The organism is Vibrio sp. V09_P4A23P171 (assembly GCF_963875615.1).
Classification (GTDB): Bacteria; Pseudomonadota; Gammaproteobacteria; order Enterobacterales; family Vibrionaceae; genus Vibrio; species Vibrio anguillarum.
The window spans coordinates 57,672-110,012 of the sequence record NZ_CAWNMR010000004.1 but is presented as its reverse complement, the minus strand read 5'-3'; the positions used below and the strand labels follow the sequence as shown (position 1 = coordinate 110,012).

At 43.1% G+C, this 52,341-nt stretch carries 37 protein-coding genes (1 of these 37 cut by a window edge); 21 read left to right on the top strand and 16 right to left on the bottom strand.

Going from position 1 to position 52,341, the window contains the following annotated elements:
- A partial coding sequence (locus AACT23_RS02170) for a VCBS domain-containing protein (RefSeq protein ID WP_094127664.1) occupies positions 1-5,429 on the top strand: 5,429 nt, incomplete at its 5' end.
- Positions 5,430-5,490: 61 nt separating this feature from the next.
- Here the strand turns inward: AACT23_RS02170 and AACT23_RS02165 are convergent.
- Entirely contained in the window at positions 5,491-6,684 is a 1,194-nt protein-coding gene (locus AACT23_RS02165; protein ID WP_047689509.1) for a class I SAM-dependent methyltransferase, read from the bottom strand.
- A gap of 219 nt (positions 6,685-6,903) precedes the next feature.
- Between AACT23_RS02165 and yccX the strand changes: the two genes are divergently transcribed.
- Complete coding sequence (gene yccX, locus AACT23_RS02160; protein WP_029388310.1) at positions 6,904-7,182, top strand: acylphosphatase; 279 nt, start codon at positions 6,904-6,906, stop codon at positions 7,180-7,182.
- Positions 7,183-7,237: 55 nt separating this feature from the next.
- Here yccX and AACT23_RS02155 read toward each other — a convergent pair whose 3' ends face one another.
- From AACT23_RS02155 to AACT23_RS02130, 6 genes are all read right to left on the bottom strand, one after another.
- On the bottom strand, positions 7,238-7,567 hold the full coding sequence (locus tag AACT23_RS02155) for a TusE/DsrC/DsvC family sulfur relay protein (protein ID WP_047689503.1): 330 nt from the start codon (positions 7,565-7,567) through the stop codon (positions 7,238-7,240).
- Positions 7,568-7,693: 126 nt separating this feature from the next.
- A complete protein-coding gene (locus AACT23_RS02150; RefSeq protein WP_094127661.1) occupies positions 7,694-8,362 on the bottom strand; it encodes a Bax inhibitor-1 family protein in 669 nt (222 codons plus the stop codon).
- Positions 8,363-8,566: 204 nt separating this feature from the next.
- Positions 8,567-9,334 (bottom strand): amino acid ABC transporter ATP-binding protein, encoded by a 768-nt coding sequence (locus tag AACT23_RS02145; protein ID WP_013856933.1) that lies wholly within the window; start codon positions 9,332-9,334, stop codon positions 8,567-8,569.
- Between the two features lie 20 nt (positions 9,335-9,354).
- Positions 9,355-10,452 (bottom strand): amino acid ABC transporter permease, encoded by a 1,098-nt coding sequence (locus AACT23_RS02140; RefSeq protein ID WP_026028006.1) that lies wholly within the window; start codon positions 10,450-10,452, stop codon positions 9,355-9,357.
- A 1-nt stretch (position 10,453) separates the two neighbouring features.
- Complete coding sequence (locus AACT23_RS02135) at positions 10,454-11,659, bottom strand: amino acid ABC transporter permease (protein ID WP_017044681.1); 1,206 nt, start codon at positions 11,657-11,659, stop codon at positions 10,454-10,456.
- 69 nt (positions 11,660-11,728) lie between these two features.
- Positions 11,729-12,757 carry an amino acid ABC transporter substrate-binding protein gene (locus AACT23_RS02130; protein ID WP_026027113.1) on the bottom strand — a complete coding sequence of 343 codons (1,029 nt, stop codon included), beginning with the start codon at positions 12,755-12,757 and terminating at the stop codon, positions 11,729-11,731.
- Between the two features lie 457 nt (positions 12,758-13,214).
- Here AACT23_RS02130 and AACT23_RS02125 point away from each other — a divergent pair, with 457 nt between their 5' ends.
- Both AACT23_RS02125 and AACT23_RS02120 read left to right on the top strand, forming a co-directional pair.
- Entirely contained in the window at positions 13,215-14,135 is a 921-nt protein-coding gene (locus AACT23_RS02125) for a precorrin-2 dehydrogenase/sirohydrochlorin ferrochelatase family protein (protein ID WP_094127658.1), read from the top strand.
- A gap of 92 nt (positions 14,136-14,227) precedes the next feature.
- The gene (locus AACT23_RS02120; RefSeq protein ID WP_017044683.1) at positions 14,228-16,183 is read left to right on the top strand and encodes a tetratricopeptide repeat-containing diguanylate cyclase; all 1,956 of its coding nucleotides are present in this window, start codon (positions 14,228-14,230) and stop codon (positions 16,181-16,183) included.
- Between the two features lie 49 nt (positions 16,184-16,232).
- Here AACT23_RS02120 and AACT23_RS02115 read toward each other — a convergent pair whose 3' ends face one another.
- The gene (locus AACT23_RS02115) at positions 16,233-16,715 is read right to left on the bottom strand and encodes a YajQ family cyclic di-GMP-binding protein (RefSeq protein WP_010319065.1); all 483 of its coding nucleotides are present in this window, start codon (positions 16,713-16,715) and stop codon (positions 16,233-16,235) included.
- A gap of 27 nt (positions 16,716-16,742) precedes the next feature.
- On the bottom strand, positions 16,743-17,804 hold the full coding sequence (locus AACT23_RS02110; protein ID WP_026028836.1) for a 3-deoxy-7-phosphoheptulonate synthase: 1,062 nt from the start codon (positions 17,802-17,804) through the stop codon (positions 16,743-16,745).
- A 206-nt stretch (positions 17,805-18,010) separates the two neighbouring features.
- On the opposite strand from AACT23_RS02110, the gene AACT23_RS02105 reads away from it, so the two are divergent.
- Together AACT23_RS02105 and AACT23_RS02100 are read left to right on the top strand one after the other, a co-directional pair.
- Entirely contained in the window at positions 18,011-18,901 is an 891-nt protein-coding gene (locus AACT23_RS02105) for a putative PEP-binding protein (protein ID WP_010319067.1), read from the top strand.
- 119 nt (positions 18,902-19,020) lie between these two features.
- Complete coding sequence (locus AACT23_RS02100) at positions 19,021-19,500, top strand: DUF4442 domain-containing protein (RefSeq protein WP_026028837.1); 480 nt, start codon at positions 19,021-19,023, stop codon at positions 19,498-19,500.
- A 14-nt stretch (positions 19,501-19,514) separates the two neighbouring features.
- Here the strand turns inward: AACT23_RS02100 and AACT23_RS02095 are convergent, their stop codons facing one another.
- The gene (locus AACT23_RS02095) at positions 19,515-20,867 is read right to left on the bottom strand and encodes a hypothetical protein (RefSeq protein WP_017044687.1); all 1,353 of its coding nucleotides are present in this window, start codon (positions 20,865-20,867) and stop codon (positions 19,515-19,517) included.
- A 98-nt stretch (positions 20,868-20,965) separates the two neighbouring features.
- Here AACT23_RS02095 and AACT23_RS02090 point away from each other — a divergent pair, with 98 nt between their 5' ends.
- The gene (locus AACT23_RS02090) at positions 20,966-21,799 is read left to right on the top strand and encodes a CvfB family protein (protein WP_013856923.1); all 834 of its coding nucleotides are present in this window, start codon (positions 20,966-20,968) and stop codon (positions 21,797-21,799) included.
- A gap of 204 nt (positions 21,800-22,003) precedes the next feature.
- On the opposite strand, the gene rsmF is transcribed toward AACT23_RS02090, so the two are convergent.
- The 4 genes from rsmF to AACT23_RS02070 form a co-directional block, all read right to left on the bottom strand.
- Positions 22,004-23,425, bottom strand: coding sequence for a 16S rRNA (cytosine(1407)-C(5))-methyltransferase RsmF (gene rsmF / locus AACT23_RS02085; RefSeq protein WP_217899553.1), 1,422 nt, complete (start codon positions 23,423-23,425; stop codon positions 22,004-22,006).
- Positions 23,426-23,537: 112 nt separating this feature from the next.
- Positions 23,538-26,177 (bottom strand): MlaD family protein, encoded by a 2,640-nt coding sequence (locus AACT23_RS02080; RefSeq protein ID WP_094127652.1) that lies wholly within the window; start codon positions 26,175-26,177, stop codon positions 23,538-23,540.
- Positions 26,170-27,429 carry a paraquat-inducible protein A gene (locus tag AACT23_RS02075; RefSeq protein ID WP_094127649.1) on the bottom strand — a complete coding sequence of 420 codons (1,260 nt, stop codon included), beginning with the start codon at positions 27,427-27,429 and terminating at the stop codon, positions 26,170-26,172. The genes AACT23_RS02080 and AACT23_RS02075 overlap by 8 nt, the downstream gene beginning before the upstream one ends.
- A gap of 31 nt (positions 27,430-27,460) precedes the next feature.
- Positions 27,461-29,296, bottom strand: coding sequence for an ABC transporter ATP-binding protein (locus AACT23_RS02070; RefSeq protein WP_094127646.1), 1,836 nt, complete (start codon positions 29,294-29,296; stop codon positions 27,461-27,463).
- Between the two features lie 91 nt (positions 29,297-29,387).
- Here AACT23_RS02070 and AACT23_RS02065 point away from each other — a divergent pair, with 91 nt between their 5' ends.
- From AACT23_RS02065 to rmf, 14 genes are all read left to right on the top strand, one after another.
- The gene (locus AACT23_RS02065; RefSeq protein WP_013856917.1) at positions 29,388-29,861 is read left to right on the top strand and encodes a GAF domain-containing protein; all 474 of its coding nucleotides are present in this window, start codon (positions 29,388-29,390) and stop codon (positions 29,859-29,861) included.
- Positions 29,862-29,960: 99 nt separating this feature from the next.
- Positions 29,961-30,590, top strand: a complete 630-nt coding sequence (gene proQ / locus AACT23_RS02060) for an RNA chaperone ProQ (RefSeq protein WP_017044692.1) — start codon at positions 29,961-29,963, stop codon at positions 30,588-30,590.
- 17 nt (positions 30,591-30,607) lie between these two features.
- Positions 30,608-32,602 (top strand): carboxy terminal-processing peptidase, encoded by a 1,995-nt coding sequence (gene prc, locus AACT23_RS02055; RefSeq protein ID WP_017041969.1) that lies wholly within the window; start codon positions 30,608-30,610, stop codon positions 32,600-32,602.
- A gap of 141 nt (positions 32,603-32,743) precedes the next feature.
- Positions 32,744-33,427, top strand: coding sequence for a hypothetical protein (locus tag AACT23_RS02050; RefSeq protein WP_017050490.1), 684 nt, complete (start codon positions 32,744-32,746; stop codon positions 33,425-33,427).
- A gap of 209 nt (positions 33,428-33,636) precedes the next feature.
- Positions 33,637-36,243, top strand: a complete 2,607-nt coding sequence (pepN, locus tag AACT23_RS02045; protein WP_094127643.1) for an aminopeptidase N — start codon at positions 33,637-33,639, stop codon at positions 36,241-36,243.
- A 65-nt stretch (positions 36,244-36,308) separates the two neighbouring features.
- Complete coding sequence (locus AACT23_RS02040) at positions 36,309-36,527, top strand: DUF2835 domain-containing protein (RefSeq protein ID WP_013856912.1); 219 nt, start codon at positions 36,309-36,311, stop codon at positions 36,525-36,527.
- Positions 36,528-36,709: 182 nt separating this feature from the next.
- A complete protein-coding gene (locus tag AACT23_RS02035) occupies positions 36,710-41,551 on the top strand; it encodes an NAD-glutamate dehydrogenase (RefSeq protein ID WP_094127640.1) in 4,842 nt (1,613 codons plus the stop codon).
- Between the two features lie 45 nt (positions 41,552-41,596).
- Complete coding sequence (pyrD, locus tag AACT23_RS02030; RefSeq protein WP_094127637.1) at positions 41,597-42,607, top strand: quinone-dependent dihydroorotate dehydrogenase; 1,011 nt, start codon at positions 41,597-41,599, stop codon at positions 42,605-42,607.
- 189 nt (positions 42,608-42,796) lie between these two features.
- Positions 42,797-43,339: a cell division protein ZapC gene (locus tag AACT23_RS02025; protein ID WP_010320557.1), complete on the top strand. Its 543-nt coding sequence runs from the start codon at positions 42,797-42,799 to the stop codon at positions 43,337-43,339.
- A gap of 476 nt (positions 43,340-43,815) precedes the next feature.
- A complete protein-coding gene (gene rlmKL, locus AACT23_RS02020) occupies positions 43,816-45,945 on the top strand; it encodes a bifunctional 23S rRNA (guanine(2069)-N(7))-methyltransferase RlmK/23S rRNA (guanine(2445)-N(2))-methyltransferase RlmL (protein WP_094127634.1) in 2,130 nt (709 codons plus the stop codon).
- Positions 45,946-45,948: 3 nt separating this feature from the next.
- Positions 45,949-46,197, top strand: a complete 249-nt coding sequence (locus AACT23_RS02015) for a glutaredoxin family protein (RefSeq protein WP_013856908.1) — start codon at positions 45,949-45,951, stop codon at positions 46,195-46,197.
- Positions 46,175-48,091, top strand: coding sequence for an ABC transporter ATP-binding protein (locus AACT23_RS02010; protein WP_094127630.1), 1,917 nt, complete (start codon positions 46,175-46,177; stop codon positions 48,089-48,091). Before AACT23_RS02015 ends, AACT23_RS02010 begins: the two co-directional genes overlap by 23 nt.
- A gap of 9 nt (positions 48,092-48,100) precedes the next feature.
- Positions 48,101-49,990: a DUF3466 family protein gene (locus AACT23_RS02005; RefSeq protein ID WP_094127627.1), complete on the top strand. Its 1,890-nt coding sequence runs from the start codon at positions 48,101-48,103 to the stop codon at positions 49,988-49,990.
- A gap of 169 nt (positions 49,991-50,159) precedes the next feature.
- Entirely contained in the window at positions 50,160-50,333 is a 174-nt protein-coding gene (gene rmf, locus AACT23_RS02000) for a ribosome modulation factor (protein WP_010320553.1), read from the top strand.
- 136 nt (positions 50,334-50,469) lie between these two features.
- On the opposite strand, the gene fabA is transcribed toward rmf, so the two are convergent.
- Positions 50,470-50,988 carry a bifunctional 3-hydroxydecanoyl-ACP dehydratase/trans-2-decenoyl-ACP isomerase gene (gene fabA, locus AACT23_RS01995; protein ID WP_013856904.1) on the bottom strand — a complete coding sequence of 173 codons (519 nt, stop codon included), beginning with the start codon at positions 50,986-50,988 and terminating at the stop codon, positions 50,470-50,472.
- A gap of 71 nt (positions 50,989-51,059) precedes the next feature.
- A protein-coding gene (locus AACT23_RS01990; protein ID WP_094127625.1) for a S16 family serine protease crosses the window boundary here: on the bottom strand, positions 51,060-52,341 show its 3' portion. 362 nt of this gene lie beyond the right edge of the window; the window shows 1,282 of its 1,644 coding nt (coding positions 363-1,644); its start codon lies off the right edge, out of view; the stop codon is at positions 51,060-51,062.

The following is a 52,341-nucleotide window of genomic DNA, read 5'->3' as shown; positions in this document are numbered from 1 at the left end:
CCGACAACGAGTTCCAGGCGCAAACCGATGCGCCGGGCCAGTACGGCACGTTCAGTGTGGATGCGAACGGCAAGTGGACCTACGTGCTGGATAACAGCAACGAGAAGGTCGACGCGTTGAACGAGAACCAGACTCTGACTGAAACCTTCACGGTGAAATCGGAAGACGGCACAGAGCAACAAGTGACCATCACCATCAATGGTGCGAACGATAAGGCAGACATCCAAGGCGCGGTGAGCGGCAGCGTGACCGAAGACGCGGCGGATAACACCGCGACGGGCACCTTGACCTCAAAAGACGTGGACAACACCGACAACGAGTTCCAGGCGCAAACCGATGCGCCGGGCCAGTACGGCACGTTCAGTGTGGATGCGAACGGCAAGTGGACCTACGTGCTGGATAACAGCAACGAGAAGGTCGACGCGTTGAACGAGAACCAGACTCTGACTGAAACCTTCACGGTGAAATCGGAAGACGGCACAGAGCAACAAGTGACCATCACCATCAATGGTGCGAACGATAAGGCAGACATCCAAGGCGCGGTGAGCGGCAGCGTGACCGAAGACGCGGCGGATAACACCGCGACGGGCACCTTGACCTCAAAAGACGTGGACAACACCGACAACGAGTTCCAGGCGCAAACCGATGCGCCGGGCCAGTACGGCACGTTCAGTGTGGATGCGAACGGCAAGTGGACCTACGTGCTGGATAACAGCAACGAGAAGGTCGACGCGTTGAACGAGAACCAGACTCTGACTGAAACCTTCACGGTGAAATCGGAAGACGGCACAGAGCAACAAGTGACCATCACCATCAATGGTGCGAACGATAAGGCAGACATCCAAGGCGCGGTGAGCGGCAGCGTGACCGAAGACGCGGCGGATAACACCGCGACGGGCACCTTGACCTCAAAAGACGTGGACAACACCGACAACGAGTTCCAGGCGCAAACCGATGCGCCGGGCCAGTACGGCACGTTCAGTGTGGATGCGAACGGCAAGTGGACCTACGTGCTGGATAACAGCAACGAGAAGGTCGACGCGTTGAACGAGAACCAGACTCTGACTGAAACCTTCACGGTGAAATCGGAAGACGGCACAGAGCAACAAGTGACCATCACCATCAATGGTGCGAACGATAAGGCAGACATCCAAGGCGCGGTGAGCGGCAGCGTGACCGAAGACGCGGCGGATAACACCGCGACGGGCACCTTGACCTCAAAAGACGTGGACAACACCGACAACGAGTTCCAGGCGCAAACCGATGCGCCGGGCCAGTACGGCACGTTCAGTGTGGATGCGAACGGCAAGTGGACCTACGTGCTGGATAACAGCAACGAGAAGGTCGACGCGTTGAACGAGAACCAGACTCTGACTGAAACCTTCACGGTGAAATCGGAAGACGGCACAGAGCAACAAGTGACCATCACCATCAATGGTGCGAACGATAAGGCAGACATCCAAGGCGCGGTGAGCGGCAGCGTGACCGAAGACGCGGCGGATAACACCGCGACGGGCACCTTGACCTCAAAAGACGTGGACAACACCGACAACGAGTTCCAGGCGCAAACCGATGCGCCGGGCCAGTACGGCACGTTCAGTGTGGATGCGAACGGCAAGTGGACCTACGTGCTGGATAACAGCAACGAGAAGGTCGACGCGTTGAACGAGAACCAGACTCTGACTGAAACCTTCACGGTGAAATCGGAAGACGGCACAGAGCACACCGTGACCGTGACCATCACGGGCACCAACGACGCGGCGATCATCGCAATCTCAAGCATTGCTCCTCTCTCCGAGGAAGGCTTATCTGGTGGACTTCAAGATGATATTGGATCCTCAGATGCAAGCGACGCAATTAAGGCATCTGGCACCATCACAATTGATGATGTAGATAGTGACTCCGTAGGGATCACTCTTTCGGGCCCGGAGGGCATCACGTCGGGAGGTATGGAAGTCGTTTGGGAATGGGATGCTCAAAATCACAAGCTGATAGGTTCTACATCTGGGAGTGATTCTAAATCCGTTATTGAAATCGAACTTACTGCTCCTAATGCAAGTGGCAAGGGCGAGTGGAACTATACGGTCACTTTACTCAGCCCTGTCGACCATCCAGATGGCTCCCAAGAAGATACACTGAGTTTAGATCTCGGCGTATTTGTTTCAGATGGGCAAGCCACAACGGAAAGCAAATTATCTATCATCATTGAAGACGATGCACCTAGCGACCATGCGATGGATCCAGTTGCTGCTACAGCAACTGACATCCCTGATGTGTTAACTGGCCAGTTTGATCTAACAAGTTACCGCGGTAATAGGACTACTATTGACGGTGGTCAATTTACTATTACTGCAAAAGGATTCTCTTCAGCTTTATCATCCACGTTAGTTAGTGCAAATATTAATGGTGACAGCGAAGGTATCGGCGTTAGTAGTAAGGATTCTCCGTACCATAACCTTGCTAATGAAGTTGATTTTCGTAAGTTTTCAGATGGCAGTTCTGCATCCGAAGAGTTGGTTATTAAACTCGATCCTAACACGGTAGCTTATGGTGCGAAAATTGAGTTCAGCAAAATGTTTGGCGGTGAAGGCGAAAGCGGGATTGTTGAGTTTTGGCGAGATGGAAAGCTGATTGCAACTCAAAGTTTTACCTCTGATGAAAACCGTGGAGATTACGCTAAAGACTTTTCTGTGCAACAGGGTGGTTTTGATACGATGGTTATCAAAGCTACTGATAATGGTCACTCGTTCAATCATAAAGATAATAGTGACTTTACCGTTAAAAATATCGAGTTTCTTGGTTCGGATGCGCCGCAGCCAATTGCTTATGGTTCTGGTGTCGTTGAACCGCAATGGGGGGCCGATGGTCGAGGGGCACTGCAATTAGTTGGCCTGGATGAATCTGCGACACTCAAAACGGTTACTGGCTCTGACATTACTGTTGGATTAGTAGGAGCAAATACTCTTACTGGTAAAGATGCAGAAGGGCATTTAGTCTTCAAACTCGAGTTTACACCGACAACGGGAAAATGGGAGTTTTACCAGTATCAAAATATACAATCGCCGTCAGGTGATGGAGATATTGATTTCCAAGTGAAAGTTACTGATGCCGATGGTGACAGTGCTGTGCTTGGTTTTGCGGTCAAGCCTGTGTCTCCACCGGTTATTGGTGAATTGACGCTCAATGTTTCTGAAGAAGGATTACAAGGCGGGATTGCGGATGACGCATCTATCACTGGTTCACAAGACACGACTAACCAGACCTCAGTGGAAGGGCAGCTTAATATTGCGAACACCTCTGAGCTTTCTATGGGGATTCCGGTTGGTACTTACACTTCTAATGGTGTAGCTATTACCTGGAACTTATCTTCGGATAAACAGAGACTGATTGGAACGGTTGCTGACAATAAAGTGGTCGAAATTACCGTAGATAACCAAGGCAAGGTGACTAGTCAGTTGCATGCTGTATTCGACCACACGAATAATGGTGGAGAAGATGAACTTGTGATTGATATCCCCATTGAAGCACAAAATTCAAGTGGTATTTCGAACACAAGTACAATCACCATTGTTATTGAGGATGATGCCCCTATCGCTAATATGGATGTTGCTTCAATCAATGTCTTGGCTGATTCATTTAATTTTAACGGTGTTTCTGCTGAGTGGAGCAATATTACAGGTGGTGCAAATATCAATATTTATGACTCGAGCGATGCTGACCCTGATTTAGACCAAGTACGCTGGGGAACGAGTGCAGGGTATGGGCAATCAGGGTATGGTTTTATTGATAACGATAGTGGACTGGCTGGAAACATAGCTCTCAATGAGCTAGTCCAACTAGGAACCTTTACTCACTATAACTACCCTATCTATGATTCGATTACGGGGGCAACACTAGATGTAACGTTTTCAGTAACCGATGCTTATGGTCGAGTAACGCCTGTGACGATTACGGTGAATTTTGCCCATAACGAAACACCAAATAATCAGTCTGATCCAAGGGATATCATTACTATTGAAAGTCAATCTGTGACTTTTGAATTTGAAGGTAAGATGTATACAGTTGAAGTCTTAGGTTTTGTTGATAAAAACGGTAATGTTATCAACTCGATAAAGACAGACGAAAATGCATCCAACCAGTTTGACTTGGTGGCAAAGATTGTTGAAGGAAGTGGTTACCATTTGCCAAGTGCTTTAGGTAATGTAATGCATAACGATTTGCACGGTGCCGATGGGTCATTGACGGTCATAGGGTGTGTGAATGGAGAAACATCAAGCAGTATTAATACCGGTGTTGGCACTAAGGTTATTGGTTTGTATGGCGAGCTGATTCTGATGGCTGATGGTAGCTATACTTATCAAGTGACTGAGGATGCCTCTAAGATCCCCCTCAACGCACAGGAAGTTTTTAGTTATACTGTGAGAGATAATGATGGTGATGCTGCCAATAGTACTTTAACGATTTCGGTCAACGCTGTAGATAAAAATGGTGTACCCGTAGGTTTACCATTGACGGTTGAAGGCAATGATTTAAATGACATGATAGTTATTAGAAATGGTGAAAACTCACAGCACCCAGATAGATTCGATGTTGCTTTTGGGGGTAATTTGTTAGGTACAGTACGTGATGTTCATGGCAATGAAAACCATATTCACGTCGGGCAAGGTTATAATAATGGCTCTCAAAACCAAACTGTTAGTGGTGGATCGGGGAACGATCATATTGAGACGGGCTCTGGAAATGACGTCATTTATGCAGGAATGACGGGATCTCATGGTTACAGTAGTGATGATGATTTGGAACTTTCTGCGTCTGAGATTGCCAATCATCACGTAATGACAGGCAATCTTTCTGGCACTGATTCAATGTTAGATAATGATGGTTTGTTATTATCGAACGATGTATCAAGCCGTAATGCTGACGTCGTTAATGGCGGTAGTGGCAATGATCGAATATTTGGTCAATCTGGCTCTGATATCCTTTTTGGTCATACTGGTGATGATTATATTGATGGTGGTTCTCACAACGATGGTTTGAGAGGTGGTGAAGGTAACGACACCCTTATTGGCGGCCTTGGTAGTGATATCTTAACGGGTGATAGTGGTGCAGACATATTCAAATGGGTTGAGATGGAAACCGCGACTGACCGCGTTACTGACTTCCATCGTTCGGAAGGGGATTCGTTAGATTTTTCCGATTTGTTTGAAGACATGACCAAAGATGAGATCACAGCATTGCTTGATGGACTGGGTGGTGTAGATCATCAAGGTGTTGCGGACGATGTATCTATCCGTGTTACAGGAAATGAACATGAATCGCACCTAACGATTGTCAAGTCGGGTCAAACATTGACCGTGGACTTTGATGGTGCGTCAGCTGCGGATATCACCAGTAGCTTGATGGATAATCTAAACCATTTAAAGGACTAAAATAACGACAACCGGAGCTTTATTAGAGCTCCGGTTTTTCTTGCTGCCTATAAAATACGGCTTACAACACCTTACAGGCGAACCCTTTTAGATAAAACCCTTCAGGGTAGGCTGAATCTGTTAAGTGGTCAGCGGCTTGCTCGAACCTTTCAACAAATTTAACGCTACGACCTGCATCGAGCGCCGCATCTGCAATGATTTTTTGGAAGAGATCGGTGCCCATAAGGCCAGAGCATGAATAGGTGAGTAAAGTGCCACCCGGTTTTAAAATTTGCATTGCCAACATATTGATGTCTTTATAACCGTTTGCACCGGAGATCAGGTTATTTTTACTCGATACGAACTTAGGTGGATCCATAATCACCACATCAAACAGCGTTCCTTGATCACGGTATTCTCGCAATAATTTGAAAACATCGGCATTTAAAAATACAGCGCGTTTTTTGGAGATATCGAATTGATTGATCTCTGCATTGTATTTGGCGGTATCTAATGCAGGTTGTGAGACGTCGGCATTAATTACACGTTTGGCACCGCCTTTAAGAGCATACAAACCGAAGCCTCCGGTATAACAAAAACAGTTAAGGACATCTTTATCCTTCACATATTTTATTGATTTCTGGCGGCTGTCACGTTGGTCTAGGTAAAAGCCTGTTTTGTGTCCACCAACAATATCGACGCTAATTTTTACGCCATTTTCTTCGATAATGACTGATTTTGGCGGCTCATCGCCATGCAGCACGCCCATGCGCTCTTCCAAACCTTCTTTTTTACGAACGGCAACATCTGAACGTTCGTAAACATGGCACTCTGGGAAAACGATTGTCAGCGCTTTAACAATATTTGTTTTATGGTATTCAGCCCCTGCGCTAAGCAGTTGGCATACTAGATAATCTTGATACTTATCGATAGTAATACCGGGCAACCCATCTGATTCTGCTGCAATCAGCCTAAAGCCTGTAAGACCATCTCGTTCAATAATCTCCTGGCGAACTAACAGTGCATCTTCGAGCCGTTTCACAAAAAAATCGACATTGATCTCCTGCTTCTCAAAGCTCCAAACGCGAGCTCGAATTTGAGAAGTAGGGGAATAGGCTGCTTTTGCTAACCACTGATTATCATGAGTATAAACGTCGACGGTCTCTCCAAGGCTAGGCTCACCTTCTACCTTGCTGATCCCTCGGGAAAAGACCCATGGATGTTTACGGCGCAAAGATTTTTCACGGCCTTTGACTAGATAGATTGCAGCTGTCATACATTACTCGATGAATATTCAAAATGGGGGCGTATTTTCATAGAAAAGGTAATGGAAAGCAAACAAAGAGCGAGCGTCATACGTAAATAAAGGAAATTGTTTGGAGAGAGTGTCTATGGGATGTACATCAAATTAACCCATTGTCATTTCTTTCATTATAGTGAACGACGCATTTTAGTAGATAAATGATTGAGTATTTAAACATAGAGAGAGATCCAAATGGCTCAACAGTGCGACAAGTTTATCGTGACAGGCAGGGTCCAAGGGGTTGGTTTTCGTTATCACACCGCTCATCAAGGACTAAAGCTAGGCTTAACAGGCTATGCTAAAAATTTACATAACGGCGAGGTTGAAGTCATCGCCATTGGGAATAGTGAAAATTTGGAGCAGTTTTATCAGTGGCTTCAACAAGGCCCCAAAACGGCGAAAGTAATGTCGGTGTCGCGTGAATCACTTCTTTCTTATACTGAAAAATATAGCGGATTCGAAATACTTTAAAAGTAGCACCGCTTTGTGCTTTGTATGGTTAAGTTGCTTGGAGCTTAGTTTCGCACTACAAGCATTTGGCAGGTTTTGGTAACCCAGCAAGTTTAGTTGCTTGTTTGGCAGGGCCTTTTTTAAAGAGTTTGAACAGATATTTACTATTGCCTTTTTCCGGACCATGCGCTTTTTCCATCGCTTTGACTAACATACGCACTGCGGGTGAAGTATTAAACTCTTCATAAAAGTGGCGCACGAACCAAATGACTTCTAGATGAGCGTCTGTTAACTCGATATCTTCCTGACTGGCCAGTGTCTGGATCATTCCTTCTTCCCATTGGGTATGGTCTAGGAGGTAACCCTGAGCATCAGTTTCGACGGTTTTACCATTGTATTCAAACATCTTTATTACTCGATTAAAAATCCGCGTTTAGGGTAGCGTAGTGAATGTGTGATCTCAACTGTTTAGAAAGCAAAAAGCCCGCAAGCTGTGGCTTGCGGGCTCGTTTGGACAAAATGTCGACGTAAATTAGTCGTCGTTCATAATGCCTAAAATAGCCAATAAGCTTGTGAACAAGTTCAGAATATTTAGATACATTGAGATGGTAGCACTAATGTAGTTTGTCTCTTCACCTCGTACGATACGGCTTGTGTCAAATAGGATAAAACCAGAAAACACGAGCGCCGCGATGCTGCTGATCGCAAGTTGGCCAACGGTAGAGCCAACAAAAATATTAATAATTGCTGCAACGATGACAATAATTAGGCCTGCCATTAAAAAACTTCTTATGAACGAAAAGTCTTTTTTAGTCGTAATGGTATAAGCTGATAAGCCCATAAAAACAAGGCCAGTAAGGCCGAGTGCCTGAGCAATAATGCTAGAGCCATTCGGGATTGCAGCATAGTGATTAAGCATAGGACCCAGAGCACCACCCATTAATGTGGTGAACACAAATGTCCACACTATACCAGAAGAGGAATTAATGGCTTTAGGCATCACGAAGAACAGGATACCAATTGCTCCCAACTGCATAGCGAGTGCCATGAATGGTGAAATTTGCATTGCCATTGTTGCCATCGCAGCAATAGCACTAGTGATAAGAGTCATTGAAAGCAAGAAGTAAGTATTCTTCAACACTTTATTGGTTTGTAGTGTGCTCTCTAAGCTAGCTGAGCGAGTAAACATTGGGCTGTTCATAATCTTCCTCGTAAGGGTTTATGTTTGTATGTACATTTATGGGGCTGAATGAGCTAAAAATCAAGCCCTGTGTCGTATTTGTCTTGTACAAATTTTAATAAAAATAGTCACTTAGATGTTAAAGAATGTGTAACACCATGTGTCTATGCTCATAAACAAAAAGAGAGGTGATGTTCACCTCTCTCTTTGTTGGTCGTTAATCTATTAATGATGGAGAATTTGAGAGAGAAAATTGCGCGTTCTATCGGATTGAGGATTTTCAAAAAATTCAACAGGGTTATTTTCTTCAATGATCTCACCAGCATCCATGAAAATAACGCGATCGGCCACTTCTTTAGCAAAGCCCATCTCATGGGTAACACAAAGCATCGTCATGCCTTCTCCTGCGAGTTCAACCATAACATCTAATACTTCCCGTACCATTTCCGGGTCAAGTGCAGATGTTGGTTCATCAAATAACATAATCTGTGGGTTCATGCACAATGAGCGTGCAATCGCAACTCGTTGCTGCTGACCGCCAGAAAGTTGACCGGGATATTTGTCTGCTTGATCAGGAATCTTTACGCGTTCCAAGTACTTCATCGCAACCGCTTCAGCTTCTCCTTTAGGCATCTTTTTTACCCAAATTGGAGCGAGTGTACAGTTTTCTAACACGGTTAAATGTGGAAAAAGATTGAAATGTTGGAAGCACATACCGACCTCGCGTCGCACGGCTTCGATATTTTTAAGATCTTCCGTCAGTTCGTTTCCCGCGACGACGATTTGTCCTTTTTGGTGCTCTTCCAAGCGGTTAATACAGCGAATCATGGTCGATTTTCCTGAGCCTGAAGGGCCACAAATAACGATCTTTTCGCCTTTTTTAACGGTAAGATTGATATTCTTTAGTACATGAAATTCACCGTACCATTTATTCATATCATTAATCTGAATCATGATTTCTTCAGAAGGTGCGAGGTTGCGTTGCTGCGTCATAATACGTCCTTGATTTGTAGTTATCGTTTGTGACCAGTATGGAGTTTGTTTTCAAGCCATATCGAATATCTAGACATAGAAAAGCAGAACACCCAGAACACTAACGCGACAAATATATAACTTTCAGTAGAAAAGCCTAACCAATCCGGATCGGTATTGGCAGCTTGTCCAATACCGAGCACGTCAAACATCCCGATAATGAGTACTAAGCTGGTATCTTTAAATAGGCCAATGAAGGTATTAACGATAGATGGGATCGTGATCTTCAGTGCTTGCGGCAAAATAATCAAACCGACTTTTTTCCAGTAACTTAAACCTAACGCATCGGCGGCTTCGTATTGACCTTTAGGTATCGCTTGTAAACCACCACGAACCACTTCTGCCATATAAGCCGAACTGAACATGACCACCCCAATCAATGCTCTAACCAATTTATCCGTTTCCGAGCCTTGTGAGAGGAACAGAGGCAGCATAACGGATGCCATAAACAAAACTGTAATCAGTGGCACACCTCTCCAAACCTCGATGTAAACGGTACATAGGCTGCGAATAATGGGCATCTCGGAACGTCGGCCCAACGCCAGTACAACGCCAATCGGTAACGAAACAACAATCCCAACTAAGGCAATAATCAGCGTAACTAATAAGCCTCCCCACTTATGCGTTTCAACCACTTCTAGGCCGAAAAAGCCTCCATAGAGTAACGCCGCGATAAGAAATGGGTAGATGTTGACAAAAAACAACCAAATCCACGTTTTTTTCGGTGTATTTTCATAGGCGAGCAACGCACTAAAAATAGCAAGAGTGAAATAGAAGAGGCGAGGTCGCCATAGCTCAGCTTCTGGATAAAATCCATACATAAACTGATCCCAGCGTACGCTAATAAACACCCAACACGCCCCCTCACGAGTGCAATCACTACGTTGTGTACCTACCCAATCTGCATTAATAATCGCCCAATCGACAGTATGCCAAACAAGCCAGAAGGCGAAATACCCTAAGATCAGTGTAACGATGGAATTGAGTGCGTTATTAAAAAGATTTTTGCGCAGCCACCCAATGAAGCCAACGGTATTGGCTGGCGGTGGCAAGTTAGGTTGAAACTGATGTACTTTCATCTTATCTCTCCACCAAAGCAACTTTACGGTTATAGATATTCATTAATGCCGATGTCGTCAAACTGAGAGTGAGGTAAACACCCATAGTCATCGCAATAATTTCAATCGCTTGACCCGTTTGATTGAGCGTTGTGCCGGCAAAAACAGAAACCAAATCAGGGTAGCCAATCGCCATCGCTAATGATGAGTTTTTGGTTAAGTTCAGATATTGGCTGGTGAGTGGCGGAATGATGATGCGCAGCGCTTGAGGAATGACCACGAGTTTTAATGTTTTTGAACGAGATAATCCTAATGACATTGCTGCTTCGGATTGACCATGGCTCACCGCATTAATGCCAGAACGGACAATTTCGGCAATAAATGCGGCCGTATAAATACTTAGTGCAATCAGCAGTGCGGCTAACTCAGGGATAATACTGATGCCACCTTGGAAGTTGAACCCTTGCAGTTGTGGATACTCTGCTGACACTGGACGGCCCATAGCAAAGTACACAATGACAGGAAGTAGAATGCACAAGATAGCCGCAATTCTACCCATAGGCGTCTGCTGACCTGTTAAACGCTGTTTGTTTCGAGCCCAAATGCCAATAATTAAGGTGGTTAGTAAGCCAGCAAGAAAGGCAATAAAGATAAATGTGCTGCCACTTTCGAAAATGGGAGCGGGGAAGAACAGACCACGTACATTGAGAAAAATAGAATCCCCTAACTGCATGCTTTGCCTAGGCGATGGTAGAGCCTGTAACACGGCAAAATACCAAAAGAAAATTTGCAGTAATAAAGGAATATTACGGAAGATTTCTATATACACAGCAGCAAGTCGACTGACTAACCAGTTGGAAGAGAGACGAGCAATACCGATAAAGAAACCTAAAAGGGTGGCAAATACAACGCCTAAAAAAGAAACTAGCGCGGTATTGAGTAAACCTATGATAAAAGTTCGCCCATAACTAAAGGTTTCATTGTATTCGATCAAAGTAAGGCCAATCCCAAAGCCAGCTTCTTGATCTAGGAAGTCAAACCCCGTGGCAATGCCTCGAGAACTTAAGTTAGAAAGTGCATTGGTCACAATGGTGTAAAAGAAAAAAACCAGAACGAGAACAGCAATAATTTGAAAGGCGACTGAACGAAAAGTAGGATTGTAGAACAAATTTGCGCTTTTAGCCGAGGGAGCTCCTGAGCTAGCCGCAATAGTTTTAGTAGGTTTCATACAACTATAACCTCAAATCCATTTTTCCAAAAAGGCGGTTAAAACCGCCTATTTGGGATTGTGTGACTATTAACGAAGTGGTGGAGCGTACATAAAGCCGCCAGCATTCCACAACGCATTTGCACCTCGTGCGATTTGTAGTGGAGAACCTTTACCTACAGTGCGTTCAAAACTTTCACCATAGTTACCGACTTGTTTTACAATTTGGTATCCCCAATCATCGCGAATGCCCAAACCTTTACCTTTAGGACCATCCAGGCCAAGTATGCGTTTGATATTAGGATCGCTAGATTTAAGCATTTCATCTGCATTTTTTGAGGTAATACCGTACTCTTCTGCGTTAACCATCGCATTGAGAGTCCATTTCGCCACGTTAAACCACTTGTCATCATCTTGACGAACAACGGGCCCAAGTGGTTCTTTAGAAATGATTTCAGGTAATACAACCGCGACGTTAGGATCAGTTAAGTTCAAACGTAGCGCATACAAACCAGATTGGTCGGTTGTTAGAGCATCGCAACGGCCCGCGTCAAAACCTTTTGAGGTTTGCGCTGCTGTATCGAATACCACAGGTTTGTATTTCATGCCCGTGTTGCGGAAGTAGTCCGCCAAGTTCAGCTCAGTAGTTGTACCGGATTGGACACAAACCGATGCCCCATCAAGCTCTTTTGCACTTTTCACTCCTAGGTCTTTTTTCACCATGAACCCTTGACCGTCATAATAGTTTACGCCGACAAAATTAAGGCCGAGTGCTGCGTCGCGTTGGAGCGTCCAGGTTGTATTGCGCGAAAGAACATCGATTTCACCTGATTGTAGGGCGGTAAACCGTTCTTTTGCTGTGAGTGGAACATATTTTACTTTCGATTTGTCACCAAGAACTGCTGCGGCAAGTGCCTGGCAATATTCAACATCAATGCCTTCCCATTCCCCTTTTGAGTTCGGGTTGGAAAAGCCTGGTAGACCAGTGCTCACACCACAAGTAATAAAACCTTGCGAAAGTACTTTATCTAAAGTGCTATCTGCTGCTGAAGCTGTCGTCGCCATCATGGCAGTAGAAGCTGCTACAACAGAAGCAAGAACAGTGAGTTTATTCGCCATTTGTATCCTTCCTGTATGATCCATGTTAAACCAGGTGACACCTGATACAACGTACTAAAAATGTTGTTGTGTAGCTTTCCAAGTTGTATTTGCATGCAATCGCACATTTACAAATCAACCGTTTATAAGCGTAGGTAATGATTTGTATTTTCTCAAATTAGTAATTTGAAAGATTTTTGATTAGATTCACAAACCTAAGCTGCAGCTAGAATGAACAAATGTTGCAAGATTGTAAATAGTGCAACCATGTTCAATAGTGGGGCAACAGAATAGAAGCAGTATATTTCTCTTTTAACGTAAAATTAACAATTGTGTCATTAGTGTGTTGTCAGGATTTTCAACTGTCTAATGGCGAAAATTTGGTTGATAATTATTTGGCTGCATTTAATTAGTGTCGCAGATGCCCTATTTTTGGTAGCATCAAGCGAATAGTTATCTAGATTATTCATGGAATGAAATGCAGTATTTTCCTCTGTTTTTGAATTTATTGGGCAAACCAGTGCTGGTTGTGGGTGGGGGCGAAGTCGCCTGTCGAAAAGTAGAAGCATTGATTCGAGCTGGGGCTCAAGTCACCGTCGTATCACCTAAGATTGAACGTTATCTTTTGGAACTGGTAGAGCAGAATCGTTGCCAATGGGTTCAAAATTTTTATTCATCAGAACTATTAACGAAAGAATACTGGCAGGTATGGGCCACAACGGATAATCCGTCGCTTAACCACCAAGTGCATAAAGATGCAAGAAAGACAGGTGTTTTGGTCAATGTTGTCGATGATCAACCATACTGTGATTTTATCACGCCATCGATAGTCAACCGTGGGCGAATTCAGATCGCAATATCCAGTGGTGGTGCATCACCAGTGTTGGTGAGAAATATCCGAGAAACATTGGAAGCAGTTCTTCCGCAAAATCTCTCGTTGCTTGCTGATTTCGCTGCCTCCAAGAGAAATTCAATTAAACAATCACTCAATTCTGTCAGTGCTAGAAGAAAGTTTTGGGAAGCCTTTTTAAGTGATTCCAAAACAGAAAATGCAGTAAGCCGTGAAGAATTAGAGCGTTTATACCAACAAGCTCTCTTAGTGCCTATAGAAGAATCAGCACAATGTACATGGATAAGCTGTGGCGATGATGTTGAAATGCTGCCGATCAAAGCGCTACGTTACATGCAAAGGGCAGAGGTGGTTTTTTATGAACAACATTCTCCTTTTGAATTGATTGATCTTGTTCGCCGTGATGCTGAAAGGGAAAGTTTTAAGAATGCCGCGCAACTTGCAGAAAAGCTTGAGCAAGCAAAGTCTGATCGCAAAAGAATATGTATTTTGTTACCTAGAAACAGAGCAGAGTACGCTTTGCTTGTGGGGAAAGACTTAATGTTGTAAAAATAGTGCCATAGGTTATTGTTTTATCGGATTATGTTGCAGACCGAGCCTGATAAAACGAAGATGACTCAAAACTGAAGAGCTTATGTACTATGTATAAATCGATGCCACGTTCGTTCAAATCCTTCCTTGTGGTTAGCATTGTGAGTTTGGTTTCTATTTTTATGTCGTTACAATGTCACTCAAAGTTGCAAGAAGCTGAGTTCTGTGCAGATGATTATTTGAGCTGTAATATTAATAAAAGCGATGCCTCATTTCTCAATTTATATTATGATTCTTTTGAGCGTCCTGAAGTTATCAAAAGCTCTTTTACGGATTGGCGACAGTGGTGGTCACCTCAGGCAAAAGCTCTCTATATATTTTCACAAAATAATTTAATACAATTTGCGGGAATTACTCCTCTAGTTACTGAGGAAGCATTGGCTATTGGTCGTCAATACAATATAGACTGGATTATTGCGGAGGCTTATTTTTATGAAGCACAGGAATTATATTCATCACAACAATTAATTCAATCTGAATCCTTACTCAATGATGTTCTAGAGATGGTTGAGCGTATTGGATATAATGGGTTGAAAGGGCGAGTTTATAATTTATTGGGTAATATTTCATTTGATCAAACCAACTTAAAGAAAGCCTTAAAATATTATCAAATTGCTTATCAATTATTTGATAGGAATAAATATGCTATACAAATGTGCATAATTCTAAACAATATATCGACTGTGTATATTCATACGGAGGATTGGAAAAACGCTGATATATATAGTAAGAGATCTTTGAAAGTATACCAGAATCATAATTTCTCTAACTCACTCACCGAAGCTATTTTATATACTAATGCCAGTGTGATAGATACAGCGTTAGGACGTGAAGAATCTCAGCAGCGCAATGTTGAACTTGCTTTTGATAGAGCGATGAAAACAGGTTCTAAACAGTTGCAGTTTAAGACTATGGTTAACTTAGCCGATAATTTATTAAATCAAGGTGAGACAGAAGATGCCTTAGATATTATGATTCGATGTTTATCTCTTGCTAGGGAAGAGTCTAATCCCTTATTTACCGCATACTGTCAAGAGAGTTTAGCGGAAGTCTATCTTGCAAAAACTCAGTTAGAATTGGCCATCTTGAGCGCCAAAGAAGCGGTAGGAATTTATACAGATCACAATAATGTGCCAAGAATAATATATGCTACTGATATTCTTTCAAGAATTTATGAGCAGAAAGGTCGATATGATGAAGCATTGTTTGAATATAAGAAAATGGCAACATTAGAAAAAAAACTTATCCTTCAGTCTAGAGAAAAAGAGGCATTGAGTCTAAAAAATCAATTTGACAGAAAACTCGACGAACAAGAATTATTGCTATTAAGTGCTAAGAACGATATACAGAAGCTACAGATACAAGCTCAGGAATTTAGGGAATGGTTGTATTTTTTGTTATTTATTATTATTAGCTTTGTATCTTTAATTAGTTATCGAAAGTATAAAAAATTTAAAATCAAACACTCAACTTTACAGCAGGATCATGCAAAGTTAGAAGTTGAATCTACACATGACCCACTCACGGATTTGTATAACCGAAGATATCTTGATACTTGGTTTTCTTATCAGGAAGAAACAACTAATAATAAACCACATTTATTAGCCATAATTGATGTCGACTATTTCAAAAAAATAAATGATCAGTATGGTCATGAGGCGGGGGATGAAGTGTTAAGGGCATTATCTACCATTCTGAAACAGCAGCTTCGACCTGAAGATCTACTTATGAGGTGGGGAGGTGAAGAGTTTGTGATGATCATTAGTACACCAGAAGCTCATATTAAAGAAGTCTTGGAGAGAATTCGTGCTCAAGTCGAACAAACATCATTTTACTGGGCAGGGCAGCGGGTTCCTGTAACTGTTTCCATTGGAGCAATTGCTGAGAAGTCGGTGTCTAAGTTGGCGTTGTCGTGGCAGAGTGCAATGGAGAGTGCAGACCAAGCGTTATACCAAGCGAAGTCAGAAGGAAGGAATCGATTCATTGTAAATGATAGTTATCAGTGATTGAAAAGCCACCTAGTGAGGTGGCTTTGATATTTTATTCGTGGTGCTGTTAGTCTCGGAAATTGTCATACTGGAATGGCTGGCCCATATCCGATTCACGCATTAGAGCGATCACTGATTGTAAATCATCTCTCTTTTTACCCGTTACTCTTACTTTTTCACCTTGAATGGATGCTTGGACTTTGAGCTTGGCATCCTTAATGGCTTTTACCACTTTCTTTGAGGTTAACGGGTCCAGTCCTTGTTTAAATTGGACATCTTTAAACCAGCGCTTGCCGGAATGTACAGAATCTTTCGCTTCCATCGCTTTGGCATCAACACCTCGTTTCGCGAGGTTGCCACGTAAAATATCCATCATTTGACCCAATTGAAAATCATCTTCTGCAGACAGTTTTACAACTTCATCTTTGAGTTCAAATCCAGCTTCTACATTACGAAAATCAAAACGAGTAGAAAGCTCTCGGTTTGCATTATCGACAGCATTACGAAGTTCAACAGTATCGACTTCTGAAACGATATCAAAAGAAGGCATGGTGTTTCCTTATCTATTGCTTAGTATTTATTTTAAGTTACGGCGGTCAGTGATCGCTTGTGCCAGCATATCCAGCATAGTTGCTGTGTCATCCCATCCTAAGCATGGATCGGTAATCGATTGACCATAGGTGAGGTTATTTAAGTCATGCATTGGCTGATTACCTTCGATAATGAAGCTTTCAGCCATAATACCAGCAACGAAATCCTTACCTGTACGTATTTGTGTGCAGATGTCGGCCGTTACATCTATCTGTTTTCTATGCTGCTTTTGGCAATTCGCGTGGCTAAAATCTACGATGAGGCGCGGGGCTAAGCCGAATTCGATCAGTTGCTCGCAGGCTGCAGATACGGAGTCAGCGTCATAGTTTGTCCCTGTATCACCACCGCGTAAAATAACATGGCCAAAGGGGTTACCACTGGTACGATAAACGGTCATACGGCCATTTTTATCCGGTGAGTAAAAGTAATGTGATGCTTGGGCCGCTCGAATGGCATCAATAGCAATTTTGATGTTGCCATTCGTGCCATTTTTAAAACCGACAGGGCACGACAGTGCAGACGCCATTTCTCGGTGTATCTGAGATTCCGTAGTACGCGCACCAATAGCTCCCCACGTGATGAGATCTGCGATGTATTGCCCGGTAATCATGTCTAAAAATTCAGTCGCAGTAGCAAGGCCTAGCTTGTTGATATCTAATAATAATTTCCGTGCTTTATTGAGCCCTGTTTCCAGTGCATATGAACCATCCAGATTGGGATCCGTAATCAAACCTTTCCAGCCCACAACGGTGCGTGGTTTCTCGAAATAGGTACGCATGACGATAAACAGTTCATTTTTATATTGGTCTTGGATCGCACTCAAACGTTGAGCGTAATCCATTGCGGCTTCAGTGTCGTGTACTGAACACGGACCGACAATGACTAACAAGCGATCATCGTGACCAGTCAGAATATTTTCAATTTGACGGCGTGAGTTTGCGATGCGCTCTGCTACGTCGTCTGTGATCGGATGCGCATTTCCAAGCTCTGCCGGAGTCGGCATTGGGCCCAAGGCTTGAGTTCTTAATTCATCTGTTTTTAATGGCATGGTAAAGCCTGTACTCTTATTGCGAAGCGGTAAAGATAACGGAATTGGCAATAGGAATAAACTCCAAAACGGAAAACTTATTGCTTATCATCTGCAAGATGAAATTTTATTCATAAATTTGTCATAAATATTTACTTTTACTTGAATTAATACTCGGCTATGGGTATTTTCCTGAGCAAGATAATTAAAAATGTAGGGAGTAATGAATGAGTTTGGCACAACATGATACGATCCACCCTCAGTTGATCTTAGGTGATGCCCTTCCAGCGGCAATTGAATCAAGTGGAAATGCCCAGCATTTGTATGTATCGCTGTCCGACATTATTTTAGATTCGTTGTTTTATCATCCTTCGATTGAGCAACATTTTGCGAATCTAACTGAACTTGAGCAAGGCTCTTTGCAATCCATTCTTGATGACAAAGCGGTGGCGGAGCATTTTACGTCAACCATTGTTGATAGAGTCGTGGCAGCGGTTCAAAAAAATCACACTACGATTCGTGTCTGTTTGAGTGATGCAGATAGTTACACTTATAAAGCGTTGATCGGTGGAAGTGTTGAAACGGATGAAATTAACCCAGCGATGGGAGTGCGTGGCGTATCGCGTTTTTCTTCCAACCAGTATGCAAAAGCGTTTAGTTATGAATGCGCTGTGATCAAGGCATTGCGCAAGCAAGGATTGAACATCGAAATTGTGGTGCCATTTGTTCGAACATTAAGTGATGCGGCTACGATCATTGACCGACTGGCAGAGCAGTCTTTACCTCGGAGTTTAGATGGTTTGAAAGTGCTTTATTCTTGCGATGTTCCATCAGCGGCATTGTTGGCAGAGCGTTTGATGCACTATTTTGATGGTGTGGTCATCAACATCGATAACTTAACACAATACACCTTAGGCATTGATAAAGAGAACCCCGAACTTTCCCATTTGTTTAATCCAGAGAGTGAGGCGGTCATCACGTTGCTCGATTTAGCATCAAAAGCGGCACGTCATGCGAATAAGCCGATTTTGGTCGTCACCCAAGCACTAGCAAGTTATCCAAAGCTGCAGGAGCACTTAGCTGAAAGTGTTCAGGCTGATGTTGTGGTAAAAATGTAATGATCTGATTTGGGCGCAGAATAGCTGCGCTCAACCCTAACTTTTTGTAACAACTTATTGACATTTCACAGCGTATACCTTGAACTGGTCCGACAACCATATTAAAAAGGTCAAGCCTCATGCTCTCCCCATTAACAAAAGCGAATCTTTACTTAAATCTGTTTGGTTTTTTAAAAGTGCCATTGATTTGGTCCTGCAGGCCAAAGATTTTAGTGCTAAACGAACACTCTGTAGAAATTCGAATTCCACTTAAACGTCGCAATAAAAATCATTTAAATAGTATGTATTTTGGTGTGTTAGCCGTTGGTGCAGACGTAGCGGGCGGTTTTATGGCAATGCATAAAGCACAACAGCGTGGCTCCAAAGTATCGTTGGCGTTTAAAGCGGTTAGTGCGGAGTTTTTAAAAAGGCCGGAGGCGGATGTTCATTTTCATTGCCATGATGGCCAGCTAATAGACAGTATGCTTGATGAAACTATCGCGACCGGAGAGCGAGTCAATCAGACAGTAAAGATCATTGCAACCTGTCCTTCATTGCATGGTGACGAGCCTATGGCGGAGTTTCATCTTACTTTATCGTTAAAGCGTATTGGTAAATAAGGCTGAATTAGAGACTACTCACTTAATTCTATCGGTTCAATGTCGACAATCTTATTTCTATTTAAAACAATTTTCCAACGGTAGTAGCGGGGCTCTTCTTTATGGTTATCTTCTTTGATAATCAAGTTGAGCAAGTGCCGTTTTTCTACGGTTTCTCGACTCACTTGACCACCACTTAACTGATAAATGCGATTAGAGCCTTTGTCCATCAAACGGGTAATAGGGCGTAGATCAATGTGTAAAGTTTCGCGTGTTTCCTCATAGCCACTCATGAAGCGTGAAGTTGACATGGCCGTTTCTGAGCGATAGTGAAGTACCTGTTCCTCCCTTTGAACAATGCGTTTCTTTCGAATTGTTTTGATTCTGTCTGGTAATTTACTCAGGTTGGTATAATCAAGCCATTCAATTTTGTAACCTACAGATTTTCCGGTCGTTGGGTCTATGTAACGACGCTTCCATTTAGGTTTTCCTTTACGGATCCAGCGCCACAGCATATCGCGTAAGTCATCTTTAAAGATCTCGCGTAATGCATAAACAAACGACATAGCGATGATAAAAGAGGCGGTGATTTCCCCCCAATAGTCGCGAGCTGTAATGGCGATGACGGTGACAAACAGCATTACAAGCCCAGTCGCGATGCCTTTTACGGCACGCTTCATGTTATTACCTAAAGAAGTGACGTGTTCATTAAGCACAATGGGATGCTCGATTAAACGGCGTAGTAGGCGCATCTTGTTACTCAGCCGAGTGATGTCTTCCCCTGCCTTTGCCGAGTTGTAATTGTTAAGTTTACGATGTGCCTGTTCTTTCTCAACCAGTGTAATTAGACGCTCTTTGATGGTTTTATATTCACCATCGCGGTTCATGTGTGCGACTAGGGAAAGAAACTTTTGCTCAGTATACCAAGATAAATAGTTATCAATATTGGCGTAATAGCGTTTTAAGCTCTCTTCATAAGGAATGCTGCGGCGCAATCTTTTCAAAATATCTAAAGAGAGTTCAATGACACTATCAACTTCATCTGATGTGACGGTGTCACTCGTCGTATTGAGTTGTACTACAGCTTTATCTAGAGCGATAACATACTGATAAGCAAATAAACTCAAACTGACTCGATACTGAGTAGAAGAGAGATGGCCTCGTTGTGCAAGCCGGCTGTGTACTAAGGGCAGTAACGTTTTATCACTGTAATACGCACGCTCTTGATGGATGAAGCTATAGTAAAAGTCAGATTCAGGAAGTATTTCGGGTGTTAGACCTAAATCACCGGGAATGAATAGGTAAATGTCTAGATCAAGTTCTTTGCTCTGAGACATGGCATGTGAAATTTTAAGCGTGATGGTATCTTGCTTATCGACATTAACCAAAGAAAGCTCCTGAAAAAATGCTTATTTTTCCCTTGAATGCAGGAAAGGATAACAGAGATCACGTATAATCTCTGCAAAATTGAGGTGAGACATAGTAAATGATTAACGTTGGTCAAATAAACAGTTTAGAAGTCGTAAAGATTGCTGATTTCGGCGTGTTTTTGGATGCTGAAGATTTTGGAACCACTTTACTGCCTAAACGATTTACCCCAGATGGGGTTGAATTGGGGCAGAAAATAGACGTATTTTTGTATTTCGATTCAGACAATCAACTTGCCGCGACGACTGAAAAACCGATTGCAAAAGTAGGCGAGTGGGGATTGATGAAAGTTCAGGGTGTGAATAGCACTGGTGTTTTTGTTGATTGGGGTCTGAAGGGTAAAGATTTATTGGTGCCTTACAGCGAACAGCGTGCTCGTTTTAAAGAAGGACAAATGATTTTAGTGTATGTCTACACTGATAAGGCTTCCGGCCGCATCGTAGGCACAACTAAATTCAACAAGTGGCTGGACAAAACCCCTGCAAACTATACGCAGAATCAGCAAGTTGATCTATTAATTGCAGAACACTCAGAACTCGGATACAAGGCCATCATCAATGGCGAGCATTGGGGGATGATTTTCCCATCAGATGTGTTTGGTAAGTTGTTTATTGGTAAGACCTTAAAAGGCTACATCAAAAATATCCGTGAAGATGGAAAAATTGACCTAGCTCTGCAAAAAATTGGCGTAGCAAAAATGGATGAGCTAAGCACTAAGATCATAGAGTTACTTGAGAAAAAGGGTGGTTTTCTTCCATTAAGTGATAAATCGACACCAGAAGCTATTTTTTCGATGTTCCGTACCAGTAAGGGAACCTTTAAGAAGAGCATTGGTGGTTTGTACAAGCAGGGAAAAATTACCATTGGGGAAGATGGAATTCATCTTGTATAGCTGAGGCGTTCACCTCCTGTTGCAATCTATTTTCCTTGACGATAAAAAAAGGCCCAAAACTTTTCCGTTTTTGGGCCTAGGGGAATGGCTCATTTGAGCCTACGCTAATCATTAAAATAGTCGTACTTATGCTTCCCTGTAAGTATAGTTGTTATCGCTAGAAGTGCGCGTGTTTTCTAGATTTTTGTCCTATTTTTGGGCGTGTTAAAACAAATTTTTATCTTTAACGAGTTCTCTTGGTAAACCATTTTTTATGCGGTTTCCTACCCATTTCCCTAGGCCAATCACATCGTTACCGAGTTTAACCAGCACTTCGCCAGTGCCAGTTTGTAGTGCTGGTCTGACATCTCTGCCCATGTACCAATCTCGCGCTTCTTCAATCGATAGTGTGATGCAGTTTGATTCGTTACCAGTCGCTAATGATGTAGCGACTTGATGTTGCCAGCGATAACCTTTTTTATGTGTTTCAGCGATTTTTATCCCCATGCGAGAGAAGCGGAATTTGCCGAGCATAGGTTCCAGTGCGTTTGGAAATAACCATACATCATTATCACGTAGCCAGACACTGGTATCATCGGGGATCGCAACTTCAAACGTTTTCATGAGTTGATCCGTGATCTCTTGTGTGAGTTTAAGGTTGGCTTTCGCAAAAGGAAATTGACCTAAGCGTTTGTTGACTTCAGGGTGGGGTACAGAGCTAAGTTTACGGATTTTCGCAACAAAAAAACCTTCACAATCATAAGTTTGAGGGAATATATGCAAAAACCCTTCGTCTGTAATAGCTGCTTTTGCATCTTCAAACAATGAGCTAAGGGAAACAAATTCAACTGATTGTGGATATTTTTCTTTTAGATGCAAGCACACTTGTTGGTTCTCTTCTGTGCTCAATGTACAGGTTGAGTAGACCATCACACCGCCGGGCTTTAAAGCTTGAAACGCACTTTCAATCAAATCTTTTTGTGTTGTGGAAATCGACAATACAGATTCTTTGCTCCAGTTTTTCATCGCATCAGGATCTTTACGGATGGTACCTTCTCCTGAGCATGGCGCATCTATTAACACCGCATCAAATTGTTCCGGTAACCAACCGCCAAAGACTCGACCATCAAAATTGCTCAGTGCACTGTTACGTACACCGCAGCGTTCGATATTAGCATGCAGCACTTTAACACGGCTGGCTGAAAATTCGTTGGCGACTAATACGCCTTCATTTTCCATACACGCCGCAATTTGCGTTGTTTTTGAACCCGGAGCCGCCGCCATGTCGAGTACTGAATTGAACGATTCATCGCCAGTGAAAAGAGCGGACACCGGCATCATAGAACTGGCTTCTTGAATGTAAAAAAGCCCTGCCATATGTTCGGCTGTGTTACCCAAAGGCACGACAGACTCATCGGCTTCAATCCAAAAACCCGTGTTACACCAAGGCACTGGTGATAAAGCCCATCCTTTTTCTACGGCGCGTTGACAAAAGCTATCAACAGAGATTTTTAGCGTGTTGACTCGGATACTTTTACGCAGAGGACGCTGGCAAGCTGCAATAAAATCACTCATCGTTAGATGTGTGGGCAGTATCGCTTCAATTGTCGCAAGAAAAGGTTCAGGTAGGGTTATATTGGCGTGCAAAGCAGTATCTCGTCTGGGAGTTGAGGCCGGATTATATAAGAATCGTGATGAGATCAAAATAATAAAAAATGCAGCCGATCAGCTGCATTTTATAAGAATCAAGGTTAACCCTTTAAGGTTTTGGTATGGCTGTTCGCCATTGGCGCCATTCTGGTTTGGCTTCAGGATATAAGTAAAATGCTTGGCCTTGTTTAGCGATAGGTTGGAGCTGTTTTTGCTCTGGAGTGGCAAATGTAATTCCGCCTTTCATGATGCTATCTAACGTGCCTGCTTTTATATTTGCACCAGATAAACCGATGGATACATCGACGCCAGAAGTGTTCCAAAATACGCTATTGCTGCGAACCAGATAAGCGAACTCTTTTTGGATTTCAATGGTAAACATGACGCGGTCTGCAAAGTCTCCTAGAGCAACATGGGTTACTTTGCCTACTTCCATTTCACGGTAGAGAACAGGGCTGTCTTCAGCCACTGATCCTCGTGTTTCACTTTGTAAGGTGAATTCAATACCGAGTGCTTGTTGTGGCTGTTTTTCTAGTTCAAATTGATACTGCACATCGCCAAACCCAGGTTGGACCTCAATGCTGGAACTGAGTAAGTTTTGCAGATTTTCAACACCATTGAAGCCAATCTTAGTTTTCGCTACCCAAAAGTGAGAGCCATTTCTGGCAATGCCTAATGCGTAGCTAGGCTCAATTCTCGCTTGGAGTGTAACTTGGTTTGTCTTGAAATCGGGTGTTACAGAAACAACCTCTCCCACAGTGATATTGTTATATTTGATGGATGTTCCTAGCGTAACGCCAAAGGATGAATCGGCCGTTAAGATGATTTCTTGGCCCGCCTTACGTGCTTGATCGTAGCTGTCATAGAGCTTCCACAAATTCTGATCTTTGTTATCAATACCTTGCAACGAATCAAATGCAATGCCTCCTTGAATTAAAGTTTTTAAAGGAGCGGCTTTGACTTTTACGCCTGCAAGTGTTGCATTAATTTCGACGCCAGAACGGTTCCAAAAAACAGTTTGATTCGTAATCAGATGGCGATATTGATTCTCTATTTTGACCTCGATTTTCACACCTTCTTTAGTGAGCTTAAAGCCAAAAACACTGCCTACTTGAAGGTTACGGTATAGGAGCGGGCTGCCCGGATTGATGGGAGGAAGCTCGTCGGCAAAAAGAGTCAGTGTCTGTGAGCCGCTTTGATTATATTTTGCAAGCTCAGCTAAGGATTTACTTTGATATAGCGGGTATTCATTACTCGCATTTTCAGCGCCTTCGCTGATGAAACTGATTGAGCCGGCGAGCAGTTGTTTGGCAGGAGGGATCGAAACATTAAGGCCTGATTCGGTGAGCTCTGCGGTGGCCGAGCCTGTAATGTAAAAACGATTCTGTGAGCGTATGAGTGATGAGTACTCTTCATCAATCAGCGTATTGAGCACAACACGGTCTTGCTGCAACTTTACGTCAATTACTGAACCTACCGCGATGCCTCGATACAAAATCTGGCTGCCCACATCTAAGCCATATGAGCTTTCCGTTGTAAGTTTGATAGCAATCGATTTTGCTTGTGACTGATTAAATTCAAATTGGCGAATTGCAGTGAAACTTCTGGCCTTTTCGCCCTTGCCAGGAATGAGTGTCAAGTAATTCCCTTTGATCAAATTACCGATGTTCTCAACTCCAGAGAGTGAGACTTTGGCCTCTTCCAACACAAAACGGCTTCCCGAATTGAGCATATCGCTAAAAGCCGGTTGGATAGCGGCAGAGGCGATGATCTGTTGGTGACTTTTACTGAGCTGCAATTCCGTGATTTGGCCGACTTCTATTCCTCGGTAAATGATGGGGGCACCGGTTTGGTTAATATTATGCTGATCGGGTAGGGTGATTTTCACAGGGATACCACGCCCTGCGGTTTTTAAATCGCGATAGAGACTAAATTGGGTATTTTGTTCAACAGGCTCTCCACCGTCCGGTGAATCGACGGCAATTGAACCACCGATTAATGCACTTAAACTTTCTAAGCGGACGTCAACACCTTCAAAGCCAATGCTTGCACCAACACCGCTGACATTCCAAAAACGGCTTTCATTGGTAATAATGTGGCGATACTCGTCTTTTATCGAGGCTTGAATGAGTACCGACTTTGCATCGTCATCGAGTTTGTAGTTAAACACTTCACCAATCGGAATTTTTTTATAGACGATTTGTGAGCCAACAGAAATACCTCCGAGATCGCGAGCCTTTAGAGAAATGATAAGCCCTTGATTAGGCAGTAGATCAGAAGGTGCACCATCTAAAGCACTAAACACTTTATCGTGTTCAGCTGAACTATTTTCGTTACCCGGTTGAATCGCAATATAGTTTCCTGAAACCAACGCATCTAGGCCTGAAACGCCAGATAAACTGGCCGTTGGCTTCACTAACCAAAATCGGGTATTGTCATTGAGTAACTGAGTAGCTTCTGGATAAATATCGGCTTCCACATAGATGTTTTCTAATCCTTCGGACAGTTTAATATCTCTTACCATGCCGACTTCGAGCCCTTGGTAGCGAATTGTTGTTCGCCCTGCGACTAAGCCTTGTGCGTCCGAAAAATAGATCTGGATTCGTTCGCCAGCATCGTGAATGGCTTTAACGACTAACCAACCTGCGAGCGCCATGGTGAGTATGGGCAGTATCCACAAAGGTGAGATGCCCCTGTTTCGCTTAACATCGGGAGTGTATGAGGGCTGGCTTGAAATTTGTTTACTCATGTGAAGGCTCGTTTTGGTCTGCGATTTCTGGGTAATTATCCCAGATGAGTCTTGGGTCCATACTTTCCGTGGCGAGCATGGTGAGTACAACCACCAAGCCAAAGGCAACGGCTCCATAACCGGGAGTGAAGTCGAGAATTTGACCGCGATCAACCAGTGTCAACATAATTGAGATGACAAACAGATCCATTACCGACCATTTGCCGATCCATTTAATCGCGAAATAAATGTTCATTCTCTGACGGTGGTAAACCGTTCGCTTAAATTTAATCGCCAGTAATAGATAGGTCAGGCCGAATATTTTTACAATAGGCACGATTATACTGGCCACAAAAATGATGATTGCAATTCCGACCATACCACTATTAATCAGTGACGCAACACCAGAGAAAATGGTGTCTTCTAATCGCTGTCCGTTGGTAATTAAAATCGATATTGGAATCAGGTTCGCGGGGAAAATAGCGACACTTGCTGCAATTAAATAGGCCCAAGTTCGTTGTATCGAGTTGGGTTTCCGGTGATATAATCTTTGCGCGCAACGCACGCAGTGCGTATTTTCTGGTTGTGAAAGATGGCAATGGTGGCAATGCACCTCTTTACGCTCGAAGGCATATTGATTCTCTGGCTGCCACGCTTGCCAATAGCGCCTTACGCTAACTCGAGTCGCTAGCAATACGGTTGCCAGTTGCAGCAAGACTAAACCATACAACCCCACACCGATAAAAATGTCGGAATAATCTTGAAGTTTAAAACAAGATACCGCCACGCTGACTAAAAAAACATCGAGCATTACCCACGCTTTTAATCGCTGAATAATGATCAGTGAGCCACGCAGTAGATGAAACCATCGATAACGCAAGGCGAGATGAGCGGTCACTACGGAACCACACACTAAAAGTGGCGCAATAGAGCTGCAAAATAGCACCAATAAAGCGAGCGCTCCAAAGCCCTCTTCAGCCAGCGCAAAGACACCGGATGGCAAGGTGGCGGGGATCATCACCCCAACCAAGCGAATACTGATGAATTCAAAAAAATGAGAGGGGATAAACAGTAACAAGCAAGTGATGGCGACGGCTAAATCCCCAGATAAAGAGGGAGATCCACCGCGGTACAGTTGGGTACCGCAGCGTGGACAATAGGCACTTTTTCCATGCTCAACCTCGACGAGATCAACGGCCAATTCACAGCCGTGACACAACCTCACGCCGTTAGGTGATTGTGGATGTTGAATAAGCGCTGAATGTTGAGACAAACAATCATCCTAATTTATTGTTACCCAATCACTAAACGTACGATTGGAGATTTCCATAAAGGGTCTGATATAACCCATCTTGCTCGACTAATTCTCGATGCGTACCCATTTGGCTAACTTGACCATCTTCCAGCACGTAAATTATATCGGCTTGTTTCACTGCCGAAAGGCGGTGCGCAACAATTAAAGTAGTTCGACCTTTCAAAAATCCAGTCAGAGCATTGTGCAATGCCGCTTCAGTTACCGTATCTAACGCGGATGTTGCTTCATCCAAAATAACAAATTTAGGATTGCTCAGTACCATCCGAGCGATGGCTAAACGTTGACGTTGTCCGCCCGACAAGCGAATACCATTTCGGCCAACTAGCGTTTCTAAACCGTCACTGAGATTCGCAGTCACATCATCCAGTTGTGCAATATGCAGCGCTTGCCATAATTCCTCTTCTGCATATTGACCGCCGAGGGTCAAATTATGCCTTAAGGTGTCGTTGAATAGTATAGGTTGTTGTAATACCACGGCAATGTTATCGCGAATAATATCAAAACTTATCTCTTCAGTGGTCGCACCATTAAAACGGATCTGCCCGGAATTGGGTTGATACACACCAATTAACAGTTGGATCAACGTGGATTTCCCACCACCACTTGCGCCAACCAACGCAACTTTTTTACCCGCCGGAATCGTGAGCGAGAGATCGTTGAGCACACTCTTTTCACTATCGTAGGCAAAATTAACGTGAGAAACCTCAACATCGACCTGGCGGTTATCTGTGAATGGGTTAATTTTGCAAATAGGGCGAGGCTCTTCCTCCAGTGCAAGCAGATCATTAATGCGATGGAAGGCCGCCTTTGCACTGTACCAAGAAAATTGAATACTCAGCAGTTCTTGCACTGGGCCTAACATAAACCACAAATAACCGAAAACGGCGAAAATTTGCCCTATGGTCAAGTCGCTAAAGACCACCATCAGCATCGCGACCGCTCTAAATAGCTCAAAACCAAGTAAAAACAGGAGAAATGAGACGCGCCCTGCAGCCTCTGATTGCCATGCATATTTGTCTGCATTCTCTCGGACTTGGTTGGCTTGCTGTTTGAGTTCATTGAGAAACTCTCGCTCTTTATTAGCGGCACGCAATTGATAAATGCCATCTAATGTTTCGACTAGCCGATTTTGAAAGCGTTCATACGCTTGGTTTTCTCGCTTTTTCAGATGTTTGACTTTGCTTCCGAGTTTACGTGAAAAGTAAATCACAATCGGGTTGACCAATAAAATAAACAGCCCTAAACGCCACTCAAGCCAGAGTAGAACACCCGCTGTGCCTAACACGGTCAGTAGCCAGAGTAGAACACCCGCTGTGCCTAACACGGTCAGTAGGCTGATGATAAATTTACTGAGTGTGCTACCTATGAATTGATCAATGGTTTCGATGTCGGTGATTAAGTGAGCATTAATACCACCACTGCCTTTGGTTTCGTACTGCCTGATGCTTATCCGTCCTAATTTATCAATCATTTTGCAGCGCATTTGGTAGGTGATGGTTTTGGACACCAGAGTAAATTGACGGCTTTGAAGTATGTTGAGCGCTTGGCTGACGCTACGCATCAAGACCACTAGCAATAACGTGAGCGCAATATAGCCTGTTGGGTTTTGCATCGACGTCGGTAGAATAGTATTCATCATCGCCAAACCAGAAGCGGGTTTATTCAGCAGAACTTCGTCGACCATTAATGGCATTAATAGTGGAATAGGGACACTAACCAGCGTTGCAATAACCGCGATCGCATTGGCAAATAGAAGTGTAGGTCGATGTTTTTTTACTTGTTTTATTACCCAAGAGCGGCTAATAGTGTCATTGGAATTAGTCATTATGATGAGAATGCATCCTATTTATCGTGTGAGAAATTGTACGCTGTTCAAAAATAGATGTCTTCCGTTTTCAAAAGGTCGTTGAGTTTATATGAACATAGAAGAATACCGCCGTCTTACCAAGCAGGCGGTGGCACTGGTTGAATCTGAAACGGATTTAATCGCTAATCTTGCCAATTTGAGCGCCTTATTTAACATGGAGCTTGAAAATCTTAACTGGGTGGGTTTTTACCTAATAAAAGAAGAGCAACTGGTTCTCGGTCCCTTTCAAGGAAAACCAGCTTGTGTACGCATCCCCTTAGGAAAAGGTGTGTGTGGTACTGCGGCGGCGACTAACCGTATACAACGTGTTTATGATGTCCATGAGTTTGCTGGTCACATTGCTTGCGATGCTGCGAGCAATTCTGAGTTGGTGGTGCCATTTTCTATCAATGGTCAAGTGGTGGGAGTATTGGATATCGATAGCCCAACAATTGGCCGTTTTTCTGAAATTGATGAGAAAGGGATGGCAGAATTAATGATTGAGATAGAAAAGCTGCTCAATTCACACGCTAACAAGGCATAAATTGGTCATTGCCTGTGGTTTTTCGCATTTAGGTCACTATAATACCGAACATATTTATCTTAATGCCTCGCGGAAAGACCGCATAAACCAGGAATCCTCATGGAAAACACTGAAAAGTTAAAAAACAGCAAAGAAGTTATTGCGTACATTGCTGAATGTTTCCCTAAGTGCTTTACTTTAGAAGGTGAAGCAAAGCCTTTGAAAATTGGTATTTTTCAAGATCTTGCTGAACGCCTAAACGAAGACTCAAAAGTAAGTAAAACACAGCTGCGTGCTGCGTTAAGACAATACACGTCGTCATGGCGTTATCTACATGGTGTTAAACTAGGTGCAACTCGTGTTGACCTTGATGGCAACCCATGTGGAGAGTTAGAAGAAGAACATGTAGAGCACGCACAAGCCGCATTGGCAGAAAGTAAAGCTCGAGTACAGGCTCGTCGTAAAGAGCAAGGACAAAAAGCACGCGAAGAGGCAAAAGCGAAGCAGCCAAAAGCGAAAAAGCCTCAAGCACAAGCTCGTCGTCCTCAAGCGAAAGCGCCAAAAGCTGAAAAACCTGTCGAGACGCGCGCTTTAAATGCTGATGAAATGATCACTGGCAAACAAGTGAACGTAAACATGGGTAAAGGAAACATGGCTGCGACCATTGTTGAAGTTAATAAGGAAGATGTGCGCGTTCAACTTGTCAACGGCCTACAAATGGTTGTGAAAGCGGAGCACTTGCGCGCATAAAGGAGAAATTCCTACGCATGAAATGCCGTTCAAAATTAACGTTGATCGCTGCTGGCCTATGGCTAGCAGCGTCATCCGTTCAGGCCTTAGAAGCCACTCTTAGCAAAGAAGATTTACCTCTTCTTGCCCCAGAAATGCAGCATGAAACGGCGAGTAAGCGTGTGACTTCCCGTTTTACTCGTTCTCATTACAAACACTTCAACTTGAATGACGATTTCTCGCAAGCTATCTTCAATCGTTATCTCGAACTGCTCGACTACAACCGCAATATCTTTACTCAGAGCGATATTGATTCCTTTCATACGTGGTCGACACAACTTGATGATCAACTCAAGGCTGGCAATAACCAAATTGCATTTGATGTTTATAACTTATCAATGCAAAAGCGCTTTGAGCGTTTTCAATATGCGCTTTCTCTGCTCGACAAAGAAATTACATTTGAAGCCGATGAATCGATGGAACTTGATCGCTCAAAAGCAGCTTGGCCGAAAGATAAAACCGAGCTCGATAAGTTATGGCAGCAACGTGTCAAATATGATGCACTGAACTTAAAGCTTACGGGTAAAGAGTGGCCGGAAATTAAAGAAACGCTAGGCAAGCGTTATAATAACGCGATCAAACGTCTGTCTCAGACCCACAGCGAAGATGTATTTCAGCTTTATATGAATGCTTTCGCGCGTGAAGTTGATCCGCATACTAGTTATCTCTCTCCACGTAATGCCGAGCAGTTCCAATCAGAAATGAATCTTTCATTGGAAGGGATTGGTGCTGTACTGCAAATGACCGACGACTACACCATCATTCGTTCGTTAGTTGCGGGTGGTCCTGCCTCAAATAGCAAGCAGTTGGGTGAAGGCGATCGTATTATTGGTGTGGGCCAAGATGGCAAAGAGATGGTTGATGTTATCGGCTGGCGTTTAGATGATGTCGTACAACTGATCAAAGGCCCGAAAGGCACTAAGGTGAAGTTGCAAGTTTTGCCGGAAGGTAAAGACGCTAAAAGTCACGTTGTCACTATTGTTCGAGACAAAATTCGTTTAGAAGATCGAGCGGTTAAATCAAAAATCATCGAGAAAAATGGCAAGAAAATCGGCGTGCTTGAAGTCCCTAGCTTCTATGTCGGTTTAGCGCAAGACACGGACAAATTGCTGACTGAACTGAAGCAGAAAAAAGTGGATGGCGTGATCGTCGATTTGCGTAATAACGGTGGGGGTGCATTAACGGAAGCGACGGCATTATCCGGCTTATTTATTGAAAGCGGTCCGGTTGTGCAAGTTCGCGATAGCTATGGACGAGTAAACGTTAATAGTGACACGGATGGAAAAATCAGTTATCAGGGTCCTATGACGGTATTGGTGAATCGCTACAGCGCATCAGCCTCAGAAATTTTTGCAGCGGCAATGCAAGATTATGGACGAGCGATCATTGTTGGCGAAAACTCATTCGGTAAGGGAACGGTTCAACAGCATCGCTCGTTGAATCATATCTACGACTTGTTTGATAAAGAATTAGGCTACGTTCAATATACGATTCAGAAATTTTATCGTATTGATGGTGGTAGTACGCAGAATAAAGGTGTGGTGCCTGATATTGCGTTACCCACTGCGATTGAAGCAAAAGATACCGGTGAGAGCGTTGAACCTAATGCGCTTCCTTGGGATCAAATTGAGCGAGCTAAATACGACAAGTTACAAGCTAATGAAAAACTGATTGCTAAGTTATCTGCACAGCATCAAGCTCGTATTGCCAACGATATGGAGTTCGGCTTCATTAACGAGGATATTGCAAAGTATAAAGCGGAGAAAGATGACAACACAATTTCTCTCAATGAATCTGTGCGTAAGCAAGAGAGTGACAAGGCAGATGAATTGCGTTTGGCGCGGATTAACATGCGACAAGCCGCCAATGGTTTGAAGCCCTATAAAACCTTGCAAGATGTGCCTAAAGATTATGAAACTCCAGATGTTTATTTAGAAGAAGCAGTGGCGATCACTGTTGATATGCTAAATTAGCAACCAGTATCAATGAAAAGCGAGCCTTAGTGCTCGCTTTTTTGATCTTATTTAAACCAAATAAATAACGTGATACAGATCAAACATTTCGCTTTATCGTACAACCGGTTCTAAGCTTAAGAAAAAAGCGAGGAGCGTGTTATGAAATGGATAAGCATCATTTTTACCTGCATTGTTCTTATCAGCACCAGTGCGGCACAAAGTCAAAGTAGTAGTACGCAGACTCATCAAGACTTAACTCAGTTTGATCTCCCTTTTTTACTTGGTGATTGGTACCTACTTAACCCCAATCCTGACACTTCTTCCGATGATTTTCGTTCTATTAAACTGACCTTGGAATCGAATTATCGTTTCAAGATCGATATTCAAAAGAAAAATTACAATGTGGAGCACTGGGAAGGTGAATTTGACGCCAGCGATAACAGCTTGATTTTGGGGCTTAATTCATCGCAACCTCAAGTTTATCAATACAAAGTGAACCACAACATGCTCAACTTAAACGGCATTATGTTCACTAAAGCTTTACCAAATGCGTTGGCAGGGGTGTGGTCTAGCAAACGGATATTTGGTGAAGATGCGATAGCAACCGACATTAACCAACTTGATCTCGTTTTACAGCCGGATTTTGTATTTATGTTCAGAGTAAGTGGTGCTAATGGTAACGAATCGATCCATAAAGGAGTGTACTACACAGAAGGTGATCATTTGGTGCTCCTTTATGAAGACGGAGAACATGATACCCGCTATACGCTTGTTAGCGATATGTTAACTTTAGAAGTGGAGAATGGTTCCATGTCGGCTGTTTTAGCGCGAGTAAATCCGTAGTCTTGCAATCTTCATCATAAGAAAGGCAATGAGTGAAATCTGTTGATATATGGGTAAATTGTCAGCGAAATAACGGGGTATTTGTCTAAAATGCCTCGTTTTTCGGTTTGAGGGGTTGTTATTAATGATAACAAGCCTTAGATCTATAGCCATCTTACTGAATGTTTATCAAAAACGTCACATTTCACTCCGTCAACAAGGATTCCGACATGGCTCATACACCCCAAGCCAAGTATCGCAAAGATTATCAATCTCCATCACATACCATTACGGATCTCGAATTAACATTCGATCTCTTTGATACCAACACCACAGTGACTGCCGTTTCTCACGTTAAGCAGCAAAAAGAGAATAACCAATTGGTGCTGGATGGTGAAAACCTTGAGCTGAAATCGCTCAAAGTGAATGGCACCGAATGGCAAGATTTTCAGCTGCTTGAAAGCGGGCTCTCGATCTCATCATTACCTCAAGAGTTTGAATTGGAGATCGTGACACTGATTAACCCAGAAACGAATACCGCACTAGAAGGGTTATACAAATCGGGTGGTGCGTTCTGTACTCAGTGTGAAGCAGAAGGTTTCCGTCGCATTACTTACTTCCTCGATCGTCCAGACGTTCTTGCAAAATACACAACGACCGTGATTGCTGACAAAAAAGATTACCCATTTTTATTAAGTAACGGTAACCGTATCGAACATGGCGATCTTACAGAAGGGCGTCATTGGGTGAAGTGGCAAGATCCACATCCGAAACCTGCTTACTTATTTGCTCTCGTTGCGGGTGATTTTGACGTATTACGTGATCAATATAAAACCAAGTCCGGTCGCGATGTTGCCCTCGAAATTTTTGTTGATAAAGGTAACCTCGACCGCGCTTCTCATGCGATGACATCACTTATCAACGCAATGAAGTGGGACGAAGAACGCTTCGGCTTAGAGTATGATCTCGACATCTACATGATCGTTGCCGTTGACTTTTTCAACATGGGTGCGATGGAGAATAAAGGCCTCAACATTTTTAACTCTAAGTTTGTGCTAGCCAATGAAAAAACCGCTACCGATACTGATTATTTAGGTATTGAAGCGGTGATTGGCCACGAATATTTCCATAACTGGACTGGTAACCGCGTCACTTGTCGTGATTGGTTCCAATTAAGCTTAAAAGAAGGCCTAACGGTATTCCGTGACCAAGAATTTTCGTCTGATTTAGGGTCGAGAGCCGTGAATCGCATTAATAATGTGCGCATTATTCGCGGGCCACAATTTGCGGAAGATGCCAGCCCAATGTCACACCCAATTCGTCCCGATAAAGTGATAGAAATGAATAACTTCTATACATTAACTGTCTATGAAAAGGGCAGTGAAGTGATTCGTATGATGCATACGTTATTGGGTGAAACGAATTTCCAAAAAGGAATGAAGCTCTATTTTGAGCGTCATGATGGCACTGCCGCTACCTGCGAAGATTTCGTAGCAGCGATGGAAGATGCTTCAGGCGTCGATCTTACCCAATTCCGTTTATGGTATAGCCAATCTGGTACACCGATTGTTTCAGTGAGCACTGAATATGACGCACAACAGAAAACCTATGCCTTAACCGTAGAGCAAACAACCGAACCAACGCACGAGCAAAAAGAGAAAGCAGCGCTGCATATTCCTTTTGATGTTGAGTTATACACCGCTCATGGTGATGTAATTGAGTTACAATGTAACGGAAAGCGAATCTCTAATGTACTGAACGTAACACAGGCTAAGCAGACCTTCGTGTTTGAAAATGTGCCAGAGAAACCGATCCCTTCCTTGTTGCGCGAATTTTCAGCACCAGTGAAACTGGAGTATGACTACAGTGATGATGAGCTGATCTTCTTGATGGTCAATGCTCGCAACGAATTTGCTCGCTGGGATGCAGGCCAAATGTTGTTAGCCAAATATATCCGTAGCAATGTGTTTGGAGTGCAGTCGGGTAAGGCGGCGGATTTGCCTGAATCGGTAGTTGATGCATTCCGTGGTGTGTTACTGAGTGAGGCTCTAGAGCCTGCTTTTATTGCGGAAATGCTCTCATTGCCTAGCCATAATGAGGTTTCAGGTTGGTATAAACGTGTGGATGTTGATGCAATAGCGACCGTACTTAAAGCGATGAAAGTACAGCTTGCTAACGCATTGCAAGATGAGCTCAATGCGGTTTACCACAGTTTAAAACAGACACAATACAGCATTGAACACAGTGCAATTGGTGAACGAGCATTGCGCAATACTTGCCTTGCTTATTTAGCTTATACCGACCAAGGCAATGATTTGGTGCTGGCTCAGTATCACAGCGCCAACAACATGACTGACACCATCGCCGCTATGAGCGCTGCGAATAGTGCACAGCTTATGTGCCGTCAAGCACTGATGGATGATTACAGCAATAAATGGAAACACGATGGATTGGTGATGGATAAATGGTTTGCACTGCAAGGGACTAACCCCGCGCCAAGTGTTTTGGATACTATTCAACAAACCATGAAACATGAAGCATTTAGCTTAAAAAATCCAAATCGTACCCGCAGTTTAATTGGTTCATTCCTCAGTGCAAACCCAGTTAACTTCCATGCAAAATCGGGTGAGGGATACCGTTTTGCAGGGCAGATACTGCGTGAACTCAATGATAGTAACCCCCAAGTTGCGTCGCGTTTAATTGATCCTTTACTTAAATTCAGGCTCTACGATGAAACTCGTCAAGCAATGATGAAATCGGAGTTGGAGACTTTGAAGTCAATGGATAATTTAGCTCGAGATCTCTTTGAAAAAGTAACAAAAGCGCTCGAATCTTAAGGATCTTAACTCTACTAAGAGCGAGGTGATAGATACGTCTCCTCGCTCTATTTTGGTTAACGGCTATGAAGCAATACTATTTTACTCTCAATATTTCTTATCAAACTTACTTAGCGCACTATTCTGGTGTAGCAAGCTCTGTACAAGTCTACACAGATCAAGGTTTACGCCTTCAGCTACCCGCGTCTCGATTTCGTCCATTTCTTAGCCAAATTGGAGTAAAAGGTCGATTTCGGCTGACAACTGACCAAAATAACAAGTTTGTAAAGTTAGAAACTCTGTGAGCCGCTGATTTTCTAGATATTTAAATAGGAATCTTAATCACATTCTCAAACATTTCACCTCAGACCTGCCCTAAAACTGTTAACTATTTGTCAATAAAGCTTTTACAATAAAGCAAGCATTACCAATGGTAAGCGCTATGCTTACCGCATACCCTACAAAAATAATAATCTTGGAGTCTACTATGACTGCGCGTGAAACTTTAGTGCCAGTTCTGCTTGAAAAAGTGTACAAACTGATTCAAGACAAACTCGATCTTGCTCATCAACCGCTCGTGACCCAACTTGCTCAACATCTATTTAGTAACATTTCGAAAGATGATCTGACTGAACGTAATGAATCTGACTTATATGGTGCGATAGTTAGCCTATGGCACCATATTAACGAGAAAAACCCGGAGGAGCGTTCAGTGCGGGTATTTAACCCGACAGTAAGCCGCCAAGGTTGGCAGTCAACGCACACGATTGTTGAAATAGTAATCCCTGATAGTCCGTTTCTTGTGGACTCCATTAAAATGGCGCTCAGCCGTTTGGATTTATCGTCACACCTCATGCTCAATGGTCCAACGCAAATCTCGCGCACCGATAACGGTGTTATTACTTCGGTAAACCAAGGTGAGGGTGTTCTGCAATCTCTTTTTCATATTGAAGTCGACCGCCTTAGCAGCAAAGAAGCGATGACACAGTTGAAAAATGAGTTGCTTAGTATTCTGAGCGATACAGCTTTAGTGGTGCAAGACTGGCAACCAATGTCAGAAAAACTAGTGCAAGTGATTGCGCAATTGGAGACACAAAAAGAGTTCATTCCTGTAGAAAGTGATCGTTACGAAGAAACCATCAAATTCTTAAAGTGGATGGGAAATCATAATTTCACTTTCATGGGGTACAAAGAATACGACCTCGTGACGGTCGAAGGCGATACTGAACTGAGACCAACAGCAGAAAAAGGGTTGGGTTTATTTTCTGATTCAAAACGTGTGCGCAGCGTAAAATTATCTGACTTTCCTGATTCCGCGCGCCTTGAAGCCAAAAAGCCTTTTTTATTGATTGTCACTAAAGGCAATACCCAATCACGTATCCACCGCCCAGCTTATACCGATTATATCGGCGTTAAAAAGTTCGACAAAGCAGGTAAAGTGATCGGTGAACATCGTTTCACTGGTCTATATACCTCGGCAGTGTATAACCAAAGTGTCGAAACTATTCCGCTGATCCGCGAAAAAGTAGAACGTATTCTAAAAGCCAGCGGTTATCGTGCAGGCTCCTATTCCTATAAAGCGCTGCACAATATTCTAGAAAACTATCCTCGTGATGAGTTACTGCAAGCACGTGAAGAAGAGATGTTAGAAGTTGGGATGGGCGTAGTGCAAATGCAAGATAGGGATTTGCTGCGTCTGTTTGTTCGTAAAGACCCGTTTGGTCGTTTCTTCAGCTGTATGGTCTATGTGACCAAAGAGCGCTATAACACCGAGCTTCGCCGCCAAACGCAACGAATTTTCAAACAGTACTTTGGTTGTGAGCAAGATGTTGAGTTCACCACTTATTTTTCAGAAAGCCCATTGGCAAGAACACACTACATCGTACGTGTTGATAATAACAACATGGATGTCGATGTAAAAACGGTAGAGCAAAATTTAATGGAAGCATCATCAACTTGGGATGATCGTTTATCAGATGCGATCGTAGCAAACTTTGGAGAGAGTAAAGGGCTGCCATTATCGAAAGAATACATGCGTGCATTCCCTCGCTCTTACAAAGAAGACATGATGCCGGGTTCAGCGGTGGATGATATCCAGCGATTGGAAGCATTAGATGAAGAGCACAAACTCGGCATGTTGTTCTATCGCCCACAAGAAGAAGCGGCCGATTCAAAAGCGGTGCGCTTAAAACTCTATCACCGTGACGAGCCAATCCATCTTTCTGATGTGATGCCGATGTTGGAAAACTTAGGGCTGAGGGTGATCGGAGAGTCACCTTATGAAGTACGCAAGTTAAATGGACAAACATATTGGATCTTAGATTTCTCAATGCTGCATAAGAGCGATAAGAGTGTCGATCTTCGAGAAGCGAGAGATCGTTTTCAACAAGCATTTGCGGCTATTTGGGCTGGTGAATTAGAGAGTGATGGCTTCAACCGACTAGTACTCGGTGCTTCATTAACGGGGCGCGAAGTCTCGATTCTTCGTGCTTATGCGCGTTACATGCGCCAAGTGGGTTTCCCATTCAGTCAACAATATATTGAAGATACACTCAGCCATTATCCAGATGTAGCAAAAGGGCTGGTGGAACTATTCTTAAAGCGGTTTGATCCTAAACACAAAGGGGCTCAAAAAGGGCAAACGGATCTTATCAACGCTATTACTGAAGAGTTAGATCGTGTTGATAGCTTGGATGATGATCGTATTATTCGCCGTTATATGGAGATGATTAGTGCGACGATCCGTACTAACTACTTCCAGCTGGATGAAAACAATCAGATCAAACCTTGGCTTTCTTTAAAAATGAAACCGAAAGAGATTTCTGAAATTCCAGCTCCTGTGCCGGCTTTCGAAATCTTCGTTTATGCGCCTGATATTGAAGGTGTTCATTTACGTGGTGGTAAAGTAGCACGTGGCGGATTACGTTGGTCTGATCGCCAAGAAGATTTCCGTACCGAGATTCTAGGGTTAGTGAAAGCGCAACAGGTAAAAAATACTGTTATTGTTCCTGTGGGAGCAAAAGGTGGTTTTGTGTGTAAGAAACAGCACATGTTTACCACGCGTGATGAGATCTTTGCCGAGGGACAACGCTGCTATAAACGTTTTATTCGTGCCTTACTCGATGTTTCCGACAATATTATTGAAGGTGAAGTCGTTCCACCTAAGAATGTCGTTCGTCATGATGAAGATGACCCTTACTTAGTTGTAGCCGCGGATAAAGGGACAGCAACATTTTCCGATTTGGCTAACTCAGTGTCAGCAGAATACAATTTCTGGCTAGGTGACGCTTTTGCTTCTGGTGGTTCAAATGGTTACGACCATAAAGCCATGGGGATTACAGCAAAAGGGGGATGGGAGTCAGTCAAGCGCCACTTCCGTGAGATGGGCATTAACTGCCAAACCACAGATTTCACAGCGATTGGCATCGGCGATATGGCTGGAGATGTGTTCGGTAATGGTATGCTGCTGTCTAAACACATCTGTTTGCAAGCAGCGTTTAACCATTTGCATATTTTCATCGATCCAACACCAAATTCAGCAAAAAGTTGGGAAGAGCGCAATCGCTTATTCAACACGCCACGATCTAGCTGGGAAGATTACAACGCAAAGTTGATCTCAAAAGGTGGTGGCATCTTCTCTCGCAAAGCGAAATCGATCACCTTAACGCCTGAAATTCAAAAAATGATCGGCACTAAGAAGGCTTCTGTTGCGCCTAATGAGCTGATTAAAATGATCTTGAAAATGGAAGTGGATCTTTTGTGGAACGGCGGCATCGGCACCTATGTTAAATCATCGAAAGAGAGCCATTCTGATGTAGGTGACCGTGCTAACGATGCTCTAAGAATTGATGGATGCGATCTTCGTACAAAAGTGATCGGTGAAGGCGGTAACTTAGGTATGACTCAACTTGGACGTGTTGAATATGCATTAACTGGTGGTCGTGTTAATACCGACTTTGTTGATAATGTTGGCGGCGTCGATTGCTCGGATAATGAAGTTAATATTAAGATCTTCTTGAATGGTTTGGTGGCGAATGGTGATCTTACCGTCAAACAACGTAATCAGATCTTAGAGTCGATGGAAGACGAAGTAGGAGGCATCGTTATTGAAGATGCTTACGCTCAATCTGAAGCTATTTCTGTCACTGAGCAACAGGGTGTATCGTTAGTTAAAGAGCAAATTCGTTTCATCCATGCTATGGAAAAAGCAGGGCACCTTGACCGAGCATTGGAATACATTCCAGATGATGAAACTTTGCTTGAGCGTGAGAAGCAGGGATTTGCATTAACCCGTCCGGAGCTATCGGTATTAGTGGCATACGGCAAAATGGTGTTGAAAGAGGAATTGGCTTGTGAAGAGATTTCACACGATGAATTCCATTCACAGCAGTTGATCAACTATTTCCCTACTGAGTTACGTCGTAACTATTCTCAGCACATGCAACAGCATCCACTTCGTGCAGAGATCATTGCTACGGCTCTGGCCAACCAGATGGTGAACGAAATGGGATGTAATTTCGTGACCCGTCTTCAAGAAGAGACTGGTGCGAATGTTGTCGATATTGCCAATGCTTACACTGCGGCAAGAGAAATCTATGGCTTAGGCCGTGTTCTTGAGCAGGTTCGTTTACTCGACAATAAAGCAGAAGCCGATGCACAGTACGATGTGATCTTCTTAGTACGCCGAACCTTACGCCGCTTATCTCGTTGGTTGCTGCGTAATCGTTCAGGCAAACAATCGGTCAAAGATTTGATTGCGCTTTATCAAACTGACGTCAATGCCGTTTCCGCTGAACTAGACAATATGCTCGTTGCTGAAGAGGTTGCAGAGCATAATGCCATGGCTCAAGTCTGGATTGATAAAGGCATTAACTCAGAACTGGCGAATTACGTTGCTCGTTTATCAAGCCTGTACTCAGCACTGGATATATCCACAGTGGCACGTGATAAAGGTAAGACCGTTGCTCAGACAGCTAAGCTTTACTTTAACTTAGGTGATCGTTTATCACTGCACTGGTTCTTAAAACAGATTAACGGTCAAGCGGTGGATAACAACTGGCAAGCACTAGCTCGCGCTGCATTCCGTGAAGATTTAGACTGGCAGCAGCGTCAACTCACTGCGCAAGTATTGAATTGTACTTGTGCGCCAGAAGAACTCGATGTAATGAAAGCACTGGATGAATGGATTGCTAGTAATGAGGTATCCTTAATGCGCTGGGAGAGTATCCTCAACGAATTTAAAGTTGGTGCAGTACATGAATTTGCAAAATTCTCAGTAGCATTAAGAGAATTAGTACTTTTAAATTTGAATTGTGCGGCAAATGAGTAAATAATAACGCCCCGTTTATACGGGGCTTTTTATTTCGGAGGCACAATGCTCTACCGCTTAGCCAGGACTGGCTTTTTTCAACTTGATGCCGAAAAGGCACATGATCTCGCCATTGAAAACTTTAAACGTTTCACAGGCACTCCTCTTGATCTCTTCTATCGTCAACACTTACCCAATCGCCCAGTCGAATGCATGGGTTTAACTTTTAAAAACCCTGTAGGTTTGGCCGCTGGCCTAGATAAAAATGGGGAATGCATAGAAGCTTTTGGTGCAATGGGGTTTGGTTTTGTCGAAGTTGGTACCGTGACTCCACGTCCTCAATCTGGTAACGATAAACCGCGTTTATTCCGTTTGATCCAAGCGGAAGGTATTATCAATCGAATGGGCTTTAACAACTTAGGTGTCGACAATCTAGTTGAGAACGTTAAGAAAGCTAAATATGACGGCATTATCGGTATCAACATTGGAAAGAATAAAGATACACCGATTGAAAACGGGGCAGATGACTACCTTATTTGTATGGAGAAAGTCTACCCATATGCTGGTTACATAGCAGTGAACATTTCATCCCCCAACACTCCTGGGTTACGAACGTTACAATATGGTGAAGCATTGGATGATTTGCTTGCCGTACTGAAAGCGAAGCAATCTGAATTGGCTAAGCTGCATAATAAATACGTTCCGCTAACATTAAAGATCGCTCCCGACCTTTCTGATGACGAACTTAAACAAATTTGCCAATCGTTACTCAAGCATAATATTGATGGCGTTATCGCGACTAATACCACATTGGATCGGTCGCTGGTGGAAGGTATGAAATTCGCGAATGAAACGGGTGGGTTAAGTGGTCGTCCTGTTCAATCAAGAAGTACTGAAGTGATTAAGTGCTTGTACCAAGAGTTGGGTGATAAGCTGCCCATTATTGGAGTGGGTGGTATTGATTCTTGTATCGCTGCAAAAGAAAAAATGTTGGCGGGCGCGAAACTAGTACAAGTCTATTCAGGATTCATTTATCACGGACCAGGTTTAGTGAGAGATATTGTCAAGAACCTGTAAATCAGTGCGATTTAAAGGTATTTACTCAGAAAAATAAAAAGTGACTGGGTCAAAGTAAGAGGGAATGAGTTATTCATTTCCTCTTTTTTTTTATATTTCTGTTCTTAAAATTACATTCACTAGCTGGCAAAGGTAATTAAGCGTTTTACCTAATAGTTTGATAATTCATTAAAATTAGAGAGTGGAACGATGCTTAAACCAAGTGACAAATGGAGTTGGTATTATTCAGATAGCGAAAGCTGCCTGATGTTGTACCTTGGTGATGAGATGGTTTTTAAGACCAATCTTTACCGTAATCTGCTCGTCGATTGTGCTTTTGCTGAGAATCATTTTTCAGTCGATGATGCGAGTGCTTTCCAAACCTACAAAGAGCAAATTGCCTATTTAGGTTTAAGTGAGCCAAGACAAGCCGAATTAGCACTCTATTGTGTTGCCGCTAAGCGTTTTCATAAACCTGTACAGCCTAAAAGTTGGTTTTTTGATCATCAAGGCTACGGTTTTGAACCGAGTGAAGGTGACATTGTTCGGTTGGTCAACGGCTACAGCCAAGGTTATTTCATCGTACTTGAGGTAGGGGACTGCGCTAGTCTTTGCGCCTTAGTCGATTTGGATGCGTTCATACTGAATGGTTCCAAACAGCTGGAATTCGGACAGGTCATTAAGGTTATGCATGACCGTATGGCTTGCGCCAATCATATTTTGCTCGAAGAGCACGTTGCTCTTGTGAGTTAACTTTTCCCTAATAGCACAACGTTTCGTTCCTTTGTTTCATTTCCCATCGGCTTAATAGCCGATTTTTTTTGCCTAGAGCTTTTCCCCAACTCAATCCTATCCGTCTGAATTCGATCTTAAATGTGAGATTTGTTCAGGATTCTGATGTTTTTTTCTTCAAAAGTGACGTTATAAACAGTGTCTACATTGCTAGAAATGGCCGACATATTCCCATTTTTAGCTCATTTGTAATTAATTTACACTACAAAAAACAATCTGGTATAGTCCAATTATGCAGTGAATAAATACTCACTTATCCCGTAGGCCTTGCTATATCTAGTGAGATGTTTTTGCAATGCTCGAAGCTTGTCTATTTGTAAAATTGGCGAGTAGTTAAGCAATTGAATGGTTGAGAAGGTGAAAGAGACACTTTGTTTTACTCAAGCGTGGGATTGTCAGGTATAATGCGTGGTCATTTTTATCAGTAAAAGAGCAGTATGAATCAATATCTAGCGGTTACCTCAAACGGTCTTGAGAACCTATTAGTTGAAGAACTAACCAAATTAGGGATTACGGACGCAAAACCCGTGCAGGCCGGGGTAAAATTTAAAGCGTCGAAAGAGCAGATTTATCGCTGTTGTTTGTGGAGCCGTCTAGCATCAAGATTTGTTCGCGTCCTCTCTGAATTTACCTGCCAAAATGATATGGATCTTTACTTGTCAGCAAGTTCAGTGAACTGGGTTAATCATTTTCATAGTTCGAAAAAGTTTGTTGTCGACTTCAACGGCACAAATAACGAAATCCGCAACAGTCAGTACGGCGCGATGAAAGTAAAGGATGCGGTTGTCGACTGTTTCACCAAAAAGAACTTACCGCGCCCTTCGATCGATAAAGATCATGCAGATCTTCGTGTCCATGTACGCTTGCATAAAGATAAAGCCATTTTAGGGATTGATATGGTGGGCGGTGGTTTACATCAGCGCGGTTACCGTACCGAAGCGGGGCGAGCACCACTTCGTGAAACATTAGCAGCGGCTATTATTTTGCGTAGTGGATGGAGTGAAACGAAGCCACTGCTCGACCCAATGTGTGGTTCTGGTACTTTGCTCATTGAGGCGGCCATGATGGCTGCTGGTATGGCCCCTAGTCTCAAGCGTCCAAAGTGGAGTTTCGAAGCTTTAGAGGATTTTGATGCAGAACTATGGGCGCAAATAAAATCAGAGGCCAATGTTCAAGCAAGACGTGGTGTCAAGAAAGTTGACTGTAAGTTCTTTGGTTTTGATAACGATGCACGAGTGCTGCAAACCGCGAAAGATAACGCTCGCCGCGCAGGGGTTGAAGAACTGATTACCTTCCAGCTAGGTGATGCGGCACTGATCAAACGTCCTGAAGGGTTTGAGGATGGTGTAGTTATCTGTAATCCACCCTATGGTGAACGTTTAGGTACACATCCTGGTTTGATTGCTTTATACACGGCATTTGGTGGGCAATTAAAGGCTGAATTTGGCGGTTGCCAAGCGTCGATTTTCTCAAGCTCTGACGAATTACTCAGTTGTTTGCGTATGCGCGCTGAAAAGCAGTTTAAGTTAAATAACGGTGCGTTACCTTGTCACCAAAAGAACTACTCAATTTCATTGCGCACGGTAGAACCGGGAGCGTCTATTTCTCAAGAATCGGTGATCGCTCCTGATTTTTCGAATCGTTTAAAGAAAAATATTGCGAAAATTGGTAAGTGGGCGAAACGTGAATCACTCGATTGCTATCGTATTTATGATGCTGATTTGCCTGAATACAATGTTGCGATCGATGTTTATCTCGACCACCTAGTGATCCAAGAATACGCCGCACCTAAAGATATTCCAGAAGAAAAGGCTAAACGCCGTTTAACAGATATCATTCGTGCCGCGATTCAAGTCACCGGAACAGAAGCAAATAAAGTAGTACTCAAAGTTCGTGAAAAACAGAAAGGGCGCTCTCAATATCAAAAATTAGGGCAAATTTCTGAGACAATGGAAGTGAACGAGTATGGCGTTAAACTGATTGTCAATTTACATGATTATCTCGATACGGGTTTATTCCTTGATCATAAATTGACGCGTCGTCGCTTAGGGCAAATGGCAAAGGGTAAAGATTTCCTCAATCTATTTGCTTACACCGGCTCTGCAACCGTTCATGCCGCTTGCGGTGGAGCAAAATCAACCATGACGGTTGATATGTCTAAAACCTATTTAGAATGGGCTAAAGACAACTTAAAGCTCAACGGTCAAGTTGGACACCAGCATCGCTTTGAACAAGCCGACTGTGTGCAATGGCTAGAGACTGCAAAAGAACAATTTGATTTGATATTTATCGATCCGCCGACATTCTCAAATTCCAAACGTATGGAACACACATTTGATGTGCAACGCGATCATATTAAGTTGATGGAAAATTTAAAACGTATCCTACGTCCAGAAGGTACGATTGTGTTTTCAAACAATAAACGACATTTTAAAATGGATTTAGAAGCGCTAGCTGAGCTTGGTTTAGTTGCTCAAAATATTTCAGCGCAAACATTACCACTGGATTTTGAACGCAATAAGCAGATCCATAACTGCTGGACGATTTCCCATGCATGCAGTGAATAGGGAATGAAGTTGTTCACGCTTTACAGTACTGAAGGATGCCATCTCTGTGAGATGGCATTTCAGCTTGTTCAGCAGGCAAACATTGCTGAACAAGTACAACTCGTTGATATTGCATTTGATGATGCGCTCTTCTCTCGTTACGGGGTCACTATTCCGGTTCTTAAATACCAAGAATCCGAACTGAGCTGGCCCTTTGACCAACAAACATTACTTCATTGGTTAGAAAATAATGGCATTAATTACCATCCATAACGGTCAATTAGCATTTGGTGACCACCCATTACTCGATCATGCAGATTTCGCATTGCAAGAAAATGAACGAGTTTGTCTCGTCGGCCGAAACGGTGCAGGCAAGTCGACTATGATGAAAGTTCTTGCGAGAGAAATCATCATGGACGACGGAAAAATGCAGATAGAACAAGATGTTGTTGTTTCTCGATTAGAACAAGATCCACCTAGAGATGAAGCCGGCACCGTTTTTGATTATGTTGCTGGTGGATTAGCGGAAGTTGGTGAGTATCTAAAGATCTATCAAGATCTTTTGGATCTCATAGTTGTCGATCCAAGTGAAAGTAATATCAATAAGTTATCTCGCATTCAAGAGCAGCTAGAGCATACAGGGGCATGGCGTTTTGAAGAACGTATCCAAAATGTTCTGGCGGCGTTGAAACTGGATGGCCACACCAAACTAACGGATTTATCCGGTGGATGGCAGCGTAAAGCGGCTCTTGCAAGAGCACTAGTGTGTGATCCTGATGTCCTTTTGCTTGATGAACCGACTAACCACCTTGATGTAACCACCATCGAATGGCTCGAAGGCTTTTTGAAAGATTTTAGAGGCTCAATCATCTTTGTATCGCATGACCGGACGTTCATCCACTCAATGGCGACACGCATTGTTGATCTTGACCGCGGTAAACTCAGCTCGTTTCCTGGTGATTATGATCAGTACCTTGTCGCCAAGGAAGAAGCCTTGCGCGTAGAAGAGATGCAAAATGCCGAGTTTGATAAGAAATTGGCCCAAGAAGAAGTTTGGATTCGCCAAGGCATCAAAGCGCGTCGTACTCGTAACGAAGGGCGCGTAAGAGCACTCAAGAAGCTAAGAGAAGAGCGTAATGATCGCCGTGAGGTACAGGGCAAAGCAAACTTGCAAATCGATGACGCTGCGCGTTCAGGAAAAATTGTCTTCGAAGCGAAAGATATTAGCTATAGCATTGATGGCAAAAACATTGTCTCGAACTTCAGTTTCAATATCATGCGTGGTGATCGCATTGCACTTATTGGCCCTAACGGATGCGGCAAAAGTACGCTGCTGAAACTGCTGTTGGGTGATTTACAACCTCAGAGTGGCAAATTACATTGCGGTACCAAACTTGAAGTTGCTTATTTTGATCAGTACCGTGAGATCCTCGATCCTGAGAAGTCGGTAATTGACAACTTAGCTGACGGAAAACAAGAAGTGATGGTGGCAGGGCGCCCACGGCACGCATTAAGCTACTTACAAGATTTCTTGTTTGCCCCTAAACGTGCGAGAACGCCAGTAAAAGCGCTATCTGGTGGTGAGAAAAACAGACTGTTGCTTGCTCGTATTTTCCTCAAACCGAATAATTTATTGATTTTAGATGAACCAACCAACGATTTAGATATCGAAACTTTGGAACTTTTAGAAGATTTGCTTGCCAACTACCAAGGCACATTGCTGCTTGTCAGCCACGATCGTCAATTTGTTGATAATACTGTAACAACGAGTTGGATTTTTGAAGGTGATGGCAAAATTGAAGAATTTGTTGGAGGCTATCACGATGCTCAGCAACAAAGAGCTCAAGTTTTGCAGTCACGAGTTGCTGAAAATGTCAGCAATAAAGAAAAAGTGGTTGAGGAAACTCTCAAAACAGCGCCAATTAAGACAAAACCTAAAAAGTTATCTTATAAACTGCAGCGAGAAATGGATGAGTTGCCCGCAATGTTAGAGCAACTTGAGAATGATATTGAAATGCTTCAACAGCAAGTGAACGATCCTGAGTTTTTCATGCAATCAGCAGACAAAACACAGCCCGTTTTAGATAAGTTAACTGCGAAAGAGCAGGAGCTTGAAATTGCTTTCGAGCGCTGGGAAGAGCTCGAAGCAATGCAACAGGAAAGTTAGAGATTATTAATGAGTAGTAAAACATTTAAAATCACCGTAATTGCGGCCAGTATTCTGGCTGCCACTCAAGCTCATGCTGCACTTTACCAAATTGTAGAAGTGACACCCGGTAACTTAGTCGCTAATGAATATTATGGAAGGGCAATACAAAAAGATAACCTTTCAGCAAATCCTCTTGGATGTTTTACGGCCGGAAATAGCTGTAATACTTTTGCGTTTGGTGGCGATACGCTCAATGGTTCTGATGGCATTTCCTATCATGATGAAGTGCCATTCAAAATGGATAATCGTTTTGTTTATCAGGATATTGATGATCTCAAAAACTATTGCTCTAACGAACTCGGTTATTCTACTTGTGAGGCATGGGCTGATAAGCAATGGCATGGTTTTGAGTACAACAATGTTGAAACTGGCGGTTTGAAACGTGAGCGTGATGCTTGGGATAATGGTAGTTATCTACAAAATGCAGCGGCCTTTGTTAATTCATCGCAAGTTGTTTTGACTTTTGGCTCTATTGCAAATACTCAGAATACCGTTTTAACTGGGTTAGACGGTACTTCTGCTTTTGGTATTACGAGCAGCGGTTACACACAGTCTGGAAGTAATTACGCTCTAGGCTACCGTCAACGTGGTTTTTATAATGGCAATATTTTAAACCCACCAACAGATACGTCTATTGTTAGCGATACTAACAATAAAATTGTTGAAAAAATGGGTCGAACATTTGCCTATGATGTATTTGGTGATAGCCCAAATAAGTTTGTAGTAGGCAGTGTATCGGTAAGCTCTTACTTAACTGGAAATAGCGATGACGACAATAAAGATTATAACGGTGATGTTAACACTTGTGTGAATGACAGTGTTGATCCTCAAACGACTCGTCAATGCCAAAACTTTGCTTTTGCAACCCAAGCTTATATGTGGGACACAGCATCTACCTCGACGGGTTACCGCGTAACAGGGTGGGTCGGTGATGTTGAAGCAAACCGTAGCGGATACTCTGCTCAAGCAAGTGTAAGAGGCGCTGCTGTTTCTACATCTGGCAGTTACGCTAACAAGCCAGTTATGGCTGGTTTTAATACCTATCGCGATGATAATGTGTTTAGAATGCAAGCAACAGTATTCTATCCTAATGCAAGTTACGACGTAACAACGCCTAAGCATGATATGTGGAGTAGTAAGGTTATTACTGGCACAGAACTGAAAGTGGATGGAGATGTGATTTACTCCAACTCATTAGCGACAGATATTAATAACCATTTAATCGTGATCGGTGAAACAAAACGTCGAGGCGATAAACCTGAAAGTGGCGCAGCAGCAAACCGTATTTTCGTGTCGGATGCCAATAGCGGAACGCCTGTAGCTAACTATCTATCAGGTGGAATTTTCTTTACTGGTGCTGGCGGTGAAGCGAAAGCGATCAATAATTTCAATGAAATTGTCGGTCAAATCGATGCAGAAAAAGGCCGTGAAGATGGAGGTAAACAACGTCGTCATCGTGGCTTTATCTATCCTTTCAACGGTACAGGGAGTAATGCAGCAAGAATGGCGTTGTTCCAGAACCAAGGTTGGTGGTTAGATGATCTAACCAATGGTGGGGCTTACTCACAACATAACAACCAGTTCCGTATTTTTGAAGCCTCAGATATCAATGATGATGGTGTGATTGCAGCAAGTGCATTTAAATGTACTGGAGGCTATGACGATTTCTCCCATAACTCATACTGTACTTCTGGAAGTGAAAGCGTTGTCGCGATTAAACTGATCCCGATTGCTGGCGCGGCGGCTAGCGATATTGAAATCCGTAGCACGGCACTTCCACCCGTTGAACGTAAAGGCGGTAGTATGGGGTGGATTGCTCTGACACTACTTGCTCTCTTTGGGTTCCGCAGAAAATAATTAAATAGTGTAAAGAATGGCGCAAGTTCACAATTTAGAATCTGCGCCTTTTTTGTAACTTGAGAAAGTCGAATTTTTGAGCAATTCTTAATTGTGGCGTAACAGATATGCCATGTAGATTTAATAGTTGTATGTAAGACACAAGTTACTGTATGAGGACTACACTATGATGAAGAGACAAAAGCGTGATCGCCTTGAAAGAGCACAGTCTCATGGGTATAAAGCTGGCTTAAACGGACGTTCCGTAGAGGCTTGCCCTTATCAACAAACGGACGCTCGTTCATATTGGCTAGGTGGTTGGCGCGATGCCAGAGATGACAAACAAGCTGGTCTCTACAAATAAACTCCCACATACATGCAAAAGGATTTAAGCCCCGGAAGGGGCTTTTTAGTATTCAAGCCACACTAAAGCACTATAACTAAGTATTTTGATGAGAAAAAAGCGACTCTATGAGTCGCTTATGAATAGTTTAACGTCATTAAAAAGCAGAAGTATCTTGGAAAAGACCTACTTTTAAATCCTTTGCAACGTAAATCTCTTTGCCATCGACAAGAACGCGACCATCAGCTAGACCCATTACAAGTTTACGGTTAACAACCCGTTTCATCGTGATTTCGTAAGTTACTTTTTTTGCTGTTGGTAGGATCTGACCTGTGAACTTAACTTCACCAACACCTAATGCCCGGCCTTTTCCTTTGCCACCAACCCAGCCAAGGAAGAAACCAACCAATTGCCACATCGCATCTAAACCTAAACAGCCAGGCATTACAGGATCGCCAGGGAAATGGCAATCGAAGAACCATAGATCAGGAGTAATATCTAACTCAGCAAGAATAAGGCCTTTACCATACTCGCCCTCGGTTTCTGACATTTTGGTGATGCGGTCCATCATCAACATATTTGGCGCTGGCAATTGAGGGTAGCCAGGCCCAAAAAGCTCACCTTGGCTAGAGGCTAGTAAGTCTTCACGATTATATGAATCTCGTTTATTCTGCATTATCAGTTACTCCAATTTTTGATAGGGTGCATATTAGGGAACACGTGTACGCTAAACAACTCCGATCAGTGCTACACAAACCAGTTTTTAATGCGCTCTGCAATACTGTGTGATTGGTCATGCCTTTCAAAGTTTTCAATACGTTGAGCAATTTTATTAATGATGCTTTCTTCGTCATCGCCTCTGAATGACGCACCCATAAGGATCGGTACTGCTTCATCAACTGTAGCGACTGGCCAAATATGAAATTCATCATTTTTAATGCTATTGACTACATCTTTATGAAGCGCAAGATGTTTTAGATTTGTTTTTGGTAGAATGACGCCTTGTCCACCCGTGAATCCCTGATGCTTACACACATGGTAGAAGCCTTCAATTTTTTCGTTTAGCCCGCCAACAGCTTGAACTCGCCCGAATTGATCAACCGCACCTGTCACAGCGATTTGTTGGTTAATGGGATGTTCAGATAAAGCGCTTACTAAAGAACATAACTCGGCTAGTGATGCACTGTCGCCATCCACTTCGCTGTATGATTGTTCGAAGACAACCGAAGCAGAATAGGGAAGCGGTGCGTCAAGGTTCATTGAACTGCTTACAAAGGCTTGCATTATCATCATGCCTTTTGCATGCAAATTACCACCGAGCTCGGCTTTGCGTTCGACATCGGTAATATCACCGTCACCAAAGTGCACAACGCATGAGATACGAGCTGGTTCACCATAGGAAAGAGGATGGCCAGCAACATCGATCACTGTTAATCCATTGACTTGGCCGACTTGTTCGCCTTGAGTTTCGATAATTACCTGTCCATCAAGTATATCGTCGAGTGCTCGTTGCTGCAGATAAGACTCTCGATAATAGCGTTTGTCTAAGGCGCTTTCGATATGAGATTTAGTAATCGGATACTGATTTGACTCTAAGGCCGCTTCTTCTATGAGTGTTCTGTGCCATATTACACATAACGGTGTGTAATGTTGATCTTCCGTGAAACGGGCACCTGCGGTCATAAGAGCAGGAATGGCATCTTCAGTCAGTGTAGGGAGTTGGTATTCTTCAGATATCCAACGTAAATAAGCGAGATAGGTCAATATCGATTGTTCATCAATTTTCAGGTCCAACTCTAATTCGGTGTAGAAACAAAAGCTTGAGCGGACGTCTGCATCCAAATAGTCGACATCGGCTAACTGGTTCCTATCACCTAAAATGATCAGTTTGACCTCATATCTTTTAGAGATTGGTGAGGGGTGTGGTGATTTAGCATTACAATTAATGGGGCTTACATCTTCGCCTAATACTGCCGCTTTTAATAATGGCCACATTTTAGGATTAGCCAACAGCATATTAGCGGAGATC

Coding starts and splice junctions, on each gene's coding strand:
- AACT23_RS02165 (WP_047689509.1), bottom strand. CDS start 6,684: ATGACAGCTGCAATCTATCTAGTCAAAGGCCGTGAAAAATCTTTGCGC.
- yccX (WP_029388310.1), top strand. CDS start 6,904: ATGGCTCAACAGTGCGACAAGTTTATCGTGACAGGCAGGGTCCAAGGG.
- AACT23_RS02155 (WP_047689503.1), bottom strand. CDS start 7,567: ATGTTTGAATACAATGGTAAAACCGTCGAAACTGATGCTCAGGGTTAC.
- AACT23_RS02150 (WP_094127661.1), bottom strand. CDS start 8,362: ATGAACAGCCCAATGTTTACTCGCTCAGCTAGCTTAGAGAGCACACTA.
- AACT23_RS02145 (WP_013856933.1), bottom strand. CDS start 9,334: ATGACGCAGCAACGCAACCTCGCACCTTCTGAAGAAATCATGATTCAG.
- AACT23_RS02140 (WP_026028006.1), bottom strand. CDS start 10,452: ATGAAAGTACATCAGTTTCAACCTAACTTGCCACCGCCAGCCAATACC.
- AACT23_RS02135 (WP_017044681.1), bottom strand. CDS start 11,659: ATGAAACCTACTAAAACTATTGCGGCTAGCTCAGGAGCTCCCTCGGCT.
- AACT23_RS02130 (WP_026027113.1), bottom strand. CDS start 12,757: ATGGCGAATAAACTCACTGTTCTTGCTTCTGTTGTAGCAGCTTCTACT.
- AACT23_RS02125 (WP_094127658.1), top strand. CDS start 13,215: ATGCAGTATTTTCCTCTGTTTTTGAATTTATTGGGCAAACCAGTGCTG.
- AACT23_RS02120 (WP_017044683.1), top strand. CDS start 14,228: ATGTATAAATCGATGCCACGTTCGTTCAAATCCTTCCTTGTGGTTAGC.
- AACT23_RS02115 (WP_010319065.1), bottom strand. CDS start 16,715: ATGCCTTCTTTTGATATCGTTTCAGAAGTCGATACTGTTGAACTTCGT.
- AACT23_RS02110 (WP_026028836.1), bottom strand. CDS start 17,804: ATGCCATTAAAAACAGATGAATTAAGAACTCAAGCCTTGGGCCCAATG.
- AACT23_RS02105 (WP_010319067.1), top strand. CDS start 18,011: ATGAGTTTGGCACAACATGATACGATCCACCCTCAGTTGATCTTAGGT.
- AACT23_RS02100 (WP_026028837.1), top strand. CDS start 19,021: ATGCTCTCCCCATTAACAAAAGCGAATCTTTACTTAAATCTGTTTGGT.
- AACT23_RS02090 (WP_013856923.1), top strand. CDS start 20,966: ATGATTAACGTTGGTCAAATAAACAGTTTAGAAGTCGTAAAGATTGCT.
- AACT23_RS02080 (WP_094127652.1), bottom strand. CDS start 26,177: ATGAGTAAACAAATTTCAAGCCAGCCCTCATACACTCCCGATGTTAAG.
- AACT23_RS02070 (WP_094127646.1), bottom strand. CDS start 29,296: ATGACTAATTCCAATGACACTATTAGCCGCTCTTGGGTAATAAAACAA.
- AACT23_RS02065 (WP_013856917.1), top strand. CDS start 29,388: ATGAACATAGAAGAATACCGCCGTCTTACCAAGCAGGCGGTGGCACTG.
- proQ (WP_017044692.1), top strand. CDS start 29,961: ATGGAAAACACTGAAAAGTTAAAAAACAGCAAAGAAGTTATTGCGTAC.
- prc (WP_017041969.1), top strand. CDS start 30,608: ATGAAATGCCGTTCAAAATTAACGTTGATCGCTGCTGGCCTATGGCTA.
- AACT23_RS02050 (WP_017050490.1), top strand. CDS start 32,744: ATGAAATGGATAAGCATCATTTTTACCTGCATTGTTCTTATCAGCACC.
- pepN (WP_094127643.1), top strand. CDS start 33,637: ATGGCTCATACACCCCAAGCCAAGTATCGCAAAGATTATCAATCTCCA.
- AACT23_RS02040 (WP_013856912.1), top strand. CDS start 36,309: ATGAAGCAATACTATTTTACTCTCAATATTTCTTATCAAACTTACTTA.
- AACT23_RS02035 (WP_094127640.1), top strand. CDS start 36,710: ATGACTGCGCGTGAAACTTTAGTGCCAGTTCTGCTTGAAAAAGTGTAC.
- pyrD (WP_094127637.1), top strand. CDS start 41,597: ATGCTCTACCGCTTAGCCAGGACTGGCTTTTTTCAACTTGATGCCGAA.
- AACT23_RS02025 (WP_010320557.1), top strand. CDS start 42,797: ATGCTTAAACCAAGTGACAAATGGAGTTGGTATTATTCAGATAGCGAA.
- rlmKL (WP_094127634.1), top strand. CDS start 43,816: ATGAATCAATATCTAGCGGTTACCTCAAACGGTCTTGAGAACCTATTA.
- AACT23_RS02015 (WP_013856908.1), top strand. CDS start 45,949: ATGAAGTTGTTCACGCTTTACAGTACTGAAGGATGCCATCTCTGTGAG.
- AACT23_RS02010 (WP_094127630.1), top strand. CDS start 46,175: ATGGCATTAATTACCATCCATAACGGTCAATTAGCATTTGGTGACCAC.
- AACT23_RS02005 (WP_094127627.1), top strand. CDS start 48,101: ATGAGTAGTAAAACATTTAAAATCACCGTAATTGCGGCCAGTATTCTG.
- rmf (WP_010320553.1), top strand. CDS start 50,160: ATGAAGAGACAAAAGCGTGATCGCCTTGAAAGAGCACAGTCTCATGGG.
- fabA (WP_013856904.1), bottom strand. CDS start 50,988: ATGCAGAATAAACGAGATTCATATAATCGTGAAGACTTACTAGCCTCT.